The 57,671-nt window shown below is 32.7% G+C and carries 46 protein-coding genes and 1 tRNA gene (1 of these 47 running past the window's edge); 14 read left to right on the forward strand and 33 right to left on the reverse strand.

The window, feature by feature from the left end:
* The 4 genes from HY951_13915 to HY951_13930 all read right to left on the reverse strand — a co-directional run.
* A partial coding sequence (locus HY951_13915; GenBank protein MBI5541158.1) for a fibronectin type III domain-containing protein occupies positions 1–4,755 on the reverse strand: 4,755 nt, incomplete at its 3' end.
* A 134-nt stretch (positions 4,756–4,889) separates the two neighbouring features.
* Positions 4,890–5,831, reverse strand: a complete 942-nt coding sequence (gene trxB / locus HY951_13920) for a thioredoxin-disulfide reductase (protein MBI5541159.1) — start codon at positions 5,829–5,831, stop codon at positions 4,890–4,892.
* Positions 5,832–5,998: 167 nt separating this feature from the next.
* Positions 5,999–6,889: a DUF4249 family protein gene (locus HY951_13925; protein MBI5541160.1), complete on the reverse strand. Its 891-nt coding sequence runs from the start codon at positions 6,887–6,889 to the stop codon at positions 5,999–6,001.
* A gap of 2 nt (positions 6,890–6,891) precedes the next feature.
* Positions 6,892–9,231 carry a TonB-dependent receptor gene (locus tag HY951_13930; protein MBI5541161.1) on the reverse strand — a complete coding sequence of 780 codons (2,340 nt, stop codon included), beginning with the start codon at positions 9,229–9,231 and terminating at the stop codon, positions 6,892–6,894.
* Positions 9,232–9,419: 188 nt separating this feature from the next.
* On the opposite strand from HY951_13930, the gene HY951_13935 reads away from it, so the two are divergent.
* Positions 9,420–9,493: transfer RNA gene (locus HY951_13935), tRNA-Pro, on the forward strand.
* Between the two features lie 181 nt (positions 9,494–9,674).
* Positions 9,675–11,537 (forward strand): hypothetical protein, encoded by a 1,863-nt coding sequence (locus HY951_13940; GenBank protein ID MBI5541162.1) that lies wholly within the window; start codon positions 9,675–9,677, stop codon positions 11,535–11,537.
* A 44-nt stretch (positions 11,538–11,581) separates the two neighbouring features.
* On the opposite strand, the gene HY951_13945 is transcribed toward HY951_13940, so the two are convergent.
* Positions 11,582–12,376 (reverse strand): LexA family transcriptional regulator, encoded by a 795-nt coding sequence (locus HY951_13945; protein MBI5541163.1) that lies wholly within the window; start codon positions 12,374–12,376, stop codon positions 11,582–11,584.
* A gap of 114 nt (positions 12,377–12,490) precedes the next feature.
* On the opposite strand from HY951_13945, the gene HY951_13950 reads away from it, so the two are divergent.
* Together HY951_13950 and HY951_13955 are read left to right on the forward strand one after the other, a co-directional pair.
* Positions 12,491–13,759 carry a putative DNA modification/repair radical SAM protein gene (locus HY951_13950; GenBank protein MBI5541164.1) on the forward strand — a complete coding sequence of 423 codons (1,269 nt, stop codon included), beginning with the start codon at positions 12,491–12,493 and terminating at the stop codon, positions 13,757–13,759.
* Between the two features lie 33 nt (positions 13,760–13,792).
* A complete protein-coding gene (locus tag HY951_13955) occupies positions 13,793–14,566 on the forward strand; it encodes a TIGR03915 family putative DNA repair protein (GenBank protein MBI5541165.1) in 774 nt (257 codons plus the stop codon).
* An 86-nt stretch (positions 14,567–14,652) separates the two neighbouring features.
* On the opposite strand, the gene HY951_13960 is transcribed toward HY951_13955, so the two are convergent.
* From HY951_13960 to HY951_13970, 3 genes are all read right to left on the reverse strand, one after another.
* Complete coding sequence (locus HY951_13960) at positions 14,653–15,066, reverse strand: VOC family protein (GenBank protein ID MBI5541166.1); 414 nt, start codon at positions 15,064–15,066, stop codon at positions 14,653–14,655.
* Positions 15,067–15,224: 158 nt separating this feature from the next.
* On the reverse strand, positions 15,225–15,584 hold the full coding sequence (locus HY951_13965; protein MBI5541167.1) for a hypothetical protein: 360 nt from the start codon (positions 15,582–15,584) through the stop codon (positions 15,225–15,227).
* A gap of 25 nt (positions 15,585–15,609) precedes the next feature.
* On the reverse strand, positions 15,610–16,530 hold the full coding sequence (locus tag HY951_13970; GenBank protein MBI5541168.1) for a cation transporter: 921 nt from the start codon (positions 16,528–16,530) through the stop codon (positions 15,610–15,612).
* A gap of 190 nt (positions 16,531–16,720) precedes the next feature.
* Between HY951_13970 and lepA the strand changes: the two genes are divergently transcribed.
* Entirely contained in the window at positions 16,721–18,508 is a 1,788-nt protein-coding gene (gene lepA / locus HY951_13975) for an elongation factor 4 (GenBank protein ID MBI5541169.1), read from the forward strand.
* Between the two features lie 107 nt (positions 18,509–18,615).
* On the opposite strand, the gene rlmB is transcribed toward lepA, so the two are convergent.
* The 12 genes from rlmB to HY951_14035 form a co-directional block, all read right to left on the reverse strand.
* Positions 18,616–19,359 carry a 23S rRNA (guanosine(2251)-2'-O)-methyltransferase RlmB gene (rlmB, locus tag HY951_13980; protein MBI5541170.1) on the reverse strand — a complete coding sequence of 248 codons (744 nt, stop codon included), beginning with the start codon at positions 19,357–19,359 and terminating at the stop codon, positions 18,616–18,618.
* A 29-nt stretch (positions 19,360–19,388) separates the two neighbouring features.
* Complete coding sequence (locus HY951_13985) at positions 19,389–20,660, reverse strand: GWxTD domain-containing protein (protein MBI5541171.1); 1,272 nt, start codon at positions 20,658–20,660, stop codon at positions 19,389–19,391.
* A gap of 60 nt (positions 20,661–20,720) precedes the next feature.
* Entirely contained in the window at positions 20,721–21,701 is a 981-nt protein-coding gene (locus HY951_13990; GenBank protein ID MBI5541172.1) for a PHB depolymerase family esterase, read from the reverse strand.
* Positions 21,702–21,712: 11 nt separating this feature from the next.
* Positions 21,713–23,002, reverse strand: coding sequence for a DUF5103 domain-containing protein (locus HY951_13995; GenBank protein ID MBI5541173.1), 1,290 nt, complete (start codon positions 23,000–23,002; stop codon positions 21,713–21,715).
* Between the two features lie 53 nt (positions 23,003–23,055).
* On the reverse strand, positions 23,056–23,511 hold the full coding sequence (locus HY951_14000; GenBank protein ID MBI5541174.1) for a hypothetical protein: 456 nt from the start codon (positions 23,509–23,511) through the stop codon (positions 23,056–23,058).
* Positions 23,512–23,522: 11 nt separating this feature from the next.
* Positions 23,523–23,966: a hypothetical protein gene (locus HY951_14005; GenBank protein MBI5541175.1), complete on the reverse strand. Its 444-nt coding sequence runs from the start codon at positions 23,964–23,966 to the stop codon at positions 23,523–23,525.
* Positions 23,967–24,000: 34 nt separating this feature from the next.
* Positions 24,001–24,549, reverse strand: a complete 549-nt coding sequence (locus HY951_14010) for an RNA polymerase sigma factor (GenBank protein MBI5541176.1) — start codon at positions 24,547–24,549, stop codon at positions 24,001–24,003.
* Between the two features lie 14 nt (positions 24,550–24,563).
* Positions 24,564–25,523, reverse strand: coding sequence for a transketolase family protein (locus tag HY951_14015; protein ID MBI5541177.1), 960 nt, complete (start codon positions 25,521–25,523; stop codon positions 24,564–24,566).
* Between the two features lie 6 nt (positions 25,524–25,529).
* A complete protein-coding gene (locus tag HY951_14020) occupies positions 25,530–26,906 on the reverse strand; it encodes a VWA domain-containing protein (protein MBI5541178.1) in 1,377 nt (458 codons plus the stop codon).
* A 1-nt stretch (position 26,907) separates the two neighbouring features.
* The gene (locus tag HY951_14025; protein MBI5541179.1) at positions 26,908–27,756 is read right to left on the reverse strand and encodes a transketolase; all 849 of its coding nucleotides are present in this window, start codon (positions 27,754–27,756) and stop codon (positions 26,908–26,910) included.
* Positions 27,757–27,842: 86 nt separating this feature from the next.
* Entirely contained in the window at positions 27,843–29,012 is a 1,170-nt protein-coding gene (locus HY951_14030) for a hypothetical protein (protein ID MBI5541180.1), read from the reverse strand.
* Entirely contained in the window at positions 29,002–29,586 is a 585-nt protein-coding gene (locus HY951_14035; protein ID MBI5541181.1) for a sigma-70 family RNA polymerase sigma factor, read from the reverse strand. Before HY951_14035 ends, HY951_14030 begins: the two co-directional genes overlap by 11 nt.
* A 131-nt stretch (positions 29,587–29,717) precedes the next feature.
* Between HY951_14035 and HY951_14040 the strand changes: the two genes are divergently transcribed.
* Complete coding sequence (locus HY951_14040; GenBank protein MBI5541182.1) at positions 29,718–30,293, forward strand: superoxide dismutase; 576 nt, start codon at positions 29,718–29,720, stop codon at positions 30,291–30,293.
* A gap of 25 nt (positions 30,294–30,318) precedes the next feature.
* On the opposite strand, the gene HY951_14045 is transcribed toward HY951_14040, so the two are convergent.
* From HY951_14045 to HY951_14065, 5 genes are all read right to left on the reverse strand, one after another.
* Positions 30,319–31,164: a DUF1571 domain-containing protein gene (locus tag HY951_14045; GenBank protein ID MBI5541183.1), complete on the reverse strand. Its 846-nt coding sequence runs from the start codon at positions 31,162–31,164 to the stop codon at positions 30,319–30,321.
* Between the two features lie 32 nt (positions 31,165–31,196).
* Positions 31,197–32,555, reverse strand: coding sequence for an MATE family efflux transporter (locus HY951_14050; protein ID MBI5541184.1), 1,359 nt, complete (start codon positions 32,553–32,555; stop codon positions 31,197–31,199).
* Positions 32,556–32,675: 120 nt separating this feature from the next.
* Positions 32,676–33,485 (reverse strand): purine-nucleoside phosphorylase, encoded by an 810-nt coding sequence (locus HY951_14055; GenBank protein ID MBI5541185.1) that lies wholly within the window; start codon positions 33,483–33,485, stop codon positions 32,676–32,678.
* Positions 33,433–34,548: a tetraacyldisaccharide 4'-kinase gene (lpxK, locus tag HY951_14060; protein ID MBI5541186.1), complete on the reverse strand. Its 1,116-nt coding sequence runs from the start codon at positions 34,546–34,548 to the stop codon at positions 33,433–33,435. Before lpxK ends, HY951_14055 begins: the two co-directional genes overlap by 53 nt.
* A 69-nt stretch (positions 34,549–34,617) precedes the next feature.
* The gene (locus HY951_14065; protein ID MBI5541187.1) at positions 34,618–35,067 is read right to left on the reverse strand and encodes a type I restriction enzyme HsdR N-terminal domain-containing protein; all 450 of its coding nucleotides are present in this window, start codon (positions 35,065–35,067) and stop codon (positions 34,618–34,620) included.
* 129 nt (positions 35,068–35,196) lie between these two features.
* On the opposite strand from HY951_14065, the gene HY951_14070 reads away from it, so the two are divergent.
* Positions 35,197–35,979 carry an AMP nucleosidase gene (locus HY951_14070; protein MBI5541188.1) on the forward strand — a complete coding sequence of 261 codons (783 nt, stop codon included), beginning with the start codon at positions 35,197–35,199 and terminating at the stop codon, positions 35,977–35,979.
* Between the two features lie 2 nt (positions 35,980–35,981).
* Complete coding sequence (holA, locus tag HY951_14075) at positions 35,982–37,019, forward strand: DNA polymerase III subunit delta (protein MBI5541189.1); 1,038 nt, start codon at positions 35,982–35,984, stop codon at positions 37,017–37,019.
* Here holA and HY951_14080 read toward each other — a convergent pair whose 3' ends face one another.
* The 3 genes from HY951_14080 to HY951_14090 all read right to left on the reverse strand — a co-directional run bounded on the left by HY951_14080 (position 37,020) and on the right by HY951_14090 (position 40,263).
* Positions 37,020–39,395, reverse strand: a complete 2,376-nt coding sequence (locus tag HY951_14080) for a T9SS type A sorting domain-containing protein (protein ID MBI5541190.1) — start codon at positions 39,393–39,395, stop codon at positions 37,020–37,022.
* 193 nt (positions 39,396–39,588) lie between these two features.
* Positions 39,589–39,936: an RNA-binding protein gene (locus HY951_14085; protein MBI5541191.1), complete on the reverse strand. Its 348-nt coding sequence runs from the start codon at positions 39,934–39,936 to the stop codon at positions 39,589–39,591.
* Positions 39,937–40,032: 96 nt separating this feature from the next.
* On the reverse strand, positions 40,033–40,263 hold the full coding sequence (locus tag HY951_14090; GenBank protein MBI5541192.1) for a hypothetical protein: 231 nt from the start codon (positions 40,261–40,263) through the stop codon (positions 40,033–40,035).
* 105 nt (positions 40,264–40,368) lie between these two features.
* On the opposite strand from HY951_14090, the gene HY951_14095 reads away from it, so the two are divergent.
* Positions 40,369–41,301: a DUF58 domain-containing protein gene (locus HY951_14095; GenBank protein MBI5541193.1), complete on the forward strand. Its 933-nt coding sequence runs from the start codon at positions 40,369–40,371 to the stop codon at positions 41,299–41,301.
* Here the strand turns inward: HY951_14095 and HY951_14100 are convergent.
* Positions 41,293–42,246, reverse strand: a complete 954-nt coding sequence (locus tag HY951_14100; protein ID MBI5541194.1) for a bifunctional riboflavin kinase/FAD synthetase — start codon at positions 42,244–42,246, stop codon at positions 41,293–41,295. The genes HY951_14095 and HY951_14100 overlap by 9 nt on opposite strands.
* 227 nt (positions 42,247–42,473) lie before the next feature.
* Here HY951_14100 and HY951_14105 point away from each other — a divergent pair, with 227 nt between their 5' ends.
* Genes HY951_14105 through HY951_14115 form a run of 3 tightly spaced genes read left to right on the forward strand, consistent with a single transcriptional unit; the run spans position 42,474 to position 47,376 of the window.
* A complete protein-coding gene (locus HY951_14105) occupies positions 42,474–43,628 on the forward strand; it encodes an AhpC/TSA family protein (protein MBI5541195.1) in 1,155 nt (384 codons plus the stop codon).
* A gap of 44 nt (positions 43,629–43,672) precedes the next feature.
* Positions 43,673–46,624, forward strand: coding sequence for a M1 family metallopeptidase (locus tag HY951_14110; GenBank protein MBI5541196.1), 2,952 nt, complete (start codon positions 43,673–43,675; stop codon positions 46,622–46,624).
* Positions 46,624–47,376 (forward strand): UDP-2,3-diacylglucosamine diphosphatase, encoded by a 753-nt coding sequence (locus HY951_14115; GenBank protein MBI5541197.1) that lies wholly within the window; start codon positions 46,624–46,626, stop codon positions 47,374–47,376. Before HY951_14110 ends, HY951_14115 begins: the two co-directional genes overlap by 1 nt.
* A gap of 239 nt (positions 47,377–47,615) precedes the next feature.
* On the opposite strand, the gene HY951_14120 is transcribed toward HY951_14115, so the two are convergent.
* Positions 47,616–49,661 (reverse strand): T9SS type A sorting domain-containing protein, encoded by a 2,046-nt coding sequence (locus HY951_14120; GenBank protein ID MBI5541198.1) that lies wholly within the window; start codon positions 49,659–49,661, stop codon positions 47,616–47,618.
* Positions 49,662–50,463: 802 nt separating this feature from the next.
* Positions 50,464–52,467, reverse strand: coding sequence for a T9SS type A sorting domain-containing protein (locus HY951_14125; protein ID MBI5541199.1), 2,004 nt, complete (start codon positions 52,465–52,467; stop codon positions 50,464–50,466).
* A gap of 228 nt (positions 52,468–52,695) precedes the next feature.
* Here HY951_14125 and HY951_14130 point away from each other — a divergent pair, with 228 nt between their 5' ends.
* On the forward strand, positions 52,696–53,397 hold the full coding sequence (locus HY951_14130; protein ID MBI5541200.1) for a Crp/Fnr family transcriptional regulator: 702 nt from the start codon (positions 52,696–52,698) through the stop codon (positions 53,395–53,397).
* Between the two features lie 442 nt (positions 53,398–53,839).
* Here HY951_14130 and HY951_14135 read toward each other — a convergent pair whose 3' ends face one another.
* Together HY951_14135 and xth are read right to left on the reverse strand one after the other, a co-directional pair.
* Positions 53,840–56,290, reverse strand: coding sequence for a sodium-translocating pyrophosphatase (locus HY951_14135; protein ID MBI5541201.1), 2,451 nt, complete (start codon positions 56,288–56,290; stop codon positions 53,840–53,842).
* A 241-nt stretch (positions 56,291–56,531) separates the two neighbouring features.
* Positions 56,532–57,293, reverse strand: coding sequence for an exodeoxyribonuclease III (gene xth, locus HY951_14140; GenBank protein MBI5541202.1), 762 nt, complete (start codon positions 57,291–57,293; stop codon positions 56,532–56,534).
* Positions 57,294–57,353: 60 nt separating this feature from the next.
* On the opposite strand from xth, the gene HY951_14145 reads away from it, so the two are divergent.
* On the forward strand, positions 57,354–57,671 hold the 5' portion of the coding sequence (locus tag HY951_14145; GenBank protein MBI5541203.1) for a hypothetical protein. 507 nt of this gene lie beyond the right edge of the window; 318 of the gene's 825 nt are visible here — the first part of the coding sequence; the start codon lies at positions 57,354–57,356; its stop codon lies beyond the right edge, outside the window.

The raw sequence follows: 57,671 nt of genomic DNA on the forward strand, positions 1-57,671 counted from the left end.
AGCATCTGTAACACTTATAATACTATATGTAGTTGAAACAGTAGGTGCAACATTTGTAGTGAATGGACTTGCTGCTGCATTAAATGTAGCAGGACCAGAACCATCATCACCAACCCATGTCCAAGGACCTGTTCCTGTTAAGGCTAATGTTATGTCAGTATTTCCACCATTACAAATCGAAACAGCACTAGGACTTGTTAAAGCAATTGTAGGTAATGGATTTGAAATAACTGATACTTGCCATGTAGAAGTTGATGTTCCATTTTCAGCAGTAACGGTATAAGTTACCGGATTTGTAAAATCCTGTGCAACACCACTAGCTGGAGAAATTGTTGCTCCTGGAGAAACAGTAATTGTTGGAGTTAGAGCAGTAATATTTGTAGCGCAAGGCATTAAAATATTAACTGTATTTACACCAACTGTACTTGTTGTTTGAGAAGGAATATCAAAAGTTAAAATGTTATTTGCAGAACTGAGTTGTAAACCTATTTTTACGTCATCAACAAAAATATTATTTCCATAAGCACTAACTGCTTCAAAAATAACATAACGACCGTTACCTGTAGAACCAGCAGGCATATTAAATGCATATTCGTACCATTGATTGGCAGTTGCTTCAACAGGAGATAAAGTGTTCGAACGATTTATTGTACCTAGTAAAGTTGCACCAGTTGTATTTGGTAATGTGTTATAATAAACATTTACTAAATCTGCATTTGTAGGGTAACCATTATCGCGATACATCCAAAATCTTACTTCGTATAAATCACTTGGTAAATCTAAACCTGGTGTAACCAAAATACCTGTTGTTCCGGTACTATAATTATAGCAATTATAGCTTGACATTGCAGCACCTGAATGAGGCGTACAAGTTGGATAAACACCAGTAGTTTGTCTATCCCATGGAGATGTACTTGGATTTGACCAACACATTGGGGCATAAGTTGCACCATCAAAACTTTCTATATATGGGAAAATATTTACATTATCACAAGGAGTTACAAAAGTAAATGGGCCAACCCAAGTACTTGTACTTCCACCGCAATCAGCTTGTACATAAAAACTATAAGAAGTATTAGATGTTAGTGAAGTTAAGCTATATGAATTTGCTGTTAAACCAGAAACTAAGGTTCCAGTACCTTGAGTAAATCCTAAAGTACCCCATTCAATGTTCCAAAGTAATTCTGTACTGCCAGCAGTCCAACCTAAAGTTGCAGCACTATTTGTGATACTTGTTGCATTTAAAGCTGTTGGAGCAATACATGCAGGAGGTACTGTTACGTTTACTGTATAGTCTTCAAAACAACCCCAGCTTCCAGTATAACAAGGTGTTGCAGGACCAGCATCAAGTCCACCAATTCTCATTCTGTGATTACCAAGTGTTGCTGTACCAGGAACTACAAATGTTGCAACTAAAGTTGTTGGATTTGAAGCTAAAGATGTACCAGTATAAACCTCTTCACCTAAATCAAGAAAATCTAAATCATCATTCCAATCAATCCATATTTTTGTATCATATGTATAACCTGTTGCGTAAGTAATATTTACAGTAACAGTTGTTAATTGTGCAATATTTGCAACCATTGCTGAATAATCACCATAATTACCAGTTTCTGCAACAGTAGTATTGTTAATTGTACCACAAGTTACATTTGTAATTCCAATACCATCAACTGAAGAAGGAGCTGGAGTACAGTAACCAGTAAAGAAAGTAAATGGTCCGGCCCAAATACTAGTACTTCCACCACAATCAGCTTGAACATAATAGCTATAAGATGTATTAGCCAACAAACTGGATACGGAATAAGGATTTGTAACTCCGGATGTTGTTGGTGTACCTGTTGGAGTAAATCCTAAAACACCTAATTCAATATTCCAAAGAACCTCTGTTCCACCTGCAGTCCAACTAAGAGTTGCAGAATTTGCTGTAACTCCTGTAGCAGTTAAAGCTGTTGGAGCAACACAAGCCGGAGGAGTTGTAACAGTTATTGTATAATCTTCGAACTCACCTCTAGAAAGACTTGCGCAAGGTAAAGAAGGATTAGAAGAGTTATAATCAGTAACAATTCTCATCGTATAATTTCCAAGTGCCGTACCAACAGGAATAGTAATAATTCCAGTAAATGGACCATTACCATAACTTGTAGTATTAAAAACTTTTTCAGTTGTATTATCAAAAACTAAATCTTTATTCCAATCTACCCAAATAGAAAAACCAACTGTACCACCAATTATACTTGCATTAAAATTGAAAGTGCTATTCGCATAACCTTGAACAACCTGTGCTGTGCCATTAAAATAACCACCAGTTGCAAAACCTGATGCTAAATTTGAAATATTTAATGAGCCACCAGTTGTTGTAAAATTATCAACATATGATAAATTACTTACACTTGAAGGAGTACAATATCCTGTATAAAAAGAGAAAGGACCAGCCCATGTACTTGTACTTCCACCACAATCAGCCTGAACATAGAAAGAATATGCTGTATTTCCGGTTAATCCAGATAAATTATACGAAGTTGAAGTTAATCCATTTACAGTTGTTCCTGTACCTTGAACAAAACCAGTTGTACCCCATTCAATATTCCAAAGTGTTTCTGGTCCATTTGGAGTCCATCCAAGAACAGCAGAATTAGTAGTAATAGTTGTTGCAGTTAATGCTCCAGGAACCAAACATGAAGCAGGAGTAAATTCATATGCTCCCATATCTGGTGTTGTAGCATTACGGGTAATTCCATCAATATCTAAAGTAATTAGAACTGGAGTGCCTAAATTATTTAAAGCTGGATTTGATGGATGCAAATCATTTGCTCCAACAAAAATCGGATCAACATTTAAGGAATTTGCATCTTGTGTGCTTGCTGTTTGCCAGTTAGCTAATGTTGCCTGATCAGCAGTAGCATATCCTACAAAATTATTTGTTCCGGCAGCAATAAATAAATCGTTATAATTTGAAGTAATTGTTGCAGCGGCAACTTTATAAATACAATACCTTTTTGATGTAGCATTACCAGATACAGAAAAGTTTGCAAAAATATTATTTGCTAAAACTACAGTACCTCCATTAATGTATGCAGCAGCTACTGTTGCGTTTCCATTTAAGCCAACATTAACAGTATTATAAGAAAGGGCAACTGATCCAGTGCCAGTCATATTAACAGCTAATGGACGACATACCATAGTTGCACTTGCTGTAGCAATTGCATGTGAGAAACCATAAATTATATTGTTGTATGCTGCTCCTTGAAAAGTAGCAGGTACATCCAATCTAATTCCATATAATAAAGCAGTGGTTGCTGTTGATGTACTTGTTATATTATATACCTTATTATTAAATACCTGACTATTACCTCTTACATTTTCCATAAAAATACCATAAAGGGTAACACCACCTGTTACAGTTGCGTTTCTAACAGTATTGTTAAAAACCATTGCATCCTGACTGGAAGTTAAACGTAATGCACTTAAAGTTGAGCCACCATTTCCAATATCATTTGCAGAATTTGCTCCGATTGTACAATTGCTTACTTCAGTTGATAAATCTGGAAAAGCTGCTGTTCCTGTACAAACAATACCATTGTATGAATTTTCAATTACAACAAATTGAAATTTATTATTTGAATTTGCACCAGTAGCATTTGTTGCAGCTGTTGCAACATTCTGATAAATACCTCTTGAGCCAGTATTTGCTCTGTTTAATATAATCTTACAATTTTTAATAATATTATTTTGTGCTCCATCAATTGCAGAAGCATTTTTAATAAAATAACCGTACTCAACTGCACTACCTGTAGCTTCAGTTATATCTATTCCATCAAAAGTAAAATAATCGCCACCATTTATTGTAATACCAGCATCAGTTCCTGCTGTTCCGGTAGGTCTTAAAATTGGATTTGCACCAGCTCCGAATTTTTGAAAAGTAATAGTATTTGCAGCTGTACCGGTTGCATTAATTGCAGGTACATCCTCAGTAAATGTTAATCCTGTAAGAACGCGGAATGTAACAGCACCAGAAATACCATCACTGTTTAAATAGGTTGCAGCAGCAGTAAAAGATGCAAAATTACCAGTACCATCATGAAGCATTGGAACAGATGTAGGAAGTGTATTATCAATTGTGTAAATTCCATGTAATGGACTTGGAGCTTGAGATACTAAAGATATCTCATCAATTGATGCAGGAGGATTAACACCACCCGAACCATCATTTTTCCATCCAAAGATTAGTCTGAAAGTTGTTCCTGCTAATCCGGCTGGTAAAAAATATGTTGCTGTTTGATAGGTAGTTTGAAGTACAAGATAATTTGTTGTACCTGTAACATCAGTACTGCCTGTTACTGTCATTGAGTTTGCAACCGGAGTGCTTGTTGTTGGAGCAGTATAAACAAAAGGTCTATCCCAAGAACCTGACTCACCACTATTTTTCCATTTAAACGATAAAACTATTTTTGTTTCACCAGCTGGAACTGTTATATCTTTATAAAAATAAGATACTTGAGTCAATGTGTTTGTGTATGCATTTGTAACTCCTAAATCATTAGAAACAAATGCTGCATTTGTTCCGGCGGAAGGCACTGAAACAGTTCCTACATTCCATGTATTTGTAGCGTCATTTACAGTTGTCCAACCATTTGCAGTAAAGTCTGCACCTGTTTCAAATCCACCATCACCGGTAGGATTAATCAATATCGTTTGCCCATACGTAAACACGCTGAACAAAACCGATACAATTAGTAAGGAAATTTTTCTCATAATTTATTTGATTTTGGTTTATTTTAAATTATTAATTACAAAAGTAAGCAAGAAAAAGATACCACCCATATATAATTAGTGTAAACTTCTAATTGTTTAGTCAAAAAATGTTAATGATAAATGATGTGAAAAGCCTAGTTTTTCTCTGAGATGTACCTTTCTGCATCAATTGCAGCCATACAACCACTGCCTGCAGCTGTAATTGCCTGACGATAGTGTTTATCCTGAACATCACCACAAGCAAAAACTCCGGAAATATTAGTTTTACATGTTCCTGGAACTGTTTCTATATAGCCCACCTCATCAGTTTTAACCCATGGTTTAAACACTTCACTATTTGGCTGATGACCAATCGCTACAAAAAAACCATGAATAGAAATATGAACTTCTTCGTTGTTTTTATTTGTTAAAAGCACACCAGTAACTCCAGACATATCACCAACAATTTCCTTTGTTGTATGCTGAAATAAAACTTCAATATTTTTAGTCTTAAATACCCTCTCCTGCATAGCCTTTGAAGCACGCAAAAAATCTTTTCTTACAACAAGATAAACTTTATTACACAACCCAGCAAGATATACTGCTTCTTCACATGCTGTATCGCCTCCTCCGGCAACAACAACATCTTTTCCACGGTAAAAGAATCCGTCGCATGTTGCACATGCACTTACTCCGGTTCCTTTAAATTTTTCTTCTGATTCTAATCCAAGATATTTTGCTGTAGCTCCTGTTGCGATTATTACTGAATCTGCTTCAATTAATTTATTGTCATCAATCCAGACTTTATGAATTGGTCCTGAAAAATCAACTTTTGTTGCTATTCCAAACCGGATATCAGCACCAAAACGCTCGGCTTGTTTTTTTAGGTCTTCCATCATTTCTGGTCCGGTAACACCTTGTGGATAACCAGGAAAATTCTCAACCTCAGTTGTTGTTGTTAGCTGACCACCTGGCTGTAAACCTTCGAACAATAGTGGTTTTAAATTTGCTCGTGATGCATAAATTGCAGCAGTATAACCTGCAGGTCCACTTCCAATTATAAGGCATTTTACTTTTTCAGTTGAAATATCGCTCATGTTTTTTATTATTTATTCCTTTTGCATTCGCCGCAGCGTATCAAAGGGTTTTCATTGCATAATTAGATTTTTCACTTTTCCGCCGCTCCGCTGCGGCAGAGGACAGAATGACATTCTTTTTTTAAGAAAGCAAAGATAATTATTTTTTTATTTCAGCATCTCTTTACCTAATTCGGGATATGAAGTGTATCTAAATATACTCCATATCCACCCCAAACTCCAAGAGCTCCACCAGAAATATTTGTTCTGGCAGTAATTGGAGAGGCAAACGGATTGCCATCAGTCATAAACTGCTGTTCAACCGAATACCAAAAATCGTAATGAAAAGCATCTATTGTACAAAGCTTTACCACTACAGTTTCGCCCTTTCTGAAATAAAACCGTGAAACACCTGCTGAATCAAGCCCTCTATTATCATACATATTATCTTCTAGTGGATTACGACCTCTTTCTAATGAATATTCGCAAAATTGTCCGTTAAAAAATTTATCATCGGTTACAGAAGGATAAGGTCTAAGATAAATACTATCTCGTCCTAAAACTTTTGTAAAAATCCGATAATAATTACCTAATGTATCCGGATCAATAAGATAAAGCCAAACAAAACCTAAAGAATCCTGATTTCTATCAACTTTAAATTTTAAACTGTCTATTTTTACTGTCGGATAAATTCCGGTATGCGACGTATAAATTTTATCACCTATCTCAACTTTTAACCAGTATGTTTTTCCTGTTTGCCCAATTATTGTACTCCCAACATATTTGAATTTAGGAAAGACATAAGGATCATAAGTGATAGTTAACGAATCAGTTGTCACACCATCTGTAACAGAAACTCTGGCATTAAATTTAATCATATTTAACAATGCAACAGAGTCAACCGGATCAAAATATGGAGCGTTCATTGTTACAAAAACCCAAGCTAATTGCCCTTCTTCAATTGCTCCTTCAATAACAATTTTTGATTCAGGTGTGGGTAAATCAACTGTAATTTCCTTTTCACAGGAAATCATTATCCACGAAATTGAAAATAATATAATAGTTAATATTCTGTTCATTGTTAAAACTTAAAATTAAATGTTAAAGCCGGCAAAATAGAGAAGAGTGAAATTTGTTTGGCAGTTGTTTTAATAGAATAATGCTCAAGATCAACATCTGAATTAAAATAAATCATATATGGGTTTTTTCTATTATAAACATTATACACAGAAAAATTAAGTAATTTTTCCCATTTCTTGTTTTTAACAGGAAAATTATATGTTATTGACACATCAGCTCTGTTATAAGCAGCCATTCTGAATGAATTTCTTTCACCATATTCGTTTATTATTCTGCCTTCTATCATATATCTCGCAACCGGCAATGTTGTTGCATCTCCAGTAGCATAAATAAATACTGCTCCAAAAGACCATCTATCATTAAGTTCATATGTGCAAGTTACTGAAAGATCATGTCTGCGGTCATATTTTGCAGGATATTCTTTTCCTAAATTAACATCATCAAATTGCCTTACTGTTTTTGCAAGAGTATATCCTACCCATCCGGTAGCTTTACCTACACGTTTTTTAAAGAAAAATTCTGCTCCATAAGAAGTCCCTTTTCCAAATGTAAAATTATTATCAGGATTATTTGCCATGTTATCATCTGACGTTGCTCCTTCTTTATAATCGATAAGATTTGTTATTCTTTTATAATAAACCTCTACAGATGTTTCAAACATGTCCTTTTTAAAATTTTTAAAATAACCAAGTGCATATTGTGTGGCAAACTGCGGTTTTATTAATTGTGTACTTGGCATCCATATATCCGTAGGTAATGTTGCCGACGACATACTTGCAAGATGAATATACTGATAGTTCTGCGTAAAACTTGCTTTTATCGAAGATGTTTTATTAACAACGAGCCTAATTGAGGCTCTGGGTTCAGCATGTTTATATGTAACAAGAACCTCTCCTCTTTTATAATAAGCGGTATCCTGATTTCTGCCTAACTCATCTCGCAAGTAACGTGTAAAAGGTCCAATCTGCTGAAAAAGTGTTCCTCTTACCCCTGCAGAAATTTTCACATATTCACTTAAATCGTATTCATCAGTAACATATACTGAAGCATCATTAGCATAATATCTGATAGTTGCACCGGTATTAAAATCGGTTCCTCCAATTCTTGCGGTTGCACTGCTTGGAGTAAAAATATGATAAATATAATTTGCACCAAATTTAACATTATGCAATATTCCTGGTATCCATGTAAAATCTGTTTTTACACTAAAGTCACGAACACCACTGAATAACTTAAACTCAAAATCGTCCATCTCTCCCTGAAATTCGAATTTATAATCGCTGAATGTTGCTGTGGTATTCAAAAATAGTTTATCGTTAAATAAATGATTCCACCTTAATGATGTAGTTGCATTTCCCCAAGGGAACCTCATTGTAAAACCATCTTTTTTATTTTTGTACGAAAAAACATCCCTTCCGAAATACCCGCTTAAAAAAACTCTGTCTTTATCGGTAAACCGATAATTTATTTTTGTATTTAAATCGTAAAAATAATATCCTGTACCCTGATAATTTGGCTTTAAAAATGGCTTAACTATAACATCAACATATGTTCTTCTTCCCGAAACAATAAACGAACAAGTATCTTTTTTAATTGGACCCTGAATAGTTAATCTTGATGAAATAACACCTATTCCTCCATCAACCTGCAATTTTTGATTATTACCATCTTTCATTGTAACATCAAGCACAGAAGACAGCCTTCCTCCGTAATTTGCAGGCATTCCACCTTTAATTAAATTAACATCCTTTACTGCATCGGCATTAAAAACCGAAAAAAATCCAAACAAATGACTTGCATTATATACTATTGCCTCGTCAAGTAAAATCAGATTTTGATCAGGACCTCCTCCTCTAACATAAAAACCTGCATTACCCTCACCACCTGAAGAAACACCGGGCATTAACTGAATGGTTTTTAAAATATCCACTTCGCCCATGAAAGCGGGAATAGATTTTATTTTTTCTATTGGAAGTTTAAAAGATGACATTTCAATACTCTCAATATTTTTATTTGTCTTCTCACCTGTTACAACAACTTCGTTACCTATAATTACAGCTTCTTCCTGACTAATATTTATTTTTAAATCTTTATCAAGTTTAATTTTCTGAGTAAAATCTCTGTAACCGATATAAGAAACTACTAACTGATATTCACCCTTTGGCAGAGTAAGAGAAAAAAAACCATAACTGTTAGTTACAGTTCCTTTTGATAATTCTTTTACATAAATATTTGCACCAACAAGATCTTCACCTGTGCGTTTCTCGCGAACATAGCCACTAATTGTATACTTCTGCCCAAAAGCTTCTACTGTAAAAAAGACTAATGCAATTTGTATCAGTAAAAAGAATTTCAGATAGAAACTCAATTTTCTTAAATTATAATAGTCAAAACGTTTCACTTAAAATTTTTATAAAATGCAATCAGATGTAAAATTGCTAAAATTATTTATTTATTAAAAATTTGCAGTTAACTAAACGTTAATTTACTTTTGCAATCCTAAAATAATTAAATGTTATTTAGAATAATCGGGGTGTAGCGCAGTTGGCTAGCGTACTTGCATGGGGTGCAAGTGGTCGGAAGTTCGAGTCTTCTCACCCCGACAACCTAAAAAGAGGCTAATATTCAGCCTCTTTTTTAATTCATATTTTCGTATTAAATATAAATTATTTAATTTGCTAAGGCATTATTCAATAATTTAATTTCTTTAATGTTTTTTGCAAAATATTATTAATAACACTCTTATACTCATATCTTGATTTAAATACTTTAAAAATAATTAATATGAAAAAAGTTTTTTTACTATGTATTTCTGTAATGCTTTCATTATGTTTATTCGCACAAACACCACAATCATTTCAATATCAGGCAGTGGTTAGGGATTTGACCGGTACCATTTTGATTAATCAGTCTGTAAATTTTCAAATAAGTATTTTATCGGGTTCAATAACAGGTACTGTAGAATATATTGAAACACATGCCGCTTCATCAAATGCATTTGGAATAGTAAATCTAAATATTGGAACTGGAACTCCTGTTCAGGGAACATTTTCCGGAATTATTTGGGGAAGTGCTTCGCATTTTATTAAGGTTGAGGCTGATCCTACAGGAGGTACAAATTATTTAGATATGGGAACAACTCAATTATTATCTGTTCCTTATGCATTGTACTCAGAAAAAGCAGGAAATATTCCAACTTATACTGGCGGAAATGGAATTGATATAACAGGAATTACAATTTCAAATACGGCACCCGATCAGACTATTACTTTATCACAAAGTGGAGCAACTACAGTTAGTGGAACTTATCCTAATTTTACTATTAGTAGTACCGATTTAAATATGGGTACTCCTGGTGGATTAAATAAAACAGTTCAGTTTAATAATGCAGGTGTATTTGATGGTGACACAGCTATGATTTGGGATAACGCAAATAAAAGACTTGGTGTTGGAACTACTGCACCAAATGGAAGAATGATAGTACAAGGAAGTACTACCGCATCTCCAGGTGAACCTCTTTTTGAAGTTAAAAATGCATCTGGTCAATCTGTTTTTGTGGTTTATCCAGATAGCGTTCATGTATATATTAAAGATGGAGGTGCAAAATCAAACAGAGGCGGATTTGCAGTAAGTGGCAGAAATAATGCAAAAGGGTTTACTAACCATTTTCTTTCAGTAACACCTGATAGTACTAGAATTTTTACAGGAGATCCTTCCTTAGGATTTGGAGTAGAGGATTTGGGAGGAGGTTCATCTACAAGTTATATGAATATAACTCCTCTGAATTATTTCATTGGTCATCAATCAGGTGATTCGATTACTACAGGTATGTATAATTCTTGTTTTGGATACCAGGCTGGAAAAAATTTAAGGACATCACAAAGTAGTATTTTTATTGGCTATCAGGCCGGATTAAATACTGACAGTTCGCATTATAATGTTTTTATTGGAAATAATGCAGGGTTCATGAATACAAAAGGAGATATGAATGTTGCCATCGGAAATTCAACAGGTTATTCAAATACTACAGGAAGGTTCAATACTTTTGTGGGAAACACCTCGGGTTCTTTTAATTCTACCGGAAGTTTCAACACCTTTGTGGGACAGGAATCAGGTATATTGAATACAACAGGAGAAAATAACACATATGTAGGTCAAAGAGCAGGTTATAATAATATTAATGGGAATGACAATTTTGCCGGAGGCTCACTATCATTATATAATATGCAATCAGGATCCGGTAATGTTGCAGCTGGTACTGCTTGTGGATTTTTTCAGACTTCGGGTAATAATAATTTATATCTTGGTAATTATTGTGGATTCAGCAAAACTTCAGGAGATGATAATGTTTTTGTTGGTTCAGCGGCAGGCCTAGGAAATTCATCAGGAAGTCGTAATGTTTTTATTGGCAATAATGCAGGCCAATCCGAAACCGGATCAGATCTACTTTATATAGATAATTCTAGTACACCAACTCCATTAATTTATGGAGACTTTGTTCAAAACAAGGTTACAATAAATGATCTTTTAAATTTAGCTCCAAGGTTTGGTGCTCCAGCTGCTCCTTTGGAGGGAGATGTATATGTAAATGCAGCAGATCATCACATTTACTGCTATTTGAATGGCATCTGGAAGCAATTAGATTAGATATTTTCGCCTTTAAAATTAAAAAAACGGTATTTACCGTTTTTTTAATTTTTCTTATCCTTTTTCAAATCTTCAAGTTCACTTTGCATTTTGTAAACCATTGCAGTTAATTTTCCCATATGCATTTCATCTGGTTCTGGTAATGAAAAGCAAATATAACCTAACGCTTTCCATACCTCAGAAATAGTGCTTACAGGTAAAGTGTAAGGGTCATATTCAGGGTTGTCCGATTTTAATACTATTGTATCATGCTCATTGTTATAAAGACGCTTATAAACTACTCCATCGTCCTGCGTAATCAGCACATACGTTTTGCCATCTTTTACTTCGCTCCAGTTTTGCAAATATTCACAGATGATGTACGAGCCTGAAGGTATCGGCTGCATACTGTTACCTTTTATCTGAAATGCCCTATAAGTTCTATTTTTGCTGAGTTCTAAAAGAGGCAGGTTAAATCTGGGTAAACTCTCAATAAAATCCGGATCGGCATAACCATTCAAATAACCTGCCGAAGCCTTTACCGGAACCAGTGTAATAAGTTCCTCGTTATCACGGTCAACAAGAGTAGTTAGTACCCTTAAACCTTTGCCCGCAATGTCAACATTATGGCTAACATTATTATTTTTTTCGGAACTCAAATCGGTATTCACAAGATTGTCGATAGTTACGTTGAAATAATGTGAAATAGTTCGCAGAGCTTCAAGTTTTGGAACTGCACGACCTTCCTCATAAGAACCAATCATCGCACGATTTACACCTAACTTGTCGGCAAGTTGATCTTGTGTAAGCTCCCTAACTTTTCGTAAGTGTCTAATATTAAGACCTAAATAATTATTCATAAATAAATTTGCTAATTTTATATCACTTACTAATTTTATTAGTATTTTTGAAGATAAAATTAGGAATAAATAAACAGAATCCCAAATCTGTTTTAATCATTTTTTTACACACACATGAAAGAAGAAGTAATAAAAAAACTGGAGATTCTTGCAGGTGCAGCCAAATACGATGTCTCCTGTTCATCGAGTGGCAGCAATCGCAGTAACACAAATAAAGGAATTGGAAACGCAGCATACTGCGGTATCTGCCACAGTTTTACCGAAGATGGTCGATGTGTTTCGCTACTAAAAGTAATGATGACAAATTATTGTATGTACGATTGTGCATATTGTGCAAATCGCAAAAGCAATGATATTGAAAGAACAGCTTTATCGGTTGATGAACTTACAGAACTCACAATTTCTTTTTACAGAAGAAACTATATTGAAGGTTTATTCCTTAGTTCGGGTGTAGTAAAAAGCCCAGACCATACAATGTCGCTAATGACTAGGGTAGCAAAAAACCTACGAACCTTGCATAATTATAATGGTTACATACATCTGAAAAGTATTCCGGGTGCAAGTCCTGAATTAATTCGCCAAGCTGGTCTTTATGCCGACAGGTTAAGTGTAAATATTGAAATACCGACAGAAGCCAATTTAAAATTACTTGCTCCTGAAAAAGATTACACCAGCATATATACTCCCATGAATTCAATTCATCAGGGAATACTCGAAAACAAAGAAGATACAAAAAAAATTCGTTCAATTCCGAAGTTTGTTCCTGCAGGACAAAGCACACAGCTTATTATTGGTGCTACTCCGGATACAGATAACCACATTTTAAGTCTTGCTTCAAACCTTTACCAGCACCAACAGTTAAAGCGTGTATATTACTCTGGTTATATTCCAATAAACACCAACGACAGCAGACTTCCTGCAATTATAACTCCGCCTTTGGTTAGAGAAAACCGGCTTTACCAATCAGATTGGCTTATTCGATTTTATTCATTTAAAGTTGATGAAATCGTAAATGAAAAACACCCAAACCTTGATCTTGACATAGACCCAAAATTAAGTTATGCTCTTCGTAATCCATGGATGTTTCCCATAGATATTAACAAAGCACCTTATGAACTTATTCTAAGGGTTCCTGGTATAGGAGTAAATTCTGCCAGACTAATAATTGCATCAAGACAGTTTGGAAAAATTAATTCGTATCAACTTCAAAAAATGGGAGTTGTTATGAAACGTGCACGTTACTTTATTACCTGTAACGAACTTTCTTCGCCAACTGTGAACGAAATTAAACCCGAAAATCTGAAACTCTTATTGATGAAACAACTCCCAAAAGCAAAAAAAGTAAAATATCCTGGACAATTAAAATTATTTGATGTTGCATAATATTATAACATTTTTATAAAATGTTTCAATAGAATGAATACCTGGATTTACGATAATAGTTTTGAAGGATTTCTTACACTTGTGTTTAATTGTTATGAATTAAATATATTTCCAGATATTATTAAAGGAAACAGAAATAATCAACCTTCAATATTCCCCGAAAGCTATGAAGTAATAACAGATGAAACAAAAGCAAAAAGGGTCTGGAACGGACTACACAAGAAAATTTCAAATAGTAGTTGCCAATTGTTATACCATGCATTTCTTTCAGAAATATGCGATGTAGAGTTAATGATTTTACACTACATAAGGGAAGTATTTGAATCACCGATAAACATTGAATTAAATTTCGGCAATCATTACATTCTCGAAATGCTTAAAATGGATAAAAAAGTAACCCGAGAAGCACAGCGGGTTCTAATGTTTACAAGATTCCAGAAAACTACTGACGAAATTTATTATGCCTCATTCGACCCAAAATACAATGTTTTACCTTTAACCATAAATCATTTCGAAAACAGATTTGCCGATCAGAAATGGATTGTTTATGATACACGTCGTAATTATGGATTTTATTACGATTTAATAAACTCGACAGAATTCAGGTTTACTGAAAACACAATAAATCGAAACACAGGCACAATAGACAAAAGCATGATGGCAGAAGATGAACAACTCTTCCAGGAACTATGGAAAAGTTATTTTAAATCAATGTGTATAAAGGAGAGAATAAATCCGAAACTTCATATGCAACTTTTACCAAAACGTTTCTGGAAATACCTTACCGAGAAACAAAACAATGAATAATTTTTATATCTAAAACAAATTGACCTACATACAATCCTGCAACAATAAACCAGATAAGCTCGGTATGATAATATAACGTTTTTATATTATTTAGTTAATCCACCTGTTATCTTTGCATATTCTATATCTTCGGGTTCCCATAATTCAATTTTGTTTCCTTCAATATCTAATATGTGAATAAATTTACCATATTCATATACTTCTATTGAATCAACAATTGTAACCCCATCCTTTTTTAGCTCCTCAACAAGAGCTTCAAGATTTTCAACTCTGTAATTTATCATAAACTCTTTTGTTGAAGGCTCAAAATATTTTGTTTTTTCGGCAAAAGGACTCCATTGTGTAAACCCCTTTTTAGTTGTATCTTCGCCCTGTCTCCATTCAAAATTAGTCCCGTACTGATCGGTGTTAAAACCTAAATGTTTTTTATACCATTCCTTTATTTTCTCAGGATCTTTACACTTAAAAAAGATACCTCCAACACCTGTTACTTTCTTCATTTTAAGACTTTTCTCTGGCTGTATCGTTTTCACGTTGTTAATTGGTTTATTTGTTATCATTTTATTTAAATAAAAACCTAAACCAAATGATGCTAAAATAGCCAGAATTATTAAAATTGTTTTTTTCATACTGGTTAGTTTTCGAATTCTTTTTATGCTTATTTCTCTATTACCTTAATTACGGGCATCTCAATGTGCTTAGAGTCACCAAGCCTGCCCTGCATCATTATTTCATTTCCGTTCTGATCATATTCTTTTGGCTCATTCTCAAGTCCCTTAACAATTATATATGATCCTGTAATTTCAATTTTCTTTCCATCAAGTTTTTTTGCCTGCTCAAAGCTAATATTAACAATATACCCATTAATTGAATATCCGTCCTTACAAGCCATTTTCGGTTCATCAAATTTTGTTATAATTGTAACAACTTTTCCGGTATCAGAAATTTCTTCTTTTGGCTGCTGTGCATATAAACAAATTGAAGAAATAAATAAAATTAATGTAAGAATATTTCTCATGTGTTTTATTTTTATGTTACTAATATTAATGAGTATTTCTGTTTAAATCCCTAACATCTATATAAACTGAAAGTATATTGGAGCTTATTGCCAACAAATCTTTTCGTATCTCATTTAACTGACATTCTATTTCCTGTCCGGAAGCATTATTCTCAACATCAACAGAAATTATAAGTAAGAACCTACCTCTACCCATTACCATTGCATTAATACAATTAACATGTTTCACTATGCTATTTTCGGCGACTTTTGCTTTTAATTTATGTCGTAAATCACGCGGAATATTTTCACCAATAATAAGTTTTCGTAATTCATTTGTTAAAAACACAGAAACAGTAGCTAAAATTAATCCCACAAAAACACTTCCAATGGCATCAAACACAGGATTTACAAGCCAGGCTAATAATGTTGATATTAAAACTACTATTAAACCTGCAAGAGCAGCAAAATCTTCAACAAGTATTACAAATAAATTAGTATCTGTTGATTCTTTAAGTGCTGTAACAAATCTTACTCCTTTAAATAATTTGTTAAACTCGGTATATGCAACGTGAAAAGATTTGGCTTCAATTATTATTGCAACTATTAAAACCCCAAACGACCAATAAACATGATTAATTTCTGAGGGAGCAAATAATTTATGCACTCCTTCATAAACAGAAAATATTGCTCCAACAAAAAACAATAATATTGCAACCATAAAACCCCAGAAATACTCTTCTTTTCCATAACCAAATGGATGCTGCTCTGTTGCCGGTTTAGCAGAACGCTTATTGCCGATTAATAAAAAAATCTGATTGGTACAGTCGGCAAAAGAATGTATTGCTTCGGCAAGCATGGCAGAACTTGCTGTAATAAATGCAACTATAAATTTAATTATTGCAATAACCAGATTTCCACCCAGTGCAAAAAATATAGCTTTTAATGATCCGTTTCCTGTTGACATAAAAAATATTTCTCAAACCTACAAAAGATATTCTTTTCCAGCAAATCTATAACATTAGGTAATAATGATCACATCTAAACAACCACTCTTTATTGTGCTGTATTCCTGTCGTTTATCTAAATATTTTTTTGATGGTTTTTTCTTCAATCCAAAACATTATCTTTGCATTTTAAAAAGCATTTAAATTTACATGAAACATATTCGTAATTTTTGCATTATAGCTCACATCGATCATGGAAAAAGCACACTTGCCGACCGTTTACTAGAAGAAACAGGAACTGTTATTGGCAAGGACTTACAAGCACAGGTACTCGACGATATGGACATTGAACGTGAGCGTGGCATAACCATAAAGAGCCATGCCATTCAAATGAGCTATAAAGAAAATGGACAGAATTATATTTTAAATTTAATTGATACTCCCGGTCATGTCGATTTCAGTTACGAAGTTTCCCGCGCTATTGCGTCATGTGAAGGCGCATTACTAGTAGTTGATGCAACACAAGGCATTCAGGCACAAACTATTTCAAATTTATATCAGGCAATTGATCACAATCTTGAAGTAATTCCGGTTTTAAATAAAATGGACATGGCATCAGCAATGCCCGAGGAAGTTAAAGACCAGATTATTGATTTAATCGGTTGTAAACGCGAAGATATTATTGAAGTAAGCGCCAGAACAGGAAAAGGAATACAGGATGTTTTAAATGCTATAATAAAAAGATGTCCTGCTCCTAAAGGTGATCCAAACGGACCATTACAGGCACTTATTTTCGATTCTGTATTTAATTCATTCCGCGGAATTATTGCTTATTTCAGAATTTTAAATGGTACTTTAAAAAAAGGAGAACACGTTAAATTTGTTAACACCGAGCACGATTATCATGCTGATGAAATAGGAGTCTTAAAATTAAAATTAAGCCCAAGAGATATGATTAGCGCAGGCGATGTGGGCTATATTATTTCAGGAATAAAAAGTGCTAAAGAAGTAAAAGTTGGTGACACAATTACACATGTTGAAAACCCTTGCGATAGTGCAGTTGCCGGATTCGAGAATGTAAAATCTATGGTTTTTGCAGGTATTTACCCTGTAGATGCCGACGATTACGAAGAATTAAGAGCATCTCTTGAAAAACTTCAGTTAAATGATGCCTCGCTAACATTTATTCCCGAGTCATCTGCTGCTTTAGGTTTCGGATTCAGAGGCGGATTCCTTGGATTATTACACATGGAAATTGTACAGGAACGTCTGGACAGAGAGTTTGACATGGACGTAATAACAACAGTTCCTAACGTTTCATACAAAGTTGTTACAACAAAGGGCGAAAAGCTAGATGTTCACAATCCATCTGGCTTACCGGCTCCTACCTTAATTGATTTTATTGAAGAACCATATATAAAAGCTCAGGTAATTACAAAAACAGAATATGTTGGTGCAATTATGAATTTATGCATCGACAAACGTGGGGTATTACTTAGTCAGACATATTTAACAACAGACAGAGTTGAGATCAATTTTGAAATGCCTCTTGCAGAAATTGTATTCGATTTTTATGATAAGCTAAAAAGTATTTCAAAAGGATATGCTTCATTTGACTACCACCCTACCGAATACAAACAGGCTAAACTTGTAAAACTTGATATACTTTTAAATGGTGAGCAGGTTGATGCTCTTTCAACATTAATTCATTTTGACAATGCTTACCCTTTTGGTCGTCGCATGTGCGAAAAGTTAAAAGAATTAATTCCCCGTCAACAATACGAAGTTGCTATACAAGCAGCAATCGGATCAAAAATTATTGCAAGAGAAACAATAAGTGCAATGAGAAAAGATGTTACTGCTAAATGTTATGGCGGTGATATTTCCCGTAAACGCAAGTTGTTAGAAAAACAGAAAAAAGGAAAAAAGAGAATGCGTCAGATAGGTACTGTAGAAGTTCCACAATCAGCATTCCTTGCAGTATTAAAGCTTGATTAACACACTTTCATCATAAAGTCATCATTAGAGTCAAAGGACTTGATTGAGACTCTTTCATTATACTCTTAGTAAGCCTCAGAGTGGCTAATACAAATTACAAGAATAAATTAACTATTCCTTTGCTTTACCACTTCAAAAAGTAAAACACCTGTTGCCACAGAAACATTTAAAGAAGCAATACTTCCTGCTAAAGGAATTTTTACAGCGTTATCGGCAAGTACTAAAATTGAAGATTGTATTCCTTCATCCTCAGAACCCATAATTATTGCAGTAGGAAGAACAAAATCAGCGTTATAATAAATCTTATCAACTTTCTCTGTTGCAGCAATAATCTGCACCCCACTTTGCTTTAAGTAAGTTATAGTTTGGTTAATAGATTTTTCGCGACAAATTGGAACAGTGTGCAAAGCGCCTGCAGAGGTTTTTACTGCATCGGCATTAATAGTAGCTGCACCTTTTACAGGAATAATAATTGCATGAACACCGGCACACTCAGCAGTTCTGACAATAGCACCAAAATTTCTCACATCAGTTATACTGTCTAGAATTAAAAGTAAAGGAGTCTCTCCTTTTTCATAAATTCCCGGTAAAATCTGTTCAATTTTGTAAAATGTTATTTCTGAAGTATAGGCAATAGCTCCCTGATGTACTTTTGAAGTCATCCTATTCAACTTTTCGTTTGGAACAAACTGAGTAGGAATATTACTCTCGCGAGCAAGTGCAAAAAGTTCTTTAAATAACTCACCACTTGCCTGCTTACTTAGAAATAATTTCTCGATTTCTTTTCCGGAGCGGATTGCCTCAATAATTGCATGTATTCCGTATATTGAACTTTTACTTCTTTCTGACATTATGTTAAATTTATTGTTTTTGTAATTTGTTAGTATGCTACAGAAAACACTCTTCCATTTCTCCAAGTATCAACAGCCTGTGTCCACGATATCTTATACATTTCATCCCTGTTCAAAATATAATCGTTGTTTGTAAAAGGGTTGTCATTGCGCATAAAATTAAAAACAAGAGTTTTATTGCTCTGTGTTGTACCATATATCCAACGCTCAACATTTTCTGATTTATATATTGTTACAGGTAAACCAAAAATTATGTAAATAAGCCCTCTGTCTGTTTTCCAACCATCGGTATAACTCGAAAAATACAAGTTTGCCAACATTACCCTAGTATAATAAACCCTTATGAGTTCACGAGCACGGTTAATATTTCCACCTGCATCCAGCCAGAATTTATCTGCCGATTCTTTTTTGTTAGCAAGCAAATTCATGTCGTTAAATTCCTTTTGAGTTGTTAGCATTTTTAATGGTTGCAACAACTGTCCAGGCGTTGTAACTTCCGGGAAAGAAGGAAATAATCTTATTGCAGAAAATCCAAAATCAAGTGTATCCTGATAAAAATGCATTATCCCTTCACCTTTCATTACAAACTTTGACGTATCAGTAATCCATATAGTTCTTGTTGAATCTGGTTTTGGAGGTATAAATTTATTAAAATTACCCAAAGAATAAGGTGAAGGTCTTAAAACAAACTTATTACTAAACCATGAAACTTTCCATTTAGTTGTCATTTTGTTTCTAAGTACAACTTTAAAAGTATCTGTATCGGTTCTTAATGGCGAAAAATATGGAACATCATTTAAATCAGTAAACAATGCATCGTTTTTGTTAATACGTTTACCCCGTTCAATTGTAAGGAATTTTTGATTTCCCCTATCCTGATTAACATCATACACGGTTAAATCAACGAAGTAGGAGATTGTATCTTTTACTTTAATATCAATAGCTTTAATTATATCAGTAGCTTTATCAGGATGCTTAATATGATAATAAATTGTTGCACTATCGCATAATGTTAAGGTTTTTGCAGAACTATATAGTAAATATTTTATTCTAACATTTGCCTGAGTAGTTTTTTCGTTAGGAGCATACATCAATTCGCTGCTTTTAATTTTAATATATACTTTCGTTATTGTATCGCTTTCATTAAAAACAACATATTCGGGATGTATATTAGTGCTACTCGGATTATAAATAAATGACACATTTAAATTTCTTGAGCTACCAGAATTCTGATAAGTAGCACACGAAGTAGCCAACACTAAAAATAAACTTATAAATATTAAATATCTGAATTTCATCATTATTTTAAAATATCAAAATTACAGCATTTTAGTTTAATTGGTTATGGTAAAATTATAAACTTATTTTATTAATCCGAAATCTATTGCAGTCTGATATGTTGAATGGTATCCCTTATCTACTCCAAACAATCCTGTTTTTCCTCCTTCTTCATTGCTTTCACCGGGTTTAATCAGCAACCTATGACCCAAATGTTTAATTTCATAATACAATACACATGTATCACTCTTTTTATCCAAAAAAGAATAACGAGTTATATCAGAAATGTTTTTAAAACAAGTATCAGTTTTATCAGGAAAAGTATCTGCTCCACAAACTGTTGTCCACTGGTTTATAATTAATCGCGCATTTCTGTGGTTAACAATTGGATCACTTAATCCTTGATAAATAATCATTTTGGGATATTTTCCTTTATAATCTACATTTTGCATTACAACTCTTTTTGCAAGTTCATAACAAGTAATGTCTTTATTCCCAATCATTGCATTAAACGAAGCCGCCTGATTTGTCACTATTTTATAAGCACCTCCAGCAAATATTGCTCCTGCCGAAAATGTCTGAGGATGTGTTGCCATCAAAGCGACACTCATTGCAGCTCCTGCTGAAAGTCCTGTTATAAAAATTCTATTTTTATCTATCGGATAATGCTCAATCATATAAGTTATCATTTGAAAAACCGATTCGCCCTCACCTTTTCCTTTATTAACATCGCTTCCCCTAAACCAGTTAAAACAAGAATTAGGATTGTTCGAAAACTTTTGCTGAGGATACATAACCATAAAATCGTTAATATCTGACAGTTTATTCCAGCCTGTCAATTCTCCAACATCCTTAGCAGTCTGACTACAGCCATGCAACACAACAACCAATGGTTTTAACAAAGTATCATTTACAGTTTTATTCTGATACAAAAACATACATATATTACCTGGGTTTGTTCCAAAACTATCAATTCTTAAAAGTTCGTCGGATTTCTGAGCTAAAACATTAGACACAATAATATGATAAATAAAAATAAATAACAATGTGCCCTTAATGCTCATTTTTCTTTAAATTATTTTTGTGTAACTGAATTAATAACTTTTATTCCTGTTAATCTATCGTATTTTGATGTCATATCATGCCAATAAACAAATATCAGATAATCGTTTTCAGTTTCATAATGATTTCCTTCGATAAAGCCTAAATCAGCTTCTTTTGAACCATCTTTCATATATGCATATTGATAATCGTAAAATCCCTGCTTTAAAAACATTGTAAGCTGATAGGCTTTCTTCTCGTAGTTGTAAATCATCATATTACTTTTTGAGCAACGCCAGTCGCTAAGCGCACCAAAAACATACATATTACCATCAACCATTGGTGCTTCATATGGTAAAGAAAAAGTTGCATAAACATAATCTGCTTCAATATCACTATCAATTCCCAATGAATTTTTGACTAAGAACTTTCCGTTTAAATCCTGCCATTGAAAATAAATTTTAAATGTTCTTTTTTCATCAGGTAACAAATAAAAATGATAATATGGTTTTTCGAAATTTATGTATTGTACCCGCTCAGTCTGATATCTTACACTTTTTGCATCAATCCATCTAAATTCGCTACCACCTTGAAAAAGATTACCATCCTCATAATTATAAATTAACTCGTTATCTTTAACAAAAAGAGGTTTTAAATCGGTAATTGCATTATCCCATCTGTAATTCTGACTAACAACAACTTTTATATCCTGAAAAGGATCGTTGCAGTTAAATCCATTCCGTAATGTAAAATCAACCTCCTGATGACTTTTCATTAAATCAATCTGAGTGGCTCTTTTAATCGATGCTTCAATTTCAGTTTTACTCTCAACAACAAAAAATCTACGGGTTAAAACGAGTTTTTCTTTATCACCGTCTTCATAAACAATAAGTAAATAATTTCCCGATGCCTTAAGTTTTACATTGTCATTTGGAAACGAAATTTTATAATGAATATAATTACAAAATGTATTAAATGATTGTTTGTATTCAGTAATAGGATTTTCCGAAAAACCATCGATATAATCTGTAACTGAAAGCTGCGAAGGTTGCCAATTGCTGTTACAATGAATTAAGTAATATGAATAATTACCAATATTATCGGCAACTTCATCAAATGTTATAGCAATTGTATCTGTGGCATTAAGTTCAACAAAAGGATATGATAACTCAAAACTCTGCCTGAATGTTAAAGGAGTTTTAATACTTTCTTTATAAATAAAGTTATCGTAGCGAAGAGCTTGATTTGTAAAATAATCTTCTTGCGCAGAAAGCAAAAAAGTGCTAAATATTAAAGATATAACTAAAAATATTTTAAAAAGCATGGGTAATTTTTTTTCAAAAGTAGTAAATACCATGCCAAAAGAAGAATAACTTGCTACTCTTTAGTTGGTGAGCAGCCTTTTAATTGTTTTAAAAGTTCGTGTTTAAACTGGCGTTCAGCATGGTTTAGCTCCATTATTTTTGTAATTGGAAGAACTTTTTTAAATTTTACATAATAATCTGCATCTAATTTTGATGACGCTACCTCAAGCTCAATAAGTTTATCAGAAAGTGCTTCAATATCTTTATTACTAAGAGTTTCTTTGTTTTTCTTATAATTTTGCATTATAGATTTTTCCTCTTTATCAATCTCTTCTGATTTTTTATTTTTTTCGTTATAAATTGGCCAGAATTGCTGAGCTTCTTCAACAGTTAACTGTAATTTTTCAGTTATAAAACTAACTTTCTGAGCTTTTATCTGTTCTTTTTTCTTGCATTGCTCATCGCATTGTGCAAAAGAATTATTATAAAAGAAAGCTATTACTGATAGAATTAATATTATTTTCTTCATAATTTTTAATTTTAATATGCTTCTGCAATCAAATTCATATCCACATCATCATCAACAAGATAATCAATAATATCATCGCCTTCAACTTTAATTTCAGTAAAATTATTAGTTGTTATTACGTCCACTATCTGATTTTCATCAACAAAAGAAAGCTCTGCGTCTGAGGTGTCAGCAGTTATTGTAACTTTTGCGGTTTCAGCAATATTTATATTATTAATTTGTGGTTTTTGTGTATATTGATAAATGCCTATGCTTGATATAGATACTATTAATACAGAAGCAGCAACTGCAACTCTGCCTTTCCATGTATTCCACATTGTAACCTTCGGAGCAAGCCTGGTTTCGCTATCAATCTGCTGCATAACTCTTTCAGCAAAGTTTTCAAAGTATCCCTCAGGAACTTTAAATGGGTTTTCTTTATTGAAAAGTTCTTTATTTTCTGTGTTTTGGGTCATAACGGTTGCTTTGACAATCTTTAGTTAAAAAAGTTTAATCGGTTTTTAAAAATTCTTCGATTTTCTTTACTGCAAAATGATATGATGCTTTTAATGCGCCTTCTGAAGTGCCTAATGCAGCTGAAATATCTTCGTAACTCATTTCTTCAAAATATCTCATATTAAACACTAATTTTTGCTTATCCGGCAATTGATGAATTGCTTGCTGAAGTTTTATTTGCGCTTTATCACCATCAAAATATGGATCAGATTCCAGTTTTGCAGTAAAATCATTATTCGAATCATCAACCTGAACAAAAAACCTTTTATTTTTATTCTTTAAAAATGTAAGACATTCATTTGTTGCAATTCTGTATAGCCAAGTAAAAAGTTTAGAATCTCCCTGAAAATTAGGTAGTCCTTTCCATATTTTTATAAAAGCATTTTGAAGTATATCGTCAGTATCATCATGGTCGATAACCATTTTACGTACATGCCAATAAAGTCTGACTTTATATTTTTGAATAATCTCATTAAATGCAGCATTACTCAGAGCCGGATTTCCAAAATCTTTCAGAATATCATTATCGTCGCGCTCTGCCATTTAATAAGAAATGATTAAGCGTTTTTGCGAGCAATTACTTTTTGAGCAGAATCAACAATTGCAGCAGTATTTAATCCAAATTTATCCATTAACTGATCTGGGGTACCACTTTCACCGAATTTATCGTTTACTGCAACCATTTCAATATTTACAGGTAAGTTTAATGCCAGAAACTGAGCAATACTATCTCCTAGGCCACCATTTCTGAAATGTTCTTCAGCTGTAACAACACACCTGGTTTTTAAAACAGATTTCAAAACAGCTTTTTCATCCAATGGTTTTATTGTATGGATATTTATTATTTCGGCAGAAATTCCTTTTGCTTCCAATATTTCTTTTGCCTCAAGAGCCTTCCAAACCATATGTCCTGTTGCAAATATTGACACATCTTTTCCCTCTTCAAAAACTATTGCTTTTCCAATTTCAAATATCTGATCAGTACTTGTAAATATTGGAACTGATGGTCGGCCAAAACGCAAATAAACCGGACCAACAAAATCGCCAATAGCAATTGTTGCAGCTTTGGTCTGGTTAAAATCGCATGTATTTATAACAGTCATATTCGGAAGCATTTTCATTAATCCAATATCTTCCATGATCTGATGAGTTGCGCCATCTTCGCCTAATGTTAAACCTGCATGAGAAGCGCAAATTTTTACATTTTTATTTGAGTAAGCTACACTTTGTCGGATCTGGTCATAAACTCTTCCGGTAGCAAAATTTGCAAAAGAAGTAGCAAATGGAATCTTATTGCCAATTGTTAATCCGGCAGCAACGCTAATCATATTTGCTTCGGCAATACCACACTGAATAAACCTTTCAGGAAACTCTGCTACAAAAGCATCCAGCTTTAACGATCCAATTAAATCGGCACAAAGAGCAACAACATTTTTATTTTTTCTTCCAAGCTCTAAAATACCTTCACCAAATCCTGAACGAGTATCTTTTTTTTCTTTTGCAATATATTTCTGCATAATGTTTTATTTGATATAAAGCGGTATTGAGCTACCACTTGTTATTTTAAAATTCTTGTTTATAGATGATATTGAACGTTTAACATTTTTTGCTCTCCACGATACCTGATAGTTACCCGGAAGTAATGTGTAGGTTTGCTTTACTGCTTCATTGTCGAGATTAACAACCCACTCTAATTTGTTATCTTTTTCTAAATAAACACTTCCATATCCAATAGCATCCATCATAAAAGTAACCATACCAGGATCAGGAATTCTAACTGTTGTTGTATGACTTTGAGCTATATCAATATCATTAATTAACAACCTTGGAAGTGTTAAAACTTCAATATCATAATTTCCGACTATATATTTCTCAGTAGAATTAACATTTTGCACATTAATTGTGTTCATTTTTCCTTTCTGGCGAACAATGAAATCAAGTTCTTTATATTGCTGGTTGTTAGCTTTAACAATTAAATATCCCTGAGGAGCATCTGCTGCAACAACAGTATGTTTGCCAGGGGTTAATTTAATGCTGTCAATAAATACCGGAGGAATAGTATGTGCAACTAAACGATATGTAGGCAACTGATCCAATATAAGAGTATCTGGAACACCACGGTTATTAAGTGTGTGAATATAATTATATTTCATCTTGCCGTTTTGCCTGTCGTAGAATGTCATATTAACATCTGTTTCCGTAGGATTACCACTTTTATCGAGCAAATTAACCTGCAGACTGGTATTGTTTAGTGCTTGTGAAATAACAATTCCCAGAACTTCTTTAAATTGAGTTTCGTTTGCTGCATCAAAATATTGCCCCACACATTCAAATGTCTTTTTAAATTCTATGTCCAAACCAACTCCAATAACAAAAGGCTTTAACATAACACCTTGCTTTTGCAATGCGAGTGAAACAGCACAAGGATCTCCATCACAAGCTTCAATACCATCTGTAATCAAAATAATAATATTTCTACTCTTTGTGCTTTTTGGAAAATCAAGAGCAGCACTTTCTAATGAACGGGCAATTGGAGTTGTTCCCTGAGGCTGTAATTTGTTTATTACTCCTTTAATTTTATCAAAATTATTTTTCCCGAAGGGTACTTCCAGTCTTGTGTCATCGCATCTTTGTGGAGGCACTGAATATTGATGTCCGTATACTCTTAATGCTACTTCTAAATTATCAACAGTAGATAAGCTATCAATCAAACTACTTAACATTTTCTTTGCAACATTAATTTTGCTGTCGGTTTCCCATTTTGCTAACATGCTTTGTGAAGCATCAAAAACAAAAAGTATCCTCGTTAATGAAATTGTCTGATCGGTTTGCTGAGCAAACGATAATTTTACAACGAGTGTAAAAAGAAAAAAAACAATATATACTTTAACAAATTTCATTTTAATAGTCGCCTAATGTTACAGGAAGTTGCGCAAGAGCTTTTTCACACTGCTCGTTGTTTGGAGCATTTCCATGCCATTTATGTGTTCCCATCATAAAATCAACTCCCATACCCATTTCTGTTTTCATTATAATAACGACAGGTTTACCCTTTCCAGTATTTGCTTTAGCTTTTTCTAAAACAGTTACTACATTTTCCATATCGTTACCATTCATTTCTAAAACTATCCATCCAAAACTTTCCCACTTTGCATTTAAATTTCCAAGTGAAAGAACTTTTTCTGTTGGTCCATCAATTTGTTTGCCATTAAAATCGACAGTTGAAATAAGATTGTCAATACCCTTTGCTGCTGCAAACATTGCTGCTTCCCATATCTGCCCTTCCTGCAACTCTCCATCACCATGTAAACTATAAACAAGATGATTATCCTTATTCATTTTTTTTGCTAATGCAGCGCCACAAGCAACTGATAAACCCTGACCTAAGGAACCACTTGCCATTCTTACACCCGGTATATGCTCTGCAGGTGTTGGATGTCCCTGAAGTCTTGTGTTTAGTTTGCGAAATGTTGCAAGTTCACTAACAGGAAAATACCCTCTATGAGCTAATACACTATACCACACCGGCGATATATGTCCATTTGAAAGAAAAAACAAATCCTCGTCAGATTCATTTATTTTGAAATTCTGGGGATTAATCTTCATTGTTTCAAAATAAAGAGCTGTAATAAAATCGGCACAACCTAGTGAGCCTCCGGGGTGACCAGATTGTACTGCATGAACCATTCTGACTATATCGCGACGAACTTGTGCCGCTACTGACTTTAATAATGAAATGTCGGCCATAATATTTTTTATATGGCTGTAAAAGTAGTGAAATACGTTTTAGAATTTTGAATGGTTGATAAAAATTGGAAAAGTATCGGAACACAAAACTAATTACCAAGCTTTTCAAGCTCAGCATCTGCATCTTTTGAAATGCGATAACTTGCTTTTGACCTGATTTCTTTTAATATTGCAACTGCTTTATCTTTTTCTCCTTTTGCAATATATGCTTTAGCCAAACAAAGTTTTGATTTCCATTTAATATTATCGTTAACAGAAGTTACACCTCGTAACGCATAAACTACTGCAGAATCTGGTTTGTCTGTATTTAAAAAATCATTTGCCTTATCCAGGTCTGAAACCAGCACATCACTATTTTTACTTAAATCAGTTAATCCTGCCGTTGTTGTAATTGTACTTTCTCCTGTTGCTGCCGGTGAAGAAGTTTGTAATGAAAAAGTAGCTCCTGCAACAACAGACTTAGATTCTTCTTTTTTATAGCCAGCCAGATCTTCCTTTGCTTTTTTATTTGATTTTGATTGCAATACTTGTAAATCACCTTCTTTTTCAAGCTTTTTCTCATCAGAAGCCGACTCTTTTGCTCTGTCAAAGTAACCCGGACTTTTCACTTGCTGCTGTTCCTGATCTTTTAATACACTTACTTTATCAACTTCACTAACTATATTTTGATTTGCCAATACAGAATTATCCTCTTCAGCCAGTTTTATCTCCTCCTGTACTGTAACAATATCGACAACTTCATCAGAGATAGCAGATACATTTGTTACTCTTGAATCAATATTATTCTTTTCGGCAATTTGTTTTTCGGGCAGATTTTTTCCTGATGTTTCTGTTGCATCTTTAGTCCAACCTAAATTTTCCAACTGTTTTGCACCAGTTTCAGGTTTTTCTTCTTTTGGCAAATTTGTTACTGTTTTATCAGCAACAAAATTATTTTTATTTGGCAATAAAAGTATTAGTGTAGTAAATGCAACAGCTAAAAACAATGATGCAGCAGTAGCATAAAGCCAGATTTTATTTTTTTTTGAAGATTTGTTATAAATTTTAGCTACTATCAATTGTGCTTCATTTTCAAGTTCGTTTTCATTTGAAAGTAAAGCAAAACCTTCGATATAATCAGAGCACATTTCACAATCGGCAAGATGGTTCTCAACAACTCTGTTTTGCTCCTTTGAAAGAACCCCTTTCTGGTAATCCCTTAAAATTTGTTCTTCGGGACAAGCAGAAACATTAAACGATATGTTAGATTTACTGAGCATGAGTATTTGTTAAGTAAATTTTTAAATTTCGTTTTCCATTTTGTATAAAACTCTTCACTTCATTTAATGAATAACCTGTAATCTCAGCAACCTCAACATAGCTTTTATCCTGAATATAAAAAAGATCAATGCAGGTTCGTTGTTTATCTGGTAGGGTTTTCATTGCTTCTGGAAGTTTTGAAAGATTTATTTCTGTTTCGTCTTTTTCGTCATGATGCAAAACAGTTTCATTTTCCATAAATGATTTTTCATCATTTATAAATCGGTTAGAGTTTTTAAATTTTGTTTTTTCTGACCGCAAATACATTAAGCATTGATTTTTTGTAATCATATGCAACCATGCTTTAAAATATTTTACTTCAAATTTAAGCAATGCCTCTAACAACTTTTCAAAAACCAACATTGTTACATCGCGTGCTTTTTCTTTATCACGCAAATATTTTAAGCTTACAGAAAACACAAATGTAGCATGTCGTTCAAACAAACGCCCGACTATTTCCGAATTTTTAGTCTTTCGGTATTGTTCGATGAGTTCTTCATCGGTTTCAGACGTACGTTTGAATAACTTAAGCAAAGTGTTGAATTTTATTATTCACCCGTAAAAATACAATTTTTACACCAAAAGAAAACGACAAGACTTTTAAAGAACTCTAAACAGAAATAATTTATTAATTTTACATTATATAACATTTTAAAATTTAAACTATGGTACATCAACTTCCTGCATTAAAATTTGATTTAAATGCCTTGTCGCCAATAATTAGCAAGCAAACTTTAGAATTCCATTATGGCAAACATCATCAGGCATATGTAAATAACTTAAACAACCTGATTAAAGAAACAAAATTTGAAAACTCTGATTTAGAGACTATTGTTAAAGAGTCTGAGGGTGGAATTTTTAATAATGCAGCTCAAATCTGGAATCATACATTTTATTTCGAAGCATTTTCTCAAAATGGAGGTGGTGAACCTACAGGCAAAATTGCAAGTTTAATTAATGAAAGTTTTGGCTCGTTTGCAGAATTCAAAGAAAAATTTTCTAAAGCTGCTGTTACTTTATTTGGTTCTGGTTGGGCATGGTTAGTTGTAAAGTCTGATGGAAAATTAGATATTGTTCAAACTTCAAACGCAGCTTGTCCGATTAGAGAAGGTTTAAAACCTTTATTAACATGTGATGTTTGGGAACATGCTTACTATTTAGATTATCAGAATCGTCGTCCTGATTATGTTGAGGCATTCTTTAAAATAGTTGATTGGAAGGTAGTAGAAAACAGATTATAAAAAGAAGTACTTAAAGTGCCTTAAGTTATTTAAAACCGTAATTTTTATTGTTTTCATTAAAATCCGCTTCTGTAAAGGGCGGATTTATTTTTACCTCAGAAAAACGATACTGCTCAAAAAGCCCCTTGTCGTCATAAACCTCCATGAAAATTGGAAGAAAGGTTGATTTATCAATTAGCAATGTTAATTTCTTCGCATAATCTGTTGGAACATTAACAATAGTCCCCACAGGTACAATATCCTGGTAATCTGTATATTTTGAATTTCTTTCAATTATGTGATAATCGGCTATATGAAGTTTTTTAGCAAGCATTGTTACTGTTGTATTTTCTTTTACTTTATATGAAATAATTTTAAAAGAAGGATTACTTAACTCAACCTTATAACAAGCAATACCATCAATAGTTACAACACCTTTATAAGTAGCCAGGTTATTAATTGAATCTTTATTTTTTTCGTATAAATAACTTAATATCTGAATAAAATAATCAAAGCCTGCTTCGTAAATAGTATGATGTTGACCAGCCCTTAATGTTTTACCCATTGGATCAAGTTCTACATTAATCCATGGAAATGCTTCGGGATTAACCAGTGCTTTTTTATTATACTTTTCATTTATTAAAACCTCAGCATTTGTTGGAGGTTTTAATTGCTTATAATAAATCTTTACAGGACTAACCTGCTTTTTAAAATATGCTTCAACAATATTGTAATCTTTTCCAAATCTTTCTTTTGAAGTAATTTTAAATGATAAAGTTTTAACCGCTTTTGACTTATCAAACATTTTTTTAGTAATGTCAATTGCATTCTGACAATAAACTATTGAACTAAAAAATGTTAAACCAAATACTATAATAATTTTTCTATTCATATTGTAGAAAATCATTGTCAAAGGTAATAAAATTAGGCTTCTGAAACAGCAATAGGTTTTGACTTTACAATTGATTTATTTTTCCACTTACCTGTTTTGTAATAAATATATGACAAAATCATACCAGAAAACCATGCCATTGGTATTGCCCACCAAATACCATGATACCCGAAATATTTAGACATAACCCAGGCTAACGGAATTCTTATTAGCCATAAAGAAAATAAAGTAATAAGCATTGGAATTATTGTATCTCCTGCACCACGCATAACTCCCATGTTTATAAACATTGTAGTATAAACTATATAAAATGCGCTAACAATGTATAAATATTCTTTACCAATACCTATTATATCAATATCAGGAGTAAATGCTTTCATTAACCATCCGGGTAGAATTACAATTACAGATGTAAGAACAATTGTAATTATCAGATTCATTTTTAATGTTGCAATATATCCTTTTTTTACCCTATCTGTTTTTCCTGCTCCAATATTCTGACCAACAAAAGATGACAGTGCGCCTGCCAATGTCATTGCAGGAAGACTTGCAAAAGAATCAATTCTAATCGCAACCGAATAGGCTGCAATAACATTAGTCCCAAATGTATTTACAATACTTAAAAGTGCTATCATTCCTAAAGAAACAAAAGTCATCTGAAATCCAGAAGGTAATCCAATTAGTAAACTTTTCTTAAAAATATATTTATCAAAAATTAAATTAAAAAATGAGAATCTAATTATTTTATGAGTCTTATTTAAATAAAAAACAGAAGATATAAATGCAAAACCCTGTGCTATCAAAGTAGCTATAGCAGCACCGGATATTCCCCATTTAAATACTACAACAAATAACAAAACTAAAATAATATTAAGTACTGTTGAAATAACAAGAAAATATAATGGCGTTTTTGAATCACCTAAACCCCTTAATATTGAAGCAACTCCATTATATCCAAATATAAAAGTAAGCCCTCCCATATAAATTTTTAAGTATAGTGCTGCCTGTGGTAAAATATCTGCAGGCGTATTAATCATCTTCAATATCGGCTCTGCCAAAAATATACCTATAGTTGTAATGATTATTGAAGCAAAGAATAAGAAAATATTCATGGTATCAATCGCACGTTTTACCATATTAATATCTTTCGCACCAAAATATTGCGAAATAATAATGGCAAATCCCATTGATAAACCAATAATAAGCGAAATAAGAGTAAATACAATTGGTGATGAGGCACCAACAGCAGCTAGAGCTTCTTTACCTAAATAATTTCCAACAATTATACTATCAACAATGTTATAAAGCTGCTGGAAAGCATTTCCCAACAACATAGGCCAAGCAAATTGCAGAATCAGGGAACTCTCCTTCCCTACAGTAAGGTCTTTCAACTAAAAAAATTTCTGCAAAGTTATGCTTTATAACAGTAATAAGGAATATATAATGTTAAAATTATTAAATAAAAAATGCCCTGACTAAACATAAAGTCAGGGCAATAATTTTTTCAGAAATTATAATTCAGAAATTAATTCTTTAATTATTAAAGTCATTAATGGCTCAGCTTTTTCGGCAACATTCTGAACATCTGCATGGGTTACTTTTACTATTTTACCCGGAACACCCAAATCGGTAATTATTGAAATTGCAAAACAAGGTATTCCCATTTGATGAGCAACAATAACTTCGGGTACAGTTGACATTCCTACTGCATCACTTCCAATCACTCTGAAATATTTATATTCTGCAAGTGTTTCTAAAGTTGGACCGGTAACACCAGTATAAACACCTTTTTGAACTTTAATATTATTTCTTTTGGCAATTGCTTCAGCTTTTGCAATAAGATTTAAGTCATAAGTCTCGCTCATATCTGGAAAACGAGCTCCGAATTCAGGATTATGTTTACCAATAAGCGGATTTGGAATTAGGTTAATATGATCATTAATTATCATTAAATCACCTATTTCAAAATCAGGGTTTACACCACCGCTCGCATTAGAAACAATTAAATTTTTGATTCCTAATTTTTTCATTACTCGAACAGGGAATGTAACTTCCTGCATATTATAACCTTCATAATAATGAAAACGACCCTGCATTGCAACAACTTTTTTTCCGGATAGTGTTCCGAAAATCAATTTTCCCTGATGCCCCTCAACAGTTGAAACAGGAAAATTAGGAATATTCTGATATTCTAAAACGTAAGATATTTCAATTTCGCGAACTAAACCACCTAATCCGGTGCCTAAAATAATTCCAACTTCGGGTATGCTATCTACTTTTCCCTGAATAAATTGAGCTGACTGGTTTATTTTTTCTAACATATTCTGTAATTTGTTTATTAAATCTGTTTTTATCACCGTAAAGAAAATCAATTTCTATGGGAATATAAAATGCAGGTAATTCTTCTAAAATTTTACTGTTTTGAGTTTCTCTTAATCTCAAAGAATCTTTCTCGGTAGTTATTATTATTTTATTTTCATCCTGAATACTATTAAAGGCTTCTGAAATTTTAATAATATCCTTTTTATTAAACACATGATGATCGTTAAATCTTAAATGGATAACTGATGAAGAAAAACGTTTTATGTGATTAATTAAATCAACCGGACTTGCTATTCCTGTAACCAATAAAACACTATACTTGTTCTTTGTAAAACTATAATTTGTTGCTAATGTTTTCCCGGGAAAAAGAGTAACCGGATTTTTATATTTAATTGTTGTAAAATAAAGAGTTTGATAAGGAAACAATTGCAAATCCTTTTCTAAAATTCGTCTTTCTATTGGCTTTATTTCGCAAGGCATTTTTGTTACAATAATAATATTTGCACGAATTTTATGATGTTCGCCTTCACGCAAATTTCCATAAGGCAGAAGATGATCTGTATGCAACGGTCGGTTATAATCAATTAATAAAATTGACATACCTGGTTTTACATAACGGTGTTGAAACGCATCGTCCAATAATACAACCTGTATATTTTTTTCTTTATCGGCAACTAATTTCTGAATTCCATCAACCCTGCTCTCATCAACTACTACGGTAATTTCGGGATGATTATTTTTAATCTGCAATGGTTCATCGCCGGCTTCTTTGGTTGTTGAATCAATACTTACTTCTCTATAACCCTTAGTTTTGCGCTTATAACCACGACTTAAAGTAGCAATCTGAAATTCGTATTTTAATAAACCAGCCATGTATTCAACATGAGGTGTTTTGCCTGTACCACCAACTGTAATATTGCCAATACTTATTATTGGAATTGAAAACTCACGTGTTCTAAGTACGTTAATATCAAATAGTAAATTGCGAAAACCTACTATAAACCCATAAAGTAATGATAACGGGTAAAGAAGAAAGCCGTATTTTCTTTGCTTGCCTGACATTTCTGAAATGAAAACGTGCTAAGGTAGTAAAGTTCAACCAATAAAAAAAAATGTTCTTTTGCAACAAAATCAAATCGACTTAAAATCAGGAATTTTCTTAATAAAAGTAATTTGACCATTTTCGAAATTCACATTACAACACAGATGCGACAAACCATTAGTAACTAACAAAATTTTTGTTCGAGTAACAATATTATATCTTCCAGCCTGAAGCAAAGTCTCATTTCCGATTTTAACTGTAGGAGCCTTACATTCTGCCAGTAATAGTGGAATTCCCTCGCTAGAAAAAACCACCAGGTCGCTTCTTACAGAATTATTATTTACACTAAAAGAATGTTCAAGTTTTATTAACCCTTCGGGAAATTTTAAATCTTCGATAAGATACCAAACCAAATGCTGACGAACCCATTCCTCGGGAGTTAATGCAACAAATTTTTTTCTCAGACGATCAAAAACCTGTAATTTTTGTTGCAATTTCCTAATGTTTAAAGGATATGTAGGAAAATTCAGGATTGTCATGAAATAATAATGTCAATTTTATTGAATATTAAATATAACAAAAATACAGATAAATATTTTCTGAAATCATATAGAATAACTTTAATGTAGCTTTTATAATAATTCTTACTTTTGCAAAAAGAAAATTAAATGAAAACCAAAGAAGAAATTATTGCAAACTGGCTTCCCCGATATACCGGAAGACCATTAAACGAATTTGGAGAACTTATTCTTCTTACCAATTTTCAGCTTTATGTTGAATTATTTGCCAAATGGCATGATGTTCCTGTAGTTGGTTTAACCAAAGCAATGCCAAATGCAAGTGCTGATGGTATTACAATTATAAATTTTGGAATGGGTAGTCCAAATGCTGCAACAGTAATGGATTTACTTGGTGCTATTGCTCCTAAAGCTGTTTTGTTTCTAGGAAAATGCGGTGGAATAAAAAAGAAAAATGAATTAGGTGATCTTATATTACCAATAGCAGCAATAAGAAGTGAAGGAACCTCAAACGATTATTTACCACCCGAAATTCCTGCATTACCTGCGTTCTCGTTGCAACGTGCAGTTTCATCGGCAATACGTGACCACAAACGTGATTACTGGACCGGCACAGTGTTTACAACAAACAAAAGAGTTTGGGAACACGATGACAGGTTTAAAAAATATCTTGAAAAAACCAGAGCAATGGCAATAGATATGGAAACAGCTACAATTTTTGTTGTAGGTTTTGCTAATGGAATTCCATCCGGTGCATTACTTCTTGTTTCCGACCAGCCAATGATTTCTACTGGTGTAAAAACTGCAGAAAGCGATCAGAAAGTAACAGAAAAATTTGTTGAAGATCATATAAGAATTGGTATCGATGCTTTAAAAGAAATCAGAAATGACGGGCGTTCTGTTAAACATCTTCGTTTTGATGACGGATTTTAATTATGACTTACGAGCAAATAATAAAAGAACTTAACAACAAGATTTACAAACCTATTTATTATTTAATGGGCGACGAAGCCTATTATATTGATAAGGTTACCGATTATATTGCAAACAATGTACTTACTGAAGCCGAACGCTCATTTAACCAAACTGTACTTTACGGTAAGGACATTGATTTAGGAACTGTTATAACAACTTCCAAAAGATTTCCAATGATGGCAAATTATCAGGTTGTTATAATTAAGGAAGCTCAAAACATAAAAGGAATTGATGGAAGCGACGGACCAGGGAAAAGTAAAAAAATAAATCCGTTTTTATTATATGCCGAGAATCCACCAAAATCGACAATACTGGTAATTAATTTAAAATATAAGTCGCTTGAAAAAAACCGTAAACTTTATAAACTTCTTGAAAAAAACGGAGTAATATTAGATAGCAAAAAACTTTATGATAACAAATTACCTGAATGGATTTCGGGCTATGTTTCGCAAAAACAATTAAGAATAGATCCTACTGCATCTAATTTAATAGCAGAAAGTCTGGGAAGTGATTTATGTAAAATAGCCAATGAAATAGATAAACTTCTTATTGTATTACCTAAAGAAGTAAAAACAATCACTTCAGATTATGTTGAAAAATATATAGGAATAAGTAAAGAATATAACAATTTTGAATTACAGAAAGCTGTTGGATTTAAGGAAGTATTAAAGGCAAACAGAATTGTAAATCATTTCGGAAAAAACATAAATGATAATCCTATTCAAGTTACAATTAAAACGTTATTTGACTACTTTGTTAGGATTTTAATTTTTCACTCCACACCAAATAAATCACGAGAAGTTCTTGCACCTGCAATGGGGGTTAACCCATTTTTTATTGATGAATATTCAAAAGCTGCAAAACATTATTCTATACAAAAAGCAGTTCAAAACATAAGTATTATAAGACAATTTGATTTAAAATCTAAAGGTGTTGATTCTGGAAAAACAGAACCTGCAGAGCTTTTAAAAGAATTAGTTTTTAAGTTAATGCACTAATTATTCGACAACCATTCTACCTGTAATACTCTTCCCTTTTTTTGAACTAATCTGAACAAAGTAAAGTCCGGGATTATAATTTGAAATTGCCAGTTGTATTTCTTTCTCAGAATTAAATGAACTTTTCGAATTAATAATGTTTCCACGTACATCAATAACTTTTAATTCATCACCTGATTTAAAATCATACTTTATAGTACAGGTCTGGCTTGCAGGGTTAGGAATAATTCTAATCTCATTATTTGAATCCATATAAAGACTTCCTGTACTTTGATATAGCTGCCAGTTTCTCATTCCAAGTGTATATTCTCCAGGTTTAAGGCTATCTGTAAACATAAATCCGGAATTAATGTTACCAGTTCTGGTACTTTGAATAATTTTCCAGTCATCCCACGCTCCTCCACGATATAATAAAACCAACGAATCGGCTGCATTAGTCATTAATTGTATGTCAAGATATCCATTACCCGAGCTTGTTGTTTTGTTATAAAAAAACCTTCCACGCATTACAAAATTATGTGGAAAAATACCATCTATTTTCCAATATCTTTCTCTAGAAATAATAATTCCGGGAATAGGGTTTTTAAAATTGTCGGGTGCAACCCAATTATGCTCTGCACGAACAAAAGCGGAATCGGTAACAACTGACACAGTTCCGCCAAAATATGTTTGATCGAAATTAAATGTACCTATTGTTTTTATTGTTTGATATAAATCACTTGTTGCATCATCTGTTTTCTCATATAAATCCATAAAAGCACAAACAGGACTAAATGGAATGGTAAAAGTTGCAGAGCCAATACCACCCGAAATTTCAACAATTCTTGATGTTTTATTCCATAAGCTATCCATAAAAGTAACTTCTAATCTGTTTCCGTCAGAATAAGTTGTACGTCCTCTCAATTTTTCTCGGGAATAAACAGTAACATCATAGTTTAAAGCATTTGGTACAACAGAAAAAGAATCTACAGAAAAATGAGGAAATCCAGAACTAAAAACCCAGCTGTTAAAGAATCCACTCAAATCCATGCCAGACCTTGCACTTAAGTAGTTACTCATCTGTTGCGAATTTATATCTTTAAACTTAAAAGAGTCAAGCATTGCTTTTACGCAAACATAGAACAAACTATCACCCATATGCGACCTTAAAGACTGTACAACCAAACTACCTTTATCATAAGATGAGGATCCGTATGTAATACTATCCGGAACCTGGTTTAATGTTACGTAACCACCTTCTTCAATCTGGTTATATCTAAGTACTTTATTTAATTTCGCTCTTTTGTTAAGAAGAAAAGTATTTTTACCAAAGAACGCTTCTTCATAAACCATTTCAGAAAATGTTGCCCAGCCCTCATTTATCCACATATCCTGAGCTGTATTGCACGTTATTAAATTACCAAACCAGGAGTGTGCAAGCTCATGCGTATATAGTTCTTCATATGCATTATTGCCGGTTATACAGAAATTTGGATATGCAACAGAAGTTGCATGTTCCATTGCTCCTGAATTAAAATCAACTCCCACATAACCTATCCTTTCCCAACGATATGGTCCAAATTTATTTTCAAAAAGTGAAAGAATATTTCCAAGATTTAAAAAAGAATTAACTGCTTTTAAAGAATCTTGTTGTCTTACCCAAATCTGGATTGGAATTGCTCCAAGCATACCATTAAATGTATCAGGCAATAACACATAATCATCAACTGCAACAGATGCTAAATAAGTGGGTATTTCATTGGACAATTTCCAATGAAACTCGCTTTTACCTGTACATACACAATTAGTGTCTTTTCCTAACAATGTTCCATTACAAACTGCAACATGACCCGATGTAGCCTGAACTATAATTCTGAAATCATAAGTTGCCCTATCGGTAAAATTATCATTGCACGGGAACCAGCATCTTCCAAAATTATGTGGTATAGCTTCAAATCCTACCCCGAGATTATAAGCAGAATGTGATGTGAATTTAAAACCACCCCAATGACTTGCTCCAGGATCCTCCTGAGGATGTCCATAATAATAAACAACTACAGTTAAAGTATCTGAAACATTTGCTATCTGCGTAAGTGGTATTGAAAGTAATGTGTCATCATAATCCCAATAAATTTGCTTATTTCCATTAACCATTACTGAATCAATAAAAAATGATAACAAATCTAATTGAACTTTATGCAGATTATTATATTTTGGTTTTATTATTAGCTCAGTATGCCCACCAATATTCTGACTGGCAATATCTGAAATATCTAAATGAATATCATAATGTAATACATCTATTGAATCAGTATGATATGATTTTTGTGAAAACCCTGTTTTAGTAAAAACAACAAGAATTAAAACAGCTATTAAAAATGATATAAATAGTTTCATTGCCAAAAGTATTATTCTATACAAATTTACATAATTGTAAATGATTTGCTTTAGTTTATACTAATCTTTTAGTGTTAAATTAACAACCAATGAATTATTTTGACAGTTTATACGTTACAGTTTATAATAAACAAGAAAACCCCACCGTTTCCGGTGAGGTTAATTTATATTGAAAAATAAATTTTCTTAAAGATTAAAATCTACGGTTTCCACCTTCTCTGTTATAGCCACCGCCGCCTCTTTGGCCACCGCCGCCATTACCGCCTCTATAGTCACCTCTTGGTGGACGGCTGCCTTCTTTTTTCTCTTCAGCTTTATTTACAACAATTTTACGGCCACCGATTTCAGCTCCGTTTAATTCATTAATAGCTTTTTGAGCTGATTCGTCATCTGACATTTCAATAAACCCAAAACCTTTGCTTCTTCCTGAGAATTTGTCAGTAATAATCTTTACAGATGTTACTTCACCGTATTCTTCAAAAAATTCTTTTAATTCAGTTTCCTTTACGCTAAAGGGAAGACTTCCAACAAAAATGTTCATAATTACCTTGTTAATTTAAATGATTAAAAATTTTGTCAAAAATAGGTTATTTTTAATTAAAAAACGATTGTTAGTAAATATTTAATAAAAAAAGTTTTAATAAAGGTATTTTTTACTGTCAACCGTAACTTCTATTATATCAGAATATGATAAAATTTCAATACTGCCATTGGTTTCGTTATGAGCTACAAAACCATTTTCATTAAATGAGTTATAGCCATTTATGGGAATAAAATAAACAAATGACTTTGTTTTTAGAATAAATTGATGCTTTGAAATATTAAAAAGCTTCAAAAATTCCTTATATGTAAATTTATTTGCTCCCATTTTTGTTTTAATACTAATAACGTATTTAACGCTTTTTATTTTGTGAAGTTACTAATATAATTAATTCTTTTATTTCATTTTTGAGTTTTAAATTACCTTTGTAATATGCAAAATACTTTATTCCCATTAAAACTTGACCAGATTCACGAACTCGACAATCTGGAATTAGTTGCCGGAAGCGTAGTTGAAGGTTTTATTACTGGGCTACATAAAAGTCCGTTTCATGGTTTTTCAGTTGAGTTTGCCGAACATCGTATTTATAATACAGGTGAAAGCACACGACATATCGACTGGAAATTATATGGAAGAACAGATAAATTATTTGTGAAAAAATATGAAGAGGAAACAAATCTAAGAAGTTATATCGTTATCGATACTTCATCTTCAATGCTTTTCCCATATCAGGATAATAAAAAATTATCAAAGCTTACATTTTCAGTTGTTTCTGCAGCTGCCTTAATTCATCTTTTGCGCCGTCAAAGAGATGCAGTTGGTCTTACACTATTCAGTAATGAAATTGATTTGCAAACTCCTTCAAGATTATCATCAGTTCATGCCCGTCACCTGTTTAATGAACTTCAAAAGCTAATCAACCCGAATTTTACTGCATTAAAAAGAACTACATCGGCAGCAAAATCATTACATATTATTGCCGAAAACACACACAAACGTTCGTTAATAATACTATTTAGTGATATGATTTCTTCAGAGGATCCGGAAGAAATTTTTGCGGCATTACAACATTTAAGACACAAAAAGCATGACGTAATTTTATTTCATGTGACCGACAAAAAACTTGAGCAGGAATTTTCTTTTGGAAACAGACCTTTTCGTTTTATTGATATGGAAAGCGGAGCTGAACTAAAATTAAATCCCAATAATATCCGCGAAGAATACACTATTTCAATGCAAAAATTTTTAAGTCAGCTTAAATTAAAATGCGGACAATATCAAATAGATCTTGTAGAGGCAGATATTAATGAAAATTTTAGCGAAGTTTTACAGGCGTTTGTTATTAAAAGAAGCAAGCTATTTTAAACAATCAGGCATTTTGGGGGTTGACTTAAGCAAATTAATAGAATTCTCTTTATCAATATGTAACTGAGAAATCAATTCATCAATACTTTTATATTTAACCTCATCTCTTAATCGTTCAATAAAGTATATAGCTATAGGCATATTGTAAATCTCTTTTGAAAAATTAAAAAGATTAACTTCTACAGATCTTACATGAGGCTGATTTTCAAATGTTGGTCTGTATCCTATACTTAACATTCCCTGATAAAATTTTTCTTCTACTTTTGCATATACTGCATATACTCCGTCAGTTGGAAGTAATTTTTTATCGTCAGTTAATTTAATATTTGCAGTGGGAAATCCAATTTCTCTTCCAACCTTAAAACCTTCAACAACAGTTCCCGAAATAAAATAATCGTACCCAAGCATTTTATTTGCCTGATTAACATTTCCAACTTCAAGTGCAGTTCGAATCTTTGTAGAACTTACATTTAATCCATCCATATCCAATGCTGCAACTCTTTCAAGTTTAAAATTAAATTTTTCGGCCAATTCACCCAAAGTTTCAAATTTACCTGTACGCTCTTTTCCAAACTGATGATCGTAACCAACAACTAAAACTTTAACTTTTAACTTTTTGACAAGAATTTTTTCTACATATTCTTCCGAACTCAGTTTTGCAAAATCAAGTGTAAAAGGTTGGTAAAATACGTGTTCAATTCCAAGATTATTAAATAATTGTTTTTTTTCTTCAAATGTGTTTAACAGACTAAACTCGCCCTTTCCTAATACATGACGGGGATGAGGCCAGAAAGTTAAAACAGAAGGCGTTCCATTATATTTATTTGCAATACGAATTGTTTCAGCCAGAACTTTCTGATGTCCCAAATGTAATCCATCGAATGTACCTGTTGTTATAACCGGGTAAGTAAGATTTGTGCTAATATTATCTTCTATTTCTGTCAATCCACTTTTTTAAACAACAAAGATAATTTAATCTTTTATATTAGTTTTAAATAAACCCATAGCTTAAATTTTGCTTTTTAATAAGCATATACTTATTTCGATTAAAATGAACAAATTCGGATTAATTATTAAAAAATTTTAAAATATTAGTCTTTTTACGAAATTGCAATTGTAATTTATTAAATCAATTGAATATTAAATTAATTTTGTTTTTTTAAATCCTTTTTATGAGAACAACAATATTTTTTATAGGAATATTAATATTTCTTTACTCATGCAGTAGCAGTAATAGTGGTTACACAATAACAGGAAAAGTAACTGGTGGAAAAGGAAAAGTAATTTTTCTTTCTTCATCAAGTAAAACAGATTCTGTAAAAATAGAAGATGACAATAGCTTTAGTTTTGAAGGTAAAATCTCAGAAGCTGATTTTTTCAACTTGTATTTTAATAAATTAAATCCTATTTTATTATATATTGACTCAGTAGATAATATTACTATTGAAACAGATACAACAAATTTTGCAAATAATTATAAAGTAACAGGCTCAAAGACATCTGAACAAATTAAAGAACTTCAGGAAAACCTTAACGCTTCATTTTTAAAAATACAAAAATTTTACGATGAAAAAGTTGTTACAGCAGATAGTGCAAGTATGGATTCAATGAGAACGTTGTTTAATAATGAAAGTAATGCAATAATTGTAAATCACCGTCAATCTGTTTTTAATTTTATAAAAAACAACCCTTCATCATTCGCATGTTTGCCTGCCATTTACCAATCATTTGATAGCCGTAATCCTGTTTTTAGTTATGAAATGGATGCTCCGTATTTTCATTTAATTGATTCTGCTTTAATGGCAAAAAGTCCAAATTCAAAACATACAAAAGAATACCATAGTCAGATTGTTGAATTAAAGCAACAATTTGCACAACAACAAATGCAAAACAATAAAGCACAAGAAGGAATGGAAGCACCTGATTTTGAAGTTCCTTCACCTGAAGGAAACATGATAAAACTTTCATCATTCAGAGGGAACTATGTTTTGTTAGATTTCTGGGCTTCATGGTGCTCCCCATGTCGTCAGGAAAACCCAGCAGTATTGCAGGCATTTAATCAGTTTCAGAAAAAGGGATTCAGAGTTTTTCAGGTTTCGTTAGATAAAGATAAAAACGAATGGACTAAAGCAATTCAAAAAGATAATTTATGGCAGTGGAAACATGGAAGCGATTTACAATACTGGAATTGTGCTCCTGCAAAGCTTTATGGAGTTCAAAGCATTCCCTCTAATTTCTTAATTGATCCTAAAGGAAAAATTGTAGCAAAGAATTTACGTGGACAAGATTTAATTAATGCATTAACTGAAATTTACAAAAAGAAATAATTTCGTTTATTCGTATATAATCTCTGAAAAACATTAAACACTTTTTGACATTTTTATTTCTTCTGCCTCTTAGTCTGGCAGCACAAAACTATTTTCAACAACGTGTAGATTACAATATTTCAGTAAAACTTGACGATAAAAAAAATACGTTATCGGCTTTTGAAGAATTAATATATACTAATAATTCAAATGATACTCTTAGTTTTATTTACTTTCATTTATGGCCTAATGGATATAGCAATACCTCAACTCCAATGGCTTTGCAAATGCAAAGAAGTAATAACCTGAGTTTTTTTAATGCCCCCAACACGTCATATGGTTATATTGACAGCTTAGATTTTAAAATAGATAACAACGCCGCAAAATGGGAAAATTCAAAAGACACAACAGATATTTGTAAATTGTTATTAAATGAACCATTGTTACCCGGAAAGTCAATAACAATTACAACTCCTTTTTTTGTAAAAATACCGGGCGATGATTTTTCACGACTCGGGCATTATGGACAATCATACCAAATAACGCAATGGTATCCGAAGCCGGCAGTTTATGACATGTATGGATGGCATCATTTTTCATATTTAAATCAGGGAGAGTTTTATTCTGAATTCGGAAAATTTGATGTATCAATTACCTTACCCGAGAATTATTCTGTAGCAGCTACCGGGGTTTTACAAAATCCTGAAGAAATTCAAAGAATAGAAAATATAATTAACGAGACAACACAAATAACAACTTACAATAAAAACGATTTAAGATTTCCAGTATCTTCATCAAATTTTAAAACCATAAGATTTGTCCAAGATAGCATACATGATTTTGCATGGTTTGCCGATAAAAGGTTTCATATTCTTAAAGGTGAAGTAAAATTACCAAACAGTCAAAAAACCGTAACAACATACGTATATTTCACAAATATTGAAGGTAACCTGTGGAAAAATGCTATTAATTATGTAAATAATGGCGTTTATTATTACTCGAAATGGATTGGCAATTATCCATACACACAATGCACAGCCGTTGAATCTGCTCTTGGCGCAGGTGGAGGAATGGAATACCCAATGATTACAAATATAGGAAAATCAGGAAATGCCGAAGGATTAGAAAATGTAATTGTTCATGAAGTTGGTCATAATTGGTTTTATGGCATTTTAGGATCAAATGAAAGAGAACACCCATGGATGGATGAAGGAATAAATAGCTTTTATGAGCAACGATATACTTCCGAAATTAAAAATAACAAAGGGTATTATGGTGATATTGGTAAAGTTTCAAAACTTTTTGGAACATCAATTAAATCACCATTTGATGTTAATAGTTTAGCCTGTGATTATATTATGAGAAATGGCTCAGACCAAGCACTTGGACTACATTCTGAAAAATTTTTACCTGAAAATTATGGAATTGTTGCATACATGAAAGGAGCTAATGCAATGAATTATTTATATAATTCATTAGGAAAAGCATCGTTTGATAGTTGCATGATGTTATACTTCAACAAATGGCAGTTCAGGCATCCATATCCGGCTGACTTACAGCAAATATTTAATGAGAACAGTAATAAAGATATAAATTGGTTTTATACCGGAATATTAAATAATACATATCATTCAGATTACAAAATTCAAAAAATAAAAATATATAACAATAATTACAATATAATCATTAAAAATAAAGGAAAACTCAATTCCCCTGTTTATATTTCACTTTTAAAAGATAATCAAATTATTGGCACTTCTTTTCATAAAGGGTTTTTAAGTAAAAAAAGCTTCGAAATAGCTGAAAAAGATTTCGATAAAATAGTAATTGATCCGAACAATTTAATGTTTGAAATAAAACGTACAAATAATGCCATAAGAACAAAAGGTATATTTAAAAAAGCAGAACCACTTGAGTTACGTTTTTTAGGACTACTTGAAAATCCTGCTAAAACTCAATTATTTTACACCCCTGTTATTGGGTGGAATACAAGCGATGGATTAATGCCCGGATTACTATTTTATAACCCATTTGTAACAGAACGCAAAGTACAGTATAGGCTTATGCCAATGTATGGAATTAATTCAAACAAGTTAACAGGTATAGGCTATTCTGAATATAATTTTTATCCTGGAATTTTAAATCTCCAAAAAATTTCTGTTTTTGCAGAATACAATAAATTTGATACCGGAAAAGATGCAGAATTAACAACGTGGCAAAAAACAGAAGCGGGTATAAATATTTTATTTAAACGAAATCCTGCTTTCCCATTAAGACAATGGAAATCTGTAATTAAATCAACTTACGCAACAGATTTATATGCTGATTCTGTTTATAATCTTTTTATTAATGCCTCTCTCTGCTATCGCAGTTACTCTAAAGTAATGCCTGTTGACTTTAAATTTAATGTTGAAAGCGGTCCCTCCTTTTTAAAAGGGTGGGCAGACTGCTCATGGAGAATAAATTACAAAAACAGAAAAACTGGTTTTAGTGCAAGGTTTTTTGCAGGAACATTCTTTTATAACAACAGTAACATGGGAATGTATAATTTTCATGTTTCAGGAACACAAAACAAAAATGATTATTCTTATTCTGAAGTATTCCCTGACCGCTCTGGTATAACAACAATACATAACCCATGGTCACATCAGTTTATTAAAAACGAAGGTGGATTTGGAATATATACACCAATTCAATCAAATGCATGGATGACTTCTTTAAACCTTGAAGCTGCATTCCCAGTTCCTGTTCCAATTTCGTTATATTTTAACATTGCTACATATCAAAATGCAGCAAAAGCATGGAGTGGCTCTACTGCATTGCCATATGAAGTAGGAATTGAATTTAAAGTAATTCCTGATATATTTGTAATATATTTCCCGGTTAAAATGTCAACTGATGTGAAAAGCACTAACGAATTATATACAAATGGTTATACTGAAAAAATCAGATTTACGCTTAATTTTTCTAAATTAGTCCCGTTTAAATACAACACTTCATTACCAATAATGTTTTAATGACAAATAAAAAAACATATTTTTTATCAGATGCACACCTTGGTTTACCTAACCACGATAAGAGCCTTGTACGCGAAAAACTTCTGGTAAAATGGCTTGACGAAATTAAACATGATGCTGAAGAAATTTATCTGGTAGGCGATATTTTCGATTTCTGGTTTGAGCATAAAAGAGTAGTTCCTAAAGGGTTTACGCGTTTTCTTGGGAAACTCTCAGAGATTTGCGATAGTGGCATTCCTGTTCACTATTTTACAGGTAACCATGATTTATGGATATTTAATTATCTTGATAAAGAAACAGGTGTAATTTTACACAGAGAAAAATATATTCGCGAAATTAATGGTAAGCGTTTTTTAATTGCACATGGCGATGCACTTGGTCCGAACGATACCGGGTTTAAAATTTTAAAGAAAATCTTTTTAAATAAAATAGTTCAATGGTTCTTTAAACGACTGCACCCAAATTTTACCATGTGGATTGGAATTAACTGGTCACAGGGAAGCAGACATTATGATAAATCCGATAACCTTAAATTTCTTGGCGAACATAAAGAACGCTTAATTGCATATGCAAAAAGAAAACTGGAAAAAGAACATTTTGATTTCTTTGTATTCGGACACAGACATGTTCCATATGAATTTCAATTAAAAGAAAATTCAAAATTCGTTAATCTTGGTGACTGGATTTCTAATTTCAGTTATGCTGTTTTTGATGGCAAAGAACTGAATTTAAAGTATTACAAGAAAGATTAAATTTATTTTCTGTTTACACATTGTTTTTTGTCATTCAGAATGAAGTGTAACGAAATGAAGAATCTAGTGTAGGTATTACACACTAGATTCTTCGCTTCGCTCTGAATGACAATAGTGTGTTTTGTCATCCTGTCCGCCGCGGCGGAGAAGCATAGCGTCCGCCGCGGCGGACGCTATGAATGACAGGAAATAAAAAAGCCCCGCATTTGCAGGGCTTTCAGTTTATTATAACAAATTGTTTATTCAACAATCATTTTCTTTGTTATTTTTTCTGTACCTGCTGTTACTGTATAGAAATAAATTCCACTGTTTAAACTTGCAGTATTTAAATTAATGCTATGATTTCCTGCAGCTAAAATACCTTTATCTATTTTAGAGACTAATTGTCCCACCAAGTTGGTAATTTCTACAGTAACATTTGAAGTTTCAGTTAAAGTAACTTTTATACTCGTTGCTCCATTTGCAGGGTTTGGATAGTTTTGAGAAACTGAAAATTTATTACTTTCATTATTATTAATTCCTGTGCAACAAGTCCAACAACACTGACATAATACACCCATATTTGAAGGGAGATAAATTTCTGTGAATTCAGATTCATCAAATGTTGCATCAGTTATAAAATATTCAATTTGTGCTGCATCAGCATTAGAACCGGCATCGCCAGCCACATCAATATAAGTCATTGCAATTGAATATGTGCTCCCTTGTTTTTTAACAACATCAGCTGTATTCACATAAAAATATAAACCACCATCAAGTGGATCTACAAAATTCTTTGATAGCGTAGCCATATTTGTTTGTATATTCCACGCACGACTCTTTATATATGGAGAAATATTTTCTGCTCCGTATGATGGGTCAGTATCTGTCCATGTGTAAAAAATAACATTACCATCAGCACTTCGTGACACATTAATAAAATGCTCGTAACCTACATTTGGTGGTGGAGAGGTAGTAAAAGCGGCACCACTTGCATCTTCAACAACTGTAGAATAAATCTGGTCAATAAAACGAACATCCCAAAGTTGTGTTTGCCAATCATAAATAGCGTCAAATAAGAATTTTGGATGACTTGCATATGAATAACCTGTAGAATCTTCAACACCTACATAGTTTGAATAATAACCTTCGATAATAGCTGCCATATGTAAATTACCATTAGCATCAACAACACCTGGAAGTGTATTGTCATCTAAAGTAGATCCTGCATTAAAAAATGGTCTGTATTCTAAAGTACCGGCACCTGTTACTGAAGCCATAGTTGGCCATATTGAGTCAGTTAAATTAGTTAAATGATCCCAGCATGCAAAAGGTGTTATTGTTTGATATGTTAAACCACCATCAGTGGTTCTAGCTATTTGTGGAAGCTGTGCTCCCTGAAAATATTTCATAGTAGAATCTATTCCTACACAAAAGGCATAACCTATAAGACCATCGCTAGCCCATGCCTGATTCCATGCAAAATTTGCATCAACAGCACCACCGCTAAATATACGTGAACCCCATAATCTTGTAATTTGTGTTGGTGTTAACGACCAGTCAAAAGCATTAGTAGTTGAATTAAAAATACCATTTCTGACTTTAACATAAGGCAAATAGTTAGTTCCATCATCATCCTGAGAAAGTATATGAAGATTACCATTTCCACCCGATAAATTAATAGTTTCCAAACCTGTTTCTGGTGCAACAAGAGGGTGGTAAAAATTACTCAAAAGAGTTTTATCTAGTCTTTCTGAATGAAAATAAGTATCTGTCCAACTTGTACTACCTGTTACCGGGCCACAAATTACAGCAAAAGCATTATGAAAATCTGTATTACCTGCAGGGTTATAAATAACTCCGTTTGGATAACGACGTAAATGCGTTCCATCATTTACAAAAACTACAGAATCAGTATTTGCAGTAAATTGCCCTATACCGTCTACGGCAAACCAATCTGTTGAAAATTTGCAGCGTATATCGGCACCACTACCACCCCAAGCTCCACCTGCACGGTGAGTAAACATTACAGTATTAGTTGCAGGATCATAATCTAAACAGTTTGTCTTTGTAATTACAAAGCCAAAAAGGTTTACGGAAGTTCCAATCTTAACAGGATTAACAGATTTTTTCTTTGCTCCATTGGGTTTTAATAATAACGGAGTATAGGGCACATCCATCCCTACAACATTTTTAGAAATCTCTTTATTTTGAAAAACAACATTTTTGCGAACAGCAAATTTGTTTTGAGCATAAGTACCAACCATGATACCTATAGCAATAGATAATAGTAATAATTTTTTCATGTTATTTGTTTTTGGTTAATATATATATTTAAATTTATTATTCTTAATGCTCTTTAATGTCTTTTATAAGAACAAATAAAAGCATAAATGGTTGCTTGCGAAATTTTATTTTTTTAGAAATAATTTAGCTAGGTTAAAAATAACCTTTTATTATACAAATTAAAAACTATACTTTCCTAACAAAGCAACCTAGTATCCTAACAAAGTGTATTAACCTATTATTGTAATTCTAGAAAATTTACAAAACAATTTATTCTTTGGCATACACCAGAATTAAAAATAAATATGTTTTACTAAAACCTGCGGTTAGTGTCTTTACGAACCACTAAAATATACAATACATATACATACTGTTAACTGTTGGAGATAAAACAATAGTAGCAATATAAATCAGAGTAACATTCTACTATTGTCACTCTGTCCGCCGCGGCGGAGAAGCATAGCGGAATGAAGGATCTGGTTCGAAATACTACACTAGATTCTTCGCTTCGCTCTGAATGACAATAAGGTGTTTTGTCATCCTGTCCGCTGCGACCAATGTCATTGACTTAAGCTAAAACTCCCTGTAGTTCTCGATTGAACTCGAACTAGCATTCTTGCTTGTTCCTCAGCCGCAGAGCGGCTGAGGAACAATTTCTATTTGCAACTTCGAGTAGCAAAGCGTATCGAGAAGTAAGCAAATAGATTAACAAAATTACATTTTCATAAGTCAATGACATTGCCGTCGCGGCGGACGTTCTGAATGACAGGAAATAAAAAAGCCCCGCATTTGCGGGGCTTTCAGTTTATTATAACAAATTGTTTATTCAACAATCATTTTCTTTGTTATTTTTTGTGTACCAGCTGTTACAGTATAGAAATAAATTCCACTGTTTAAGTTAGCAACGTTTAAATTAATACCGTGGCTACCTGCAGCTAAACGACCTTTATCAACTTTAGAAACTAATTGACCAACCATGTTGGTAATTTCTACAGCAACATTAGAAGTTTCAGCTAAAGTAACTTTAATATTTGTAATTCCATTTACTGGGTTTGGATAGTTTTGTGAAACAGACATTGTGTTAACTTCTGTTGAAGGTACACCTGTTAAACAAGGTGATGCTCCAAGTACTAAAGGATCAGAAGCAGGAACAGAAACTGTAAATTCAGATTCGTCAAAATTCACATCAGTTGCAAAATAAAGAATTTGTGGACCATCACCATTATTTCCACCATCACCAGCAACATCAATATAAGTTAAGCCAATAGAATAAGTACTGCCATTCTTTGCAGCAATATCAGCTGTATTTACATAATAATATAAACCACCATTAGGATCTGTAAAATTCTTTGAAGCTGTAGCCATATTGTCTGTAATTCTCCAAGCGCGACCTTTAATATCTGGAACGATATTATCTGTACCATATGAAGGATCTGTATCAGTCCATGTGAAGAAAATCACATTACCATCATCACTACGAGAAACATTAATATAATGCTCCCAACCCATGTTACCTGATGAAGAAACAACTGCTGCGCCATTATCATCAAGAACAACTGCTGAATTAATTACATCAATAAAACGAACATCCCAAAGTTGTGTTTGCCAATCATAAATTACATCAAATAAGAATTTTGGATGATTTGTATATGAATAACCTGTAGAATCTTCAACACCTACGTAGTTTGAATAATAACCTTCGATAATAGCTGCCATATGTAAATTACCGTTTGCATCAACAACACCTGGAAGTGTATTATCATCCAAAGTTGAACCAGCGTTAAAGAATGGTCTGTATTCTAAAGTACCGCCACCTGTTACTGAAGCCATTGTTGGCCAGATAGAGTCAGTTAAATTAGTTAAAGCATCAAAACAAGCAAAAGGAGCTAAAGTCTGATATGTTACACCACCATCAACTGTTCTCCAGATTTGTGGAAGCTGGGCACCCTGAAAATGTTTCATTGTAGAGTCAATACCAGTACAGAAAGCATAACCAGTCATTCCGTCGTTTGCCCAAGCCTGATTCCATGCATAGTCAGCATCAGAAGCACCATTACCAAATATACGTTTACCAAATAATCTTCCTAATTGTGTTTGTACCAATGACCAGTCAAAAGCATTTGTTGTTGTATTAAATACACCTTTTCTAACTTTTACATATGGGAAATAATTTGTACCATCATCATCTTGTGATTGCATATAAACATTACCATTTCCACCTGATAAATTGGTTCTTTCTAAAGCTGTATAAGGAGCTACTATTGGAATATAATTAGTATCCAAAAGTGTTGCGTCTAATTTTTGTGAACAATAGTAATTATGTCCAAATGCAGACATTAAAAGTGGTCCACCAACTACAGCAAAAGCATTGTCTACGTTTGTATTTCCAGCAGGATTATAAATAACACCACTTGGATAACGATAAAAATGAGCTCCTGTGTTTAAGAATAAAACAGAGTCATGTAAAGTGTTAAACCAGTCTGTAGAAAATTTACATACTAAGTCGCCACTACTACCACCCCATGCACCACCTCTACGGTGAGTAAACATAACAGCATTTGTAGCTGGATTATAATCTAACCAGTTTTGAGCACCTAAAAGGTAACCAAAAACATTACCTGAAGTTCCAACTTGAACACCATTAAGAGCTTTTGTGTGAGCTCCGTGAGGTTTTACTGATGGAAGGTAAGGAATATCAACCTCAGCTACATTAGTAACATTTGCTTTTTTAGGAAGCAGGTTATTATTACGAACAGCAAATTTGTTTTGAGCAACAGCACCTATTGTGATACCGATTGCCAGAGAAAAAAGTAGTAATCTTTTCATTTTAATGGATTTTAGTTAAACAATTGATTCGTTTGTTTAGCAGCAAATTTAAGAATAAAATGTCAGAAACAAAAAAATTCTTAAAAAAACGCTTCATATTTGAACATATGACTAATAAAAGCGAATTTAGGTTGCATTAAAAATAATTTTTATGTTTTATAATTTAAATTAACTACAAATACTCTATATTTGTGGTATAAAATAAGGAATTATAGCTATAATTATATAATGAAAACATATAAAAACCAGATTTGTAACTGTATTGACAACCCCACGTCAATATTTGGCAAACTTCCAAAAAGTCAGATTGACTTTTTGAGACAGCACCATTCCTGTATAGGATATAAGAAAAATGAAATTATTTATCGCGAAGGTGATAAACCTACCGGATTAATCAGTTTATCCGAAGGAAAAGTAAAATTATTTAAAGAAGGTGTAGGCGGTCGCGAGCAAATCGTTAGACTTGCAAGACCTGTTGGGTTTATTGGTTATCGCGCGCTTTTTGCCGAAGAAAATTATCTTGCAACTGCTATCACATTAGAAAACAGCTCTGTATGCGTAATCGAGAAAGACGCTTTATTTGAAGTGCTTAACGACAATTCAGAGCTAACAATGATTATTTTAAAATCTTTGGCTACCGAGCTTGGATTTTCAAACAGCCGTTGTGTAACATTAACTCAAAAACATGTTAGAGGCAGGTTAGCAGAATCTATTCTTGTATTAAAAGACACTTATGGTGTTGAAGATGATCAGAAAACTATTAAAGCCCATTTATCACGTGAAGATCTCGCCAGTTTAAGTAATATGACAAATTCTAATGCTATTAGAACTCTTAGTACTTTTGCTCAGGAAAAAGTTATTGAAATTGATGGTAGAAAAATCAAAATTCTTGATCTTCATCAATTGGAAAAAATTAGTGAATTAGGATAAGCTATTAAAACAAATTATAAGAAACCCGTTTCAGATCTGAAATGGGTTTTTGTTTTTTTAGACCTAACAGGTTTTTGAAGAATTTCTAAATTTTAACGAGAACGAACCAAAGAAGATGGATCTCTATATTGTCATGCTTCTACGCCGCGGCGGAGAAGCATCTAATTTGACAATAATCGTAATATTTTCTTGTTTCGTGAGGACACGAAACAAGGATTGAGGATATTGTCATGCTGATTTGCGGCAGCAATGTCATTGACTTAAGCTAAAACTCCCTTTAGTTCTCGATTGAACTCGAACTAACATTCTAGCTTGTTCCTCAGCCGCAGAGCGGCTGAGGAACAATTTCTATTTGCAACTTCGAGTAGCAAACAACTAAGAAATAAAATAAAAAAGCCGCTTCAAAATTGAAGCGGCTTTAATAATATAATCTAAACGAATACTATTTCTCGATTCTCATTTTGTAGAATGATCTCCAAACAAAAACTAAGGCAATAATTAAGAAAGCAACACCAGCATATGGGGCATATTCTCTAAAGTTTTCGGAGATTGCAATTTCCATTGCTAATAAACCAAATAAAGTGGTGAATTTAATAACAGGATTTAAAGCAACTGAAGAGGTATCTTTGAATGGATCACCAACAGTATCACCAACTACTGTTGCATCATGTAATGGTGTTCCTTTTTCTTTCAAATCAACTTCTACAACTTTTTTTGCATTATCCCAACATCCACCGGCATTAGCCATAAAAATAGCCTGAAATAAACCAAATACAGCAATAGAAATCAAATAACTGATAAATAATGAAACTGCATTAACACCACCAACACCAGAAGGTGAAGAAAGACATGCAAAAGCTAAAGCAAAGAAGAAAATACCAATAAAGATATTAAACATACCTTTTTGAGCATATTGAGTACAGATTTTCACAACCTCAACAGACTTAGCAGTATCCGCTTTTTTAGGAGCATTAGGATCAAGGTTGATATTTTTCTTAATATATTCAACAGCTCTGTATGCACCAGTAGTAACAGCTTGCATTGAAGCACCGGTAAACCAGTAAATAACACAACCACCAAGAATAAAACCAAGGATAGTATATGGATTTAAAAGATTAAGAATCTCTTCAGGTTTTACACCTAAAGTTTTTTCAATCATTAAAATCAAAGCAAAGATCATTGTTGTTGCACCCACAACAGCAGTACCAATTAATACTGGTTTTGCAGTTGCTTTAAATGTATTACCGGCACCATCATTAGCCTCAAGATAATGTTTTGATTTTTCCCAATCGGGTTTAAAACCAAATTCTTTTTGTATTTCAGAAGAAGCTTTTTCTTTATCATCTTCAATTAAAGAAAGTTCATATACTGATTGTGCATTGTCTGTAACCGGACCATAACTATCAACTGCAATAGTAACAGGACCCATACCTAATAATCCAAAAGCAACCAGACCAAAGGCAAAAATAGATGGATAAATCATTAGTGTCTCTAAATGTCCGATTGAGCTTGTAAAATAAGCAACAAACATTAAAACGAAAAATACAAAACCTGTCCATAGAGCTGAAAAATTACCAGCAACTAAACCTGAAAGAATTACTAATGAAGAACCACCTTCGCGACCAGCAGCAACAACTTCTTGCACGTGAGCCGATTTAGGCGAAGTAAATATTTTAGTAAATTCAGGAATTAAAGCACCACCAATGGTACCACAACTAATAATAGTTGATAATATCCACCACATATCAGTATTACCATTTAAATCTGGAATTAAAACATAAGAAGCACCAAATGTTACTACAATAGAAAGTAAAGAAGTAATCCAAACTAAACTTGTAAGAGGAGCTTCAAAATCTAAATCTTCTTTTCCTTTATATTTAGCATTACTGAAAATACCATTAATATAGAAAGCAACAACAGATGTTACAATCATTAAAATACGCATTACAAATATCCAAACCAATAATTTTACTTTTAAGTCACTTGTAATAATATCAGTCATACCTAACGCAGCACCACCAACAGCAAGTAAAATAAAAGAAATTAACGCAACACCAGTTACACCGTAAGTTTCAAAACCGTCAGCAGTTGGTCCAACTGAGTCACCAGCATTGTCGCCAGTACAGTCAGCAATAACACCAGGGTTACGTGGATCGTCTTCACCAATTTTGAAAACAACTTTCATTAAATCTGAACCTATGTCAGCGATTTTTGTAAAAATACCACCGGCAATACGAAGTGCAGAAGCACCTAATGATTCACCAATAGCAAAACCAATAAAGCAAGCACCAGCTAATTCTCCTGGCATAAATAACAGAATAACAAGCATAAGAAGTAATTCAACACAAATAAGAACTACTCCAATACTCATACCTGCATTTAAAGGAATATTAAGAAGTTTTAATGGATCTTTTCTTAATGAAGCAAAAGCCATACGTGAGTTAGCGAGTGTATTCATTCTAATTCCAAATGCAGCTACTGCATAAGAACCTAGAATACCAATAACAGTCCAGCCAATGATTAAAGCTACAGAACCAAATCTTGCAGCAGCTGTTTCGCCAATTGGTGATAAAAATCCAAAATAACCTGCTACAGCAGCACCAATAAATAAGAAAAGAATTGCAAGAAATTTACCTTGTTGAACTAAATAAGCTTTACAAGTTTGATAAATAACTTCCGAAATCTCTAACATTGATTTGTGAGCAGGAAGTTTTTTTACTTTCATGAATTGATATAATCCAAAAAGTAATCCCAAAATAGTAATAACAAAACCATAATATAATATGGATTGTCCTTTTATTTCTTCCGGAATTTTTAAATCGGCTTCACTTGCCATGGATAGAATTGGGGCGAAAATTGCCACCATAAGTGCTAAAATGCCTCTTCTTTTCATTTTTAAAAATTTAATTGTTTATAATTATTGATTGTCTATTTTGCAGTGATAGTCTGTTTTTTAACATAATTTTTTACAATTTTTGTTAAATTTTCAGGGTGCAAAAGTAGGATACTTTTCAATATCTAACAAGAGGAAATGAAAAAAATATTGAATTATATGTTTGAATTACAATAAGAATTAATATTTTTGTAGCTTGGACAAAAGTTACTTTTTTGTCGTTTTTAGCAGTAAACTGTTTTTACAACAGTTCAACCACAACGGGGCAATGATCTGAATGAAAAACTTGTTGTAAAATTTCTGCCGATTTTAATTTCGACTTAAGCTTTTCACTTACAAAGTTATAATCAATTCTCCAGCCCAAATTTTTCATTCTTGAATTTTGCCTGTAACTCCACCAGCTATATTGATTCCCTTCAGAATTAAACTCTCTGAATGAGTCAATTAAACCCAATTCTAAAAAAGAGGTCAGCCATTCACGTTCTTCTGGCAAAAAACCTGACATATCATTATGTTTTTCGGGATGATTAATATCTATAGGTTTATGGCAAATATTAAAATCGCCGGAAATAATTAAAGACGGTCTTATTTTTAAAAGTTCCTTTATATAATTATAAAATGCATCCAAAAAATCCATTTTAAAAGCCTGACGAATATCCCCCATCGACCCGGAAGGAACATAAACAGAAATTTGAGTTACATCTCCAAAATCTGCACGAATTACTCTTCCCTCATCATCATATAACGAATTACCAATCCCAATAATAACATTATCAGGTTTTTGTTTAGATAAAAGCCCAACACCACTATATCCCTTTTTCTGAGCACTATTCCAAATAGGATTATAACCCATTTCTATAAATTTATTTACATCAAACTGATCTGATGTAGCTTTTAATTCCTGAAAACAAATGATATCACATCCAGACTCAGAAATCCAATCAGTTAAACCTTTTGACATGGCAGCTCTGATACCATTAACATTGTATGAAAATACCTTCATATTTCACTATTTAAAAAATTCTATTCAAAATTAGTTATTTTTGTATTAATTACCTTAGAAATGATTGTTTCAATAATTGGTACAAGAGGCGGAATTGGTTCAACTACTTTGTTGTCTAATTTATTTGTACAAGTTAAAAATGCAGAAACAACACATGGCTGGCTTTCACTCACAAGTCCTTTTCCACCTTTATTTGCAGAAGATTCAACAAAATGGGAAAAAGTATTTTCATTTAAGCGAAAAATTCCTGAGTGGATAAGCGAAAAATGTACTAAATGTAATGAATGTGTTAATTTGTGCGCTAATGACGCTATTTCTCCTATTGCAAATGAATACATTATTAGTAGCGAATTATGTAATTCTTGTAAAACTTGCATT

It is taken from the genome of Bacteroidia bacterium (assembly GCA_016218155.1).
Lineage (GTDB): Bacteria > Bacteroidota > Bacteroidia > Bacteroidales > GWA2-32-17 > GWA2-32-17.

Excerpts from the sequence above, each read along its gene's own strand:
- trxB (MBI5541159.1), bottom strand. The coding sequence starts at position 5,831 with ATGAGCGATATTTCAACTGAAAAAGTAAAATGCCTTATAATTGGAAGT.
- HY951_13925 (MBI5541160.1), bottom strand. The coding sequence starts at position 6,889 with ATGAACAGAATATTAACTATTATATTATTTTCAATTTCGTGGATAATG.
- HY951_13940 (MBI5541162.1), top strand. The coding sequence starts at position 9,675 with ATGAAAAAAGTTTTTTTACTATGTATTTCTGTAATGCTTTCATTATGT.
- HY951_13945 (MBI5541163.1), bottom strand. The coding sequence starts at position 12,376 with ATGAATAATTATTTAGGTCTTAATATTAGACACTTACGAAAAGTTAGG.
- HY951_13950 (MBI5541164.1), top strand. The coding sequence starts at position 12,491 with ATGAAAGAAGAAGTAATAAAAAAACTGGAGATTCTTGCAGGTGCAGCC.
- HY951_13955 (MBI5541165.1), top strand. The coding sequence starts at position 13,793 with ATGAATACCTGGATTTACGATAATAGTTTTGAAGGATTTCTTACACTT.
- HY951_13960 (MBI5541166.1), bottom strand. The coding sequence starts at position 15,066 with ATGAAGAAAGTAACAGGTGTTGGAGGTATCTTTTTTAAGTGTAAAGAT.
- HY951_13965 (MBI5541167.1), bottom strand. The coding sequence starts at position 15,584 with ATGAGAAATATTCTTACATTAATTTTATTTATTTCTTCAATTTGTTTA.
- HY951_13970 (MBI5541168.1), bottom strand. The coding sequence starts at position 16,530 with ATGTCAACAGGAAACGGATCATTAAAAGCTATATTTTTTGCACTGGGT.
- lepA (MBI5541169.1), top strand. The coding sequence starts at position 16,721 with ATGAAACATATTCGTAATTTTTGCATTATAGCTCACATCGATCATGGA.
- rlmB (MBI5541170.1), bottom strand. The coding sequence starts at position 19,359 with ATGTCAGAAAGAAGTAAAAGTTCAATATACGGAATACATGCAATTATT.
- HY951_13985 (MBI5541171.1), bottom strand. The coding sequence starts at position 20,660 with ATGATGAAATTCAGATATTTAATATTTATAAGTTTATTTTTAGTGTTG.
- HY951_13990 (MBI5541172.1), bottom strand. The coding sequence starts at position 21,701 with ATGAGCATTAAGGGCACATTGTTATTTATTTTTATTTATCATATTATT.
- HY951_13995 (MBI5541173.1), bottom strand. The coding sequence starts at position 23,002 with ATGCTTTTTAAAATATTTTTAGTTATATCTTTAATATTTAGCACTTTT.
- HY951_14000 (MBI5541174.1), bottom strand. The coding sequence starts at position 23,511 with ATGAAGAAAATAATATTAATTCTATCAGTAATAGCTTTCTTTTATAAT.
- HY951_14005 (MBI5541175.1), bottom strand. The coding sequence starts at position 23,966 with ATGACCCAAAACACAGAAAATAAAGAACTTTTCAATAAAGAAAACCCA.
- HY951_14010 (MBI5541176.1), bottom strand. The coding sequence starts at position 24,549 with ATGGCAGAGCGCGACGATAATGATATTCTGAAAGATTTTGGAAATCCG.
- HY951_14015 (MBI5541177.1), bottom strand. The coding sequence starts at position 25,523 with ATGCAGAAATATATTGCAAAAGAAAAAAAAGATACTCGTTCAGGATTT.
- HY951_14020 (MBI5541178.1), bottom strand. The coding sequence starts at position 26,906 with ATGAAATTTGTTAAAGTATATATTGTTTTTTTTCTTTTTACACTCGTT.
- HY951_14030 (MBI5541180.1), bottom strand. The coding sequence starts at position 29,012 with ATGCTCAGTAAATCTAACATATCGTTTAATGTTTCTGCTTGTCCCGAA.
- HY951_14040 (MBI5541182.1), top strand. The coding sequence starts at position 29,718 with ATGGTACATCAACTTCCTGCATTAAAATTTGATTTAAATGCCTTGTCG.
- HY951_14045 (MBI5541183.1), bottom strand. The coding sequence starts at position 31,164 with ATGAATAGAAAAATTATTATAGTATTTGGTTTAACATTTTTTAGTTCA.
- HY951_14055 (MBI5541185.1), bottom strand. The coding sequence starts at position 33,485 with ATGTTAGAAAAAATAAACCAGTCAGCTCAATTTATTCAGGGAAAAGTA.
- lpxK (MBI5541186.1), bottom strand. The coding sequence starts at position 34,548 with ATGTCAGGCAAGCAAAGAAAATACGGCTTTCTTCTTTACCCGTTATCA.
- HY951_14065 (MBI5541187.1), bottom strand. The coding sequence starts at position 35,067 with ATGACAATCCTGAATTTTCCTACATATCCTTTAAACATTAGGAAATTG.
- HY951_14070 (MBI5541188.1), top strand. The coding sequence starts at position 35,197 with ATGAAAACCAAAGAAGAAATTATTGCAAACTGGCTTCCCCGATATACC.
- holA (MBI5541189.1), top strand. The coding sequence starts at position 35,982 with ATGACTTACGAGCAAATAATAAAAGAACTTAACAACAAGATTTACAAA.
- HY951_14080 (MBI5541190.1), bottom strand. The coding sequence starts at position 39,395 with ATGAAACTATTTATATCATTTTTAATAGCTGTTTTAATTCTTGTTGTT.
- HY951_14085 (MBI5541191.1), bottom strand. The coding sequence starts at position 39,936 with ATGAACATTTTTGTTGGAAGTCTTCCCTTTAGCGTAAAGGAAACTGAA.
- HY951_14090 (MBI5541192.1), bottom strand. The coding sequence starts at position 40,263 with ATGGGAGCAAATAAATTTACATATAAGGAATTTTTGAAGCTTTTTAAT.
- HY951_14095 (MBI5541193.1), top strand. The coding sequence starts at position 40,369 with ATGCAAAATACTTTATTCCCATTAAAACTTGACCAGATTCACGAACTC.
- HY951_14105 (MBI5541195.1), top strand. The coding sequence starts at position 42,474 with ATGAGAACAACAATATTTTTTATAGGAATATTAATATTTCTTTACTCA.
- HY951_14115 (MBI5541197.1), top strand. The coding sequence starts at position 46,624 with ATGACAAATAAAAAAACATATTTTTTATCAGATGCACACCTTGGTTTA.
- HY951_14120 (MBI5541198.1), bottom strand. The coding sequence starts at position 49,661 with ATGAAAAAATTATTACTATTATCTATTGCTATAGGTATCATGGTTGGT.
- HY951_14125 (MBI5541199.1), bottom strand. The coding sequence starts at position 52,467 with ATGAAAAGATTACTACTTTTTTCTCTGGCAATCGGTATCACAATAGGT.
- HY951_14130 (MBI5541200.1), top strand. The coding sequence starts at position 52,696 with ATGAAAACATATAAAAACCAGATTTGTAACTGTATTGACAACCCCACG.
- HY951_14135 (MBI5541201.1), bottom strand. The coding sequence starts at position 56,290 with ATGAAAAGAAGAGGCATTTTAGCACTTATGGTGGCAATTTTCGCCCCA.
- xth (MBI5541202.1), bottom strand. The coding sequence starts at position 57,293 with ATGAAGGTATTTTCATACAATGTTAATGGTATCAGAGCTGCCATGTCA.